This is a genomic window from Erythrobacter sp. S158, from assembly GCF_057364915.1.
In genome coordinates, this window is sequence record NZ_CP200279.1 from 2,513,878 (window position 1) to 2,569,774 (window position 55,897).

At 62.5% G+C, this 55,897-nt stretch carries 51 protein-coding genes and 1 tRNA gene (2 of these 52 running past the window's edge); 18 read left to right on the forward strand and 34 right to left on the reverse strand.

Annotation, left to right across the window (positions count from 1 at the left end):
* The 4 genes in view from AC0V6T_RS12230 to AC0V6T_RS12245 are tightly spaced (at most 45 nt apart) and all read right to left on the reverse strand, a layout consistent with a single transcriptional unit that may run on beyond the window.
* On the reverse strand, positions 1-351 hold the 5' portion of the coding sequence (locus AC0V6T_RS12230) for a DUF2155 domain-containing protein (protein ID WP_486127240.1). The gene continues 144 nt to the left of window position 1, outside the view; 351 of the gene's 495 nt are visible here — the first part of the coding sequence; it begins with the start codon at positions 349-351; its stop codon lies off the left edge, out of view.
* A gap of 14 nt (positions 352-365) precedes the next feature.
* Positions 366-785: an NADH:ubiquinone oxidoreductase subunit NDUFA12 gene (locus tag AC0V6T_RS12235; protein WP_486127242.1), complete on the reverse strand. Its 420-nt coding sequence runs from the start codon at positions 783-785 to the stop codon at positions 366-368.
* Between the two features lie 45 nt (positions 786-830).
* Entirely contained in the window at positions 831-1,331 is a 501-nt protein-coding gene (locus AC0V6T_RS12240; RefSeq protein WP_486127244.1) for a DUF192 domain-containing protein, read from the reverse strand.
* On the reverse strand, positions 1,319-2,041 hold the full coding sequence (locus AC0V6T_RS12245; RefSeq protein WP_486127246.1) for a regulatory protein RecX: 723 nt from the start codon (positions 2,039-2,041) through the stop codon (positions 1,319-1,321). The genes AC0V6T_RS12240 and AC0V6T_RS12245 overlap by 13 nt, the downstream gene beginning before the upstream one ends.
* 130 nt (positions 2,042-2,171) lie before the next feature.
* Here AC0V6T_RS12245 and AC0V6T_RS12250 point away from each other — a divergent pair, with 130 nt between their 5' ends.
* Positions 2,172-3,926: a fatty acyl-AMP ligase gene (locus AC0V6T_RS12250; RefSeq protein ID WP_486127248.1), complete on the forward strand. Its 1,755-nt coding sequence runs from the start codon at positions 2,172-2,174 to the stop codon at positions 3,924-3,926.
* Between the two features lie 121 nt (positions 3,927-4,047).
* Here AC0V6T_RS12250 and AC0V6T_RS12255 read toward each other — a convergent pair whose 3' ends face one another.
* Positions 4,048-5,625, reverse strand: a complete 1,578-nt coding sequence (locus tag AC0V6T_RS12255; protein ID WP_486127250.1) for a TIGR00341 family protein — start codon at positions 5,623-5,625, stop codon at positions 4,048-4,050.
* A 251-nt stretch (positions 5,626-5,876) separates the two neighbouring features.
* On the opposite strand from AC0V6T_RS12255, the gene AC0V6T_RS12260 reads away from it, so the two are divergent.
* The 5 genes from AC0V6T_RS12260 to AC0V6T_RS12280 all read left to right on the forward strand — a co-directional run bounded on the left by AC0V6T_RS12260 (position 5,877) and on the right by AC0V6T_RS12280 (position 11,624).
* Positions 5,877-7,109, forward strand: coding sequence for a toxic anion resistance protein (locus tag AC0V6T_RS12260; protein WP_007166170.1), 1,233 nt, complete (start codon positions 5,877-5,879; stop codon positions 7,107-7,109).
* A gap of 14 nt (positions 7,110-7,123) precedes the next feature.
* Complete coding sequence (locus AC0V6T_RS12265) at positions 7,124-7,948, forward strand: hypothetical protein (RefSeq protein WP_486127252.1); 825 nt, start codon at positions 7,124-7,126, stop codon at positions 7,946-7,948.
* On the forward strand, positions 7,948-8,250 hold the full coding sequence (locus AC0V6T_RS12270; protein WP_007166168.1) for a polyhydroxyalkanoic acid system family protein: 303 nt from the start codon (positions 7,948-7,950) through the stop codon (positions 8,248-8,250). The genes AC0V6T_RS12265 and AC0V6T_RS12270 overlap by 1 nt, the downstream gene beginning before the upstream one ends.
* A 228-nt stretch (positions 8,251-8,478) precedes the next feature.
* A complete protein-coding gene (locus tag AC0V6T_RS12275; RefSeq protein ID WP_486127254.1) occupies positions 8,479-9,054 on the forward strand; it encodes a biliverdin-producing heme oxygenase in 576 nt (191 codons plus the stop codon).
* Complete coding sequence (locus AC0V6T_RS12280) at positions 9,051-11,624, forward strand: HWE histidine kinase domain-containing protein (protein WP_486127256.1); 2,574 nt, start codon at positions 9,051-9,053, stop codon at positions 11,622-11,624. The genes AC0V6T_RS12275 and AC0V6T_RS12280 overlap by 4 nt, the downstream gene beginning before the upstream one ends.
* Before the next feature lie 27 nt (positions 11,625-11,651).
* Here AC0V6T_RS12280 and AC0V6T_RS12285 read toward each other — a convergent pair whose 3' ends face one another.
* Positions 11,652-12,374: an energy transducer TonB gene (locus AC0V6T_RS12285; RefSeq protein ID WP_486127258.1), complete on the reverse strand. Its 723-nt coding sequence runs from the start codon at positions 12,372-12,374 to the stop codon at positions 11,652-11,654.
* A 294-nt stretch (positions 12,375-12,668) separates the two neighbouring features.
* On the opposite strand from AC0V6T_RS12285, the gene AC0V6T_RS12290 reads away from it, so the two are divergent.
* Entirely contained in the window at positions 12,669-15,668 is a 3,000-nt protein-coding gene (locus tag AC0V6T_RS12290; RefSeq protein WP_486127260.1) for an ATP-binding protein, read from the forward strand.
* Between the two features lie 86 nt (positions 15,669-15,754).
* On the opposite strand, the gene AC0V6T_RS12295 is transcribed toward AC0V6T_RS12290, so the two are convergent.
* The 4 genes from AC0V6T_RS12295 to AC0V6T_RS12310 all read right to left on the reverse strand — a co-directional run bounded on the left by AC0V6T_RS12295 (position 15,755) and on the right by AC0V6T_RS12310 (position 23,032).
* Positions 15,755-19,267 carry a TonB-dependent receptor gene (locus AC0V6T_RS12295; RefSeq protein WP_486127262.1) on the reverse strand — a complete coding sequence of 1,171 codons (3,513 nt, stop codon included), beginning with the start codon at positions 19,265-19,267 and terminating at the stop codon, positions 15,755-15,757.
* Between the two features lie 284 nt (positions 19,268-19,551).
* Positions 19,552-20,505, reverse strand: a complete 954-nt coding sequence (locus AC0V6T_RS12300) for an isopenicillin N synthase family dioxygenase (protein WP_486127264.1) — start codon at positions 20,503-20,505, stop codon at positions 19,552-19,554.
* 139 nt (positions 20,506-20,644) lie between these two features.
* Positions 20,645-21,526 carry a hypothetical protein gene (locus AC0V6T_RS12305; RefSeq protein WP_486127266.1) on the reverse strand — a complete coding sequence of 294 codons (882 nt, stop codon included), beginning with the start codon at positions 21,524-21,526 and terminating at the stop codon, positions 20,645-20,647.
* 12 nt (positions 21,527-21,538) lie between these two features.
* On the reverse strand, positions 21,539-23,032 hold the full coding sequence (locus tag AC0V6T_RS12310; RefSeq protein WP_486127268.1) for a NupC/NupG family nucleoside CNT transporter: 1,494 nt from the start codon (positions 23,030-23,032) through the stop codon (positions 21,539-21,541).
* A gap of 244 nt (positions 23,033-23,276) precedes the next feature.
* On the opposite strand from AC0V6T_RS12310, the gene AC0V6T_RS12315 reads away from it, so the two are divergent.
* Entirely contained in the window at positions 23,277-23,993 is a 717-nt protein-coding gene (locus AC0V6T_RS12315) for a queuosine precursor transporter (protein WP_486127270.1), read from the forward strand.
* 112 nt (positions 23,994-24,105) lie between these two features.
* Here the strand turns inward: AC0V6T_RS12315 and AC0V6T_RS12320 are convergent.
* The 6 genes from AC0V6T_RS12320 to AC0V6T_RS12345 form a co-directional block, all read right to left on the reverse strand.
* A tRNA-Lys gene (locus AC0V6T_RS12320) sits at positions 24,106-24,181 on the reverse strand.
* 56 nt (positions 24,182-24,237) lie between these two features.
* Positions 24,238-24,726: a 2-amino-4-hydroxy-6-hydroxymethyldihydropteridine diphosphokinase gene (gene folK / locus AC0V6T_RS12325; RefSeq protein WP_486127272.1), complete on the reverse strand. Its 489-nt coding sequence runs from the start codon at positions 24,724-24,726 to the stop codon at positions 24,238-24,240.
* A gap of 10 nt (positions 24,727-24,736) precedes the next feature.
* Positions 24,737-25,612, reverse strand: coding sequence for an N-carbamoylputrescine amidase (gene aguB, locus AC0V6T_RS12330; protein ID WP_486127274.1), 876 nt, complete (start codon positions 25,610-25,612; stop codon positions 24,737-24,739).
* A 12-nt stretch (positions 25,613-25,624) separates the two neighbouring features.
* Positions 25,625-26,413, reverse strand: coding sequence for an SIMPL domain-containing protein (locus tag AC0V6T_RS12335; RefSeq protein ID WP_486127276.1), 789 nt, complete (start codon positions 26,411-26,413; stop codon positions 25,625-25,627).
* A gap of 95 nt (positions 26,414-26,508) precedes the next feature.
* A complete protein-coding gene (locus AC0V6T_RS12340) occupies positions 26,509-27,399 on the reverse strand; it encodes a class I SAM-dependent methyltransferase (protein WP_486127278.1) in 891 nt (296 codons plus the stop codon).
* Positions 27,400-27,448: 49 nt separating this feature from the next.
* Positions 27,449-28,309: a class I SAM-dependent methyltransferase gene (locus AC0V6T_RS12345; RefSeq protein ID WP_486127280.1), complete on the reverse strand. Its 861-nt coding sequence runs from the start codon at positions 28,307-28,309 to the stop codon at positions 27,449-27,451.
* A 148-nt stretch (positions 28,310-28,457) separates the two neighbouring features.
* Here AC0V6T_RS12345 and msrA point away from each other — a divergent pair, with 148 nt between their 5' ends.
* Complete coding sequence (gene msrA / locus AC0V6T_RS12350; protein ID WP_486127282.1) at positions 28,458-29,003, forward strand: peptide-methionine (S)-S-oxide reductase MsrA; 546 nt, start codon at positions 28,458-28,460, stop codon at positions 29,001-29,003.
* Between the two features lie 39 nt (positions 29,004-29,042).
* On the forward strand, positions 29,043-29,858 hold the full coding sequence (locus AC0V6T_RS12355) for a hypothetical protein (RefSeq protein ID WP_486127284.1): 816 nt from the start codon (positions 29,043-29,045) through the stop codon (positions 29,856-29,858).
* Between the two features lie 6 nt (positions 29,859-29,864).
* Here the strand turns inward: AC0V6T_RS12355 and AC0V6T_RS12360 are convergent, their stop codons facing one another.
* On the reverse strand, positions 29,865-31,088 hold the full coding sequence (locus AC0V6T_RS12360) for an NRAMP family divalent metal transporter (protein ID WP_486127286.1): 1,224 nt from the start codon (positions 31,086-31,088) through the stop codon (positions 29,865-29,867).
* A gap of 62 nt (positions 31,089-31,150) precedes the next feature.
* Positions 31,151-32,395: an RsmB/NOP family class I SAM-dependent RNA methyltransferase gene (locus AC0V6T_RS12365; protein WP_486127288.1), complete on the reverse strand. Its 1,245-nt coding sequence runs from the start codon at positions 32,393-32,395 to the stop codon at positions 31,151-31,153.
* Between the two features lie 30 nt (positions 32,396-32,425).
* On the opposite strand from AC0V6T_RS12365, the gene AC0V6T_RS12370 reads away from it, so the two are divergent.
* A complete protein-coding gene (locus AC0V6T_RS12370) occupies positions 32,426-32,626 on the forward strand; it encodes a DUF1674 domain-containing protein (RefSeq protein WP_486127290.1) in 201 nt (66 codons plus the stop codon).
* A gap of 21 nt (positions 32,627-32,647) precedes the next feature.
* Here AC0V6T_RS12370 and AC0V6T_RS12375 read toward each other — a convergent pair whose 3' ends face one another.
* The 5 genes from AC0V6T_RS12375 to AC0V6T_RS12395 form a co-directional block, all read right to left on the reverse strand.
* Complete coding sequence (locus AC0V6T_RS12375) at positions 32,648-33,091, reverse strand: hypothetical protein (RefSeq protein ID WP_486127292.1); 444 nt, start codon at positions 33,089-33,091, stop codon at positions 32,648-32,650.
* A gap of 42 nt (positions 33,092-33,133) precedes the next feature.
* A complete protein-coding gene (locus tag AC0V6T_RS12380; protein ID WP_486127294.1) occupies positions 33,134-34,561 on the reverse strand; it encodes a cytochrome P450 in 1,428 nt (475 codons plus the stop codon).
* 121 nt (positions 34,562-34,682) lie between these two features.
* On the reverse strand, positions 34,683-35,717 hold the full coding sequence (hemH, locus tag AC0V6T_RS12385) for a ferrochelatase (protein ID WP_486127296.1): 1,035 nt from the start codon (positions 35,715-35,717) through the stop codon (positions 34,683-34,685).
* Between the two features lie 99 nt (positions 35,718-35,816).
* Positions 35,817-38,102, reverse strand: a complete 2,286-nt coding sequence (locus AC0V6T_RS12390) for a xanthine dehydrogenase family protein molybdopterin-binding subunit (protein WP_486127298.1) — start codon at positions 38,100-38,102, stop codon at positions 35,817-35,819.
* 4 nt (positions 38,103-38,106) lie between these two features.
* On the reverse strand, positions 38,107-39,108 hold the full coding sequence (locus tag AC0V6T_RS12395) for an Mrp/NBP35 family ATP-binding protein (protein ID WP_486127300.1): 1,002 nt from the start codon (positions 39,106-39,108) through the stop codon (positions 38,107-38,109).
* Between the two features lie 100 nt (positions 39,109-39,208).
* On the opposite strand from AC0V6T_RS12395, the gene hflK reads away from it, so the two are divergent.
* The 3 genes from hflK to AC0V6T_RS12410 all read left to right on the forward strand — a co-directional run bounded on the left by hflK (position 39,209) and on the right by AC0V6T_RS12410 (position 42,909).
* Positions 39,209-40,345 (forward strand): protease modulator HflK, encoded by a 1,137-nt coding sequence (gene hflK / locus AC0V6T_RS12400; RefSeq protein ID WP_486127302.1) that lies wholly within the window; start codon positions 39,209-39,211, stop codon positions 40,343-40,345.
* Between the two features lies 1 nt (position 40,346).
* Positions 40,347-41,192: a protease modulator HflC gene (gene hflC / locus AC0V6T_RS12405; protein ID WP_486127304.1), complete on the forward strand. Its 846-nt coding sequence runs from the start codon at positions 40,347-40,349 to the stop codon at positions 41,190-41,192.
* A gap of 181 nt (positions 41,193-41,373) precedes the next feature.
* Entirely contained in the window at positions 41,374-42,909 is a 1,536-nt protein-coding gene (locus AC0V6T_RS12410) for a Do family serine endopeptidase (protein WP_486127306.1), read from the forward strand.
* Between the two features lie 82 nt (positions 42,910-42,991).
* Here the strand turns inward: AC0V6T_RS12410 and AC0V6T_RS12415 are convergent, their stop codons facing one another.
* The 4 genes from AC0V6T_RS12415 to AC0V6T_RS12430 form a co-directional block, all read right to left on the reverse strand.
* Positions 42,992-45,241 carry a transglycosylase domain-containing protein gene (locus tag AC0V6T_RS12415; protein ID WP_486127308.1) on the reverse strand — a complete coding sequence of 750 codons (2,250 nt, stop codon included), beginning with the start codon at positions 45,239-45,241 and terminating at the stop codon, positions 42,992-42,994.
* A gap of 175 nt (positions 45,242-45,416) precedes the next feature.
* Positions 45,417-45,821 carry a peptide-methionine (R)-S-oxide reductase MsrB gene (gene msrB, locus AC0V6T_RS12420; protein WP_007166136.1) on the reverse strand — a complete coding sequence of 135 codons (405 nt, stop codon included), beginning with the start codon at positions 45,819-45,821 and terminating at the stop codon, positions 45,417-45,419.
* Positions 45,822-46,084: 263 nt separating this feature from the next.
* Positions 46,085-46,756 (reverse strand): glutathione S-transferase family protein, encoded by a 672-nt coding sequence (locus AC0V6T_RS12425; protein WP_486127310.1) that lies wholly within the window; start codon positions 46,754-46,756, stop codon positions 46,085-46,087.
* Between the two features lie 81 nt (positions 46,757-46,837).
* A complete protein-coding gene (locus AC0V6T_RS12430) occupies positions 46,838-47,227 on the reverse strand; it encodes a hypothetical protein (protein WP_486127312.1) in 390 nt (129 codons plus the stop codon).
* 144 nt (positions 47,228-47,371) lie between these two features.
* Here AC0V6T_RS12430 and AC0V6T_RS12435 point away from each other — a divergent pair, with 144 nt between their 5' ends.
* Positions 47,372-47,764 (forward strand): VOC family protein, encoded by a 393-nt coding sequence (locus AC0V6T_RS12435; RefSeq protein WP_007166133.1) that lies wholly within the window; start codon positions 47,372-47,374, stop codon positions 47,762-47,764.
* Between the two features lie 5 nt (positions 47,765-47,769).
* Here AC0V6T_RS12435 and metW read toward each other — a convergent pair whose 3' ends face one another.
* The gene (gene metW / locus AC0V6T_RS12440) at positions 47,770-48,372 is read right to left on the reverse strand and encodes a methionine biosynthesis protein MetW (protein ID WP_486127314.1); all 603 of its coding nucleotides are present in this window, start codon (positions 48,370-48,372) and stop codon (positions 47,770-47,772) included.
* Positions 48,369-49,466: a homoserine O-acetyltransferase MetX gene (gene metX, locus AC0V6T_RS12445; protein ID WP_486127316.1), complete on the reverse strand. Its 1,098-nt coding sequence runs from the start codon at positions 49,464-49,466 to the stop codon at positions 48,369-48,371. The genes metW and metX overlap by 4 nt, the downstream gene beginning before the upstream one ends.
* 83 nt (positions 49,467-49,549) lie before the next feature.
* Here metX and hisC point away from each other — a divergent pair, with 83 nt between their 5' ends.
* Entirely contained in the window at positions 49,550-50,653 is a 1,104-nt protein-coding gene (hisC, locus tag AC0V6T_RS12450) for a histidinol-phosphate transaminase (RefSeq protein ID WP_486127318.1), read from the forward strand.
* Positions 50,650-51,558, forward strand: a complete 909-nt coding sequence (locus AC0V6T_RS12455; RefSeq protein ID WP_486127320.1) for a prephenate/arogenate dehydrogenase family protein — start codon at positions 50,650-50,652, stop codon at positions 51,556-51,558. Before hisC ends, AC0V6T_RS12455 begins: the two co-directional genes overlap by 4 nt.
* 82 nt (positions 51,559-51,640) lie before the next feature.
* Here the strand turns inward: AC0V6T_RS12455 and AC0V6T_RS12460 are convergent, their stop codons facing one another.
* Genes AC0V6T_RS12460 through ftsE form a run of 4 tightly spaced genes read right to left on the reverse strand, consistent with a single transcriptional unit; the run spans position 51,641 to position 54,609 of the window.
* Complete coding sequence (locus AC0V6T_RS12460) at positions 51,641-52,372, reverse strand: lysophospholipid acyltransferase family protein (protein ID WP_486127322.1); 732 nt, start codon at positions 52,370-52,372, stop codon at positions 51,641-51,643.
* Between the two features lie 10 nt (positions 52,373-52,382).
* The gene (locus AC0V6T_RS12465; protein WP_486127324.1) at positions 52,383-52,919 is read right to left on the reverse strand and encodes a YdcF family protein; all 537 of its coding nucleotides are present in this window, start codon (positions 52,917-52,919) and stop codon (positions 52,383-52,385) included.
* A 5-nt stretch (positions 52,920-52,924) separates the two neighbouring features.
* Positions 52,925-53,866, reverse strand: coding sequence for a cell division protein FtsX (locus tag AC0V6T_RS12470; protein WP_486127326.1), 942 nt, complete (start codon positions 53,864-53,866; stop codon positions 52,925-52,927).
* Positions 53,863-54,609 (reverse strand): cell division ATP-binding protein FtsE, encoded by a 747-nt coding sequence (gene ftsE, locus AC0V6T_RS12475; protein WP_007166125.1) that lies wholly within the window; start codon positions 54,607-54,609, stop codon positions 53,863-53,865. The genes AC0V6T_RS12470 and ftsE overlap by 4 nt, the downstream gene beginning before the upstream one ends.
* A gap of 176 nt (positions 54,610-54,785) precedes the next feature.
* On the opposite strand from ftsE, the gene AC0V6T_RS12480 reads away from it, so the two are divergent.
* Positions 54,786-55,754: a zinc-ribbon domain-containing protein gene (locus AC0V6T_RS12480; RefSeq protein ID WP_486127328.1), complete on the forward strand. Its 969-nt coding sequence runs from the start codon at positions 54,786-54,788 to the stop codon at positions 55,752-55,754.
* Positions 55,755-55,767: 13 nt separating this feature from the next.
* On the opposite strand, the gene AC0V6T_RS12485 is transcribed toward AC0V6T_RS12480, so the two are convergent.
* Positions 55,768-55,897, reverse strand: partial view of a hypothetical protein gene (locus AC0V6T_RS12485; protein WP_486127330.1) — the 3' portion only. 125 nt of this gene lie beyond the right edge of the window; the window shows 130 of its 255 coding nt (coding positions 126-255); its start codon lies off the right edge, out of view — the gene reads right to left on this strand; its stop codon occupies positions 55,768-55,770.

Below are 55,897 nucleotides of genomic sequence, written 5' to 3' on the forward strand. Positions count from 1 at the left end.
GTCGACCTGGACGAATGCGCCGGTTTCCTGCGGGAATTCGTATGGCGCTGTGCGTTCGCATGCCTCCAGCCGCACGATCACCGGCCCGACCTCGGCAGTCTCGCCCGGACTTAGCTCAAGGTCCTGGCTCACATTGTTGCGTTTGTTGAGGAGCCCGATCGTCGCGACACGCTCTTGCATCGGGGTCGATTCGCCGACCTCAAGCGGCGTGAGCGCCGGTGCCTCATCCGGCCCTGCAATTTCCTCAGCCGTTTCTTCGACTGCGGCAGCTTCAGGCTCGCTCTCTTCCTCGCCGCACGCCGCGAGCGCGAATGTGGGAAGAATGGCGAGGAGAGCGAAGCGGGCGTGCATTGCGTGAGGGGCGATCAGCCCTCCGGCGCCCAGGCTTCGTAGTCGCCGTCGGTCGCGGCACGCTTGCCGCCGCGCTCAAGCGCGCCCTTGGGCAGATAAGCATCCGCGCTGCCCGTGGCGTTGGGCGTGTAGTCGGCTTCCCAGATCTTCGCGGGCGGAAGATTGCTTTCCGGCACATCGTCAAACGCGCCGTGCAGCCAGCCGTGCCATTCGCTCGGCACGCGGCTTGCGTCGTTCAGACCGTTATAGATCACCCAGCGGCGTTCCTTCTGGGTGTAGGAGCCGGTGTTCGGTCCATCCTTACCCTTGGAACGGTAGTATTTGTTGCCTTCCGCATCAGTGCCGACATGCTCGCCGCCAACGCGCTTCGACCACCAATGTGTGCCGATGGTGGCGCCGTCCCACCAGGTGAAGATTTTTCCGAAGATTCCCATGGGCGCGCCCTTAGCCGAACTGACAGGCAGCGCCAAGATGCAAGATCACCCGGGCAGCTCCCATTCCACCATATCGCCCGGCTTGATTCCGAGCTCTTCGGACAGCCCCCCGCGAATCTCGAACACCGCGACCGCCGGGCCGTCGGAAAAGACGCTGTCGGTCGAATAGGGAACGCCCGCCTCGATATTGGTGATGCGGTTGCCGGGACCGATGAAGATTATGTCGAGCGGCAGCGGCGTGTTCTTCATCCAGAAGCTGCGCGCCTGCGGCTGATAAGAGGGGAACAGCATTCCCTCATCATCGCCCATTTCGGTCCGGAACATCATGCCGCGCGCCTGCTCGGCATTGGTCAGCGCCAGTTCGGTCACGAAAGTATGGCGCTCATCGCCGCTGACGACGGTTACGTCGGTCAGTTGCAGACCGGCTTCTGACAAGGCGGGACCCGTTTCGGCAGCAGGGGCATGTGCGGTATCCTGAGCCGCAGAGCCATTGGGCGAACACGCCACCAGCGCCATCGCTCCCAATCCTGCAATCAATCGTACCATGATCCGCCCTTTTCCTGCGCTTCTTCGTCTTCGGCTTCTTGCAGCCATTCGTCTATTTCGTCGCCGCCCGGTGCATCCACGATGAACGCGGCCGTTTCGAACGAGTGCCCTGCACGAAGCATCGCGGCAACCTGTTTTTCGCGCCTTTTATGGCGAGCCTCGGGCGGTTCGTCTTCATCGGCGCGACGACCGAATGGGCCAAAGGCACGTTTGCGCGCGAGCAGGATGGCGGCGCGGCGGCTTTCGGCAACACTGGGCGCATTGTCCTCGCGCACGCTTTCCTCCACGCCCGCTGCCCAAAGAGCCTGTTCGACCCGCCGTGCGCCGTATCCGCGCGCGGTGAGCCCTTTGGATTTGGCCCGCGCATAGGCATCATCATCGACATAACCCAGCTCTATGAGACGCGTGACCAACCCTGTTACGTCCAGCTCTTTCAGGCGGCCATCTTCATCCTCGGCCACTCCGCGCTCTCGGATCTTGCGCGCGAGATATCCTTCAAGCTTGGAACCAGTCGTGGAAAAACGCGCAACATAGGCAAGCGCTAGATCTTTCAGGCTGGTTTCGTCGAGAGGGCGCGACTTGCGTGCCTTGCGCTCCCGAAAGCCTCTGGATTTGCGCGGTTTGTTCGATTTTTCGCAAGCGTCATCATTCCCCTCAGGGCGTCCCGGATCACTACCGGGTGATGACGTTTTGCTTCCATGTGAAACCATTTCGCCTTATTCGTGCCACAGTCCTTATCAAATGGGAAAAAATTAAGCCGGATTGGAGGGATCCGTACCGGCAGGGGATGAATTTAGCGCGCCGCACCGCGCACAGCAATTGACGGGTATCGCCACGACAATGACCGACGCCGCACTTACGCCGACGCCGAACGATTGCGACTTGCCGCGCATTCGCGCGCAGTTTGCAACCTTCAACGAAGCGATCGACTACGCCGCCCGTTCGAAGAAGGGCATGAACTTTCACGACATGCGCGGCCAGCTCGAGCGCGTCTATCCTTACGCCGAAATGCGCGAGGACGGGATCGAGATGGCCTATCGCCTGATCGAATGGGGCATCAAGCCGCAGGACCGCGTTGCACTGATCGCGGAGACCGGTGCCGATTTCGCCGCCGCGTTCTGCGCCTGCATCTATGCGGGCGCATGGCCTGTACCGCTGCCGCTGCCGACCACGTTTGGTGGCAAGGAAAGCTATATCGATCAGCTCGCGGTGCAGCTCAATAGCTCAGATCCGGCGCTGCTATTGTACCCGGCGGAAATTGGCGAAATGGCCGCTTCGGCTGCCGAGCGCCAGGGTTGCGCGGGCGAGAGCTACGAGGATTTCGCAACCCGCGCAGCACCGCAGGTCACTCTGCCCGAAGCTGACCCCGAAGATATCTGCTACCTGCAATATTCGAGCGGCTCGACCCGCTTCCCAACCGGGGTCGCGGTCACGCACAAGGCGCTGCTTCACAACCTTTATGGCCATGCCGAAAGCATGAACCTCACTACCGGCGATCGCTGCGTCAGCTGGCTGCCGTGGTATCATGACATGGGGCTGGTGGGCTGCTTCCTGTCGCTGGTCGCCAATCAGTTCTCGGTCGATTTCCTCAAGCCTGACGCGTTCGCGCGCCGTCCGCTGGCGTGGCTCGACATGATCACCCGCAACAAGGGCAACACAGTCTCCTATTCGCCGACTTTCGGCTACGACATCTGCGCGCGCCGTATTTCCAGCCAGAGCAACGTTGCCGAACGCTTCGACCTGTCGCGCTGGCGGCTGGCGGGTAATGGCGCGGACATGATCCGTCCCGACGTCATGCAAAGCTTCGTTAACGCGTTCTCGGACGCGGGCTTCAAGGCATCGGCTTTCACCCCGTCCTACGGCCTTGCCGAAGCGGTTCTTGCGGTCACGGTGATGCCGCCGGGCGAAGGCATTCGCGTCGAACTGGTCGAGGAAGAGCGTTTGTCAGGCACGCCGCGCGATATCTCGCGCCCGGCCCGCTACCGCGCGATCGTCAATTGCGGCAAGCCGCTGCCCGACATGGAAGTCGAGATCCGCGGCGAGGACGGCCACAGCCGTGCCGACCACCAGATCGGCAAGGTCTGGTGCCGCGGCCCCAGTGTCATGCACTCCTATTTCCGCAACCCGGAAGCGACTGAAGACTGCCTGATCGAGAGCGACGACCCGGAAATGGGCTATTGGCTCGACACGGGCGACATGGGCTACATGGCCGATGGCTACCTGTTCATCGTGGGCCGTGCGAAGGACATGATCATCATCAACGGCAAGAACCACTGGCCGCAGGATATCGAGTGGGCGGTGGAGCAGCTTCCCGGCTTCAACCACGGCGACATCGCCGCCTTCGCGCTCGAAACCGACAATGGCGAGGAAGCGCCCGCCGTGCTGGTCCATTGCCGCGTGTCGGATCCAGTCGAGCGCCTGAAACTGCGCGAGCAGATCTCGGACAAGGTCCGTTCGGTGACGGGCATGAGCTGCGTTGTCGAACTGGTCCCGCCGCGCACCTTGCCGCGCACGTCCTCGGGCAAGCTCAGCCGCGCCAAGGCGAAGAAGCTGTACTTGTCAGGTGAGATCGTACCGCTGGAACTCGCTGCGTAAGTTGTGTGCTCGCCCATTAGCGCGAGCTTCCTCGGCGCTGTTGCTCGCTGCGCCTGCGGGCGCGTGGTCACGCTTGCGGTCGCTGGCGCGACCGAGAGTGCCTCAGCGAGCAGTGCTGTGACTACTGCCCGCCCCAATCGGCGCGCAGGGGACCCGCGCCGGGACGCACTGTCACGCTTACTCCGCGCTGAGCGAGGAGCTCGGCGGCTTGCGAGGCCTGCTCCTGCGGTCCCACGAGCACGATAGGCAGGTTAATCCGCTCCGCCGACCATTCGATCACCGCCAGCGCCTGCGCGCCAGCCGGTGTCGGGCCGTCTTCGCCAAACGGAATGTTGTCTGGAAGTTCGCCAATCGGAGGGAGCAATTCGATGAACCAGTCAGGCTCCGTATCCGCGATCCGCAGTTCTAGCGCGCGGTAGGCAGCCAGCGTCGCACCGTCGAGCGCCTCCGCACGCACCGTCGCCCGTCTGCGGGTGCGGTCTACGGTAACATCCTCTTCCGACACACCAGCAACCAGCGCGAGCCGGGTCGCGAGATTTTCTGCCCGTTGAAGCTCGGCGGCTTCCTCGCTGGCTCGCGCGGCGGAAAGCTGCGCGGCCTGGGCAGCGCTCGCTGCGGTGCCGACCTGCAGCTGCGTCAGGCTGAGTTCGATGGGACGTCCAAGCCGCCTCGCCAGCGCCCGTTCGATCTCGGCCTCGGCCTCGGTCTCGGGCTCGGGAGTGTAGACAGAGGCGACCACGACGATCGGCTCTGCACGGAAATCGACATCGAAACGCGAGATTTCGGTTCCGGCGACGAAAGGCTCCTCGATCTCGGCGCGGATCACGCGCTGGGCGTTGGTCTGGAACGCGATCTGTTGGAGCGAGAGCGCAAGCGGGATCGCGAGCGCAACGAACACAGCTGCAACCGCAAGGTTCTGGAAAATGGTGTTGCGCGAACTCAGCGCGGTCTTGAAGCCATACAGGCGCGCCATAGCCAGCGCGGTCAGAGCGATGGTGATGAGGTTGGTCACGTAAAGAAGCAGCGCGCCTGAAAAGACCGTCCAGTTCCACGTCGCAAGGCCAAAGCCCACAGTCGCAAGAGGCGGCATCAAGGCGGTCGCAATCGCCACACCGACAATTGTGCCCTCGCGCCCGCGGATCATCGCATAAGCGCCGGCAAGCGCCGAAAACAGCGCGACGAACAGGTCGAACAGGTTCGGCTGCGTGCGCGCCGCAATTTCGGGCGTGATGGTCTGGATCGGCGACATGTAGACCAGCAGCGCGGTCAATCCGATTGCCATCAGCGTGCCATAGGCAAGGCTGCGTGCTGATTTCTTGAGCCACGCATAATCGCCGATCGCAAGTGCGAATCCGAGGCCCATTATCGGATCCATCAATGGCGAAAGAAGCATCGCGCCGATCACGACCGCAGGCGAAGACAGCAGCAGGCCGAGCACCGCAATCCCTGCGCTCATCGCCGTCATGAACAGATAGCGCTCGGACAGGGCGCATTCGGCGCGCCGCTTCTCGATCACGCGCGCCTGGTCGACGGTCCCCACCACATCCTCGCGCCACCAGCGGCGGAAGGAGAACAGCACTCGCGAAATCGACATGCCCTCGTTCGAGTCTGCAATCGACCCGGTCTTTTCAGGGATAGGCGTATGGCCAAGGCTCGAAGGCGCCTGAGGCGAAGGGGTGGTCGTCTTTTCGTCGCTCACAACAGTGGATTGTCCCGATACTTGATGAGCGCCCTTACTCGCATCGGATGCGCTGTGAAAGCAAATTGCGTGTGTGCAGCGGAGGCTTGGCGCAAAATGCCGCTTGGCGCGCTGACGCGAAACGCGCTACCTTCGCTCACATATCGTCAGTGGCTTGAAACGCGTGTTTTAGATCACTAATACAGTAGGAGGGCTGCGGGGTGTCAGCGAAACGCTTTCGCCTGAGCAGCTGAGGGAGCAAAACCAGACGCATGAGCACCGAGACTACGCCAGACCTGAACATTTCCGCACCGACCAAGACGGCGACAGATTTCGAACTGACACCGCCTGCACCGGTGCCTGACGTTGCACCTGAAAAGGCAGCGGGCCTTGTTCCTGTCTCCGACGAGCAGAAATCGAAGCTCGACACCAAAGTCGATGCCTTCGTGACCGACCTCGTCTCGACCGATGCAAACTCGCCCGCCTTTGGCGAGAAGGTCGACCAGATCACCCGCATGGGCCAGGAACAGATCCGCGCCGCCGCCGCGCATTCCAACCGCTTCCTCGATCGCCCGGTGCGCGCGATGGACGCGGACAGCAGCGTTGGCAGCGATCTTGCCGAACTGCGTCGCACGGTCGAAGACCTCGATCCGGGTCGCAAGGGCAAGCTGCTTAGCCCGCGCAAGCTGTTCGGCATCATCCCCTTCGGCAACAAGCTGAAAAACTACTTCGACAGCTACACGAGCGCGCAGGGTCACATTCAGGCGATCCTCGAGCGGCTCGAAGGCGGCAAGAAGGAGCTGCATCTCGACAACGCCGCCATCGACACCGAGCGTGCAAAGCTCTGGGAAGCGATGGGCGAGCTCGAGCAGATGATCCACATCGCCAAGACGCTCGATGCGCGGCTTGAGCAAAAGGCGATTGAGCTCGACAGCTCCGATCCCGAAAAAGCCAAGGCGCTGCGTGAAAGCGCGCTGTTCTATGTGCGTCAGCGCACACAGGACCTGCTGACGCAGATGGCGGTCTCGGTGCAGGGCTACCTCGCGCTGGACCTCGTCAAAAAGAACAATGTCGAGCTGGTGAAGGGCGTCGACCGTGCCTCGACCACGACTGTTGGCGCTCTGCGCACGGCGGTGACGGTGGCGCAGGCGATGACCAATCAGAAGCTGGTGCTTCAGCAGATCACTTCGCTCAACCAGACCACCAGCGACATCATCGATTCCACCAGCACGCTGCTGCGCGAACAGACCGCTCAAATCCATGAGCAGGCGGCGTCGAGCACCATCCCGCTCGAAACGCTGCAACGCGCGTTCCAGAACATCTACGACACGATGGACGAGGTCGACGACTTCAAGGTCCGCGCGCTCGCCAGCATGAAGCAGACGGTGAACGTGCTCAGCGACGAGGTCGAGAAGTCGAAAGGCTATATCGCCCGCGCCGAAGGGCAGTCTCAGGCGCAGGCCAAGGTTGCCTCGGAGCCGTCGCTGCTCGGGCTGGATAGCTGAGGAACGCTGCAAACGTGAACGATACCACCCGCGATTCCGAACAGATCATGAGCGCCGCCAAGCGTTCGCTGGTCACCCAGCAGCAGGGCGGCACACATCGCCCCGGCCCTCCCAAATGGGCAGGCTCGGGCGCGGAGCGGCGCAAGAACTGGATCAAGCGCGCGAAGTATTTCGCTGGCGCGATCCTCACGATCTTTATCAGCGCCTCGATTGCGGGTGTGGTCCTGAACGGTATCGGCTTTACTGGCGTGATGATGGTCGCGCTTGCGGTGATGGCGGCGGCCTTCGTGTTCGGGAATTTCCCCAAGGTGAAAGTTCCCAAGCGCCCCGAACTCGGCAAGGGCAATCCCAAGCAGATGGTTGCCCGGACCGAGCTTTGGCTTGAAGCGCAGCGCGCATCGCTGCCAGCGCCCGCCGTCGCAATCGTAGACCAGCTTGGCATGCAACTCGACGCGCTTGGCGTGCAGCTCGAAACGCTCGATACCGGGCACCCCGCTATGAACGAAGTTCGCGAGCTTGTGGGCGAGTACATCCCCGAGACGATCGAAAATTACCGCAAGATCCCGGCCCATCTGCGCAGCGAGGAACATGCCGGCGGGACCGCCGACGAACGCCTCGTCACCAGCCTCACGAAGCTGTCGGGCGAAGTCGACCGGGTGACGCGCAAACTTGCCGAAGGCGCGCTCGATGATCTCGCGGTCAAGTCGCGCTATCTCGAATATCGCTATGGCGGCGATGAATTGCTCGCCGACATGACCGGCCAGCAAGGTGAGCAGGGCTCCGGCGTTCCGCTCCCCGATTTTGCCGCCACGCCCGAAAAAGCGAAGGAGCCACGGTAATGCGCGTCTCGCTCCCCCATTCCCTCGGCAAGGAAGAAGTGCGCCGCCGCATGCACAAGCACGGCCACGAAATCGGCAGCTACTTCCCTCCCGGCATGGCGAGCGTTGAAACAAGCTGGCCGCACGAGGACCGGATGGACCTGTTCATCGTGGCCGCCGGACAACAGATCGAAGGCGGCATCGACATCGCCGAAGACTCGGTGACGATTGACCTCGATCTTCCAGCCATTCTCGGCTTTTTGCGCGGGACGCTGGAGAAAGCCGTTCGTAAACATGGCGGTCGATTGCTCGAAAAGAGCTGAAACTAAAGCCAAATCCGAGGGGGTTGTGCTTGCAGCCGTACCGGCAATTCGGCAGCCTTTTCAATGTCCTTGTCAACTGACAGGGCAGGTGTCATAAGCCCCTCACATCGCACAGGTGGGATCGTGCTTTCTAGGCGCAGGCATATCGCTGACTTGGCGGTGCTTGTGGCCCAAATATAGCGGGGTCCAGATATTTTGGCAGTCGTTGCTCCAGATCTTAGGGCCGTCTTGCGCCGCGAAACCGCGCGATTGCACGATCAGCTCGACATGACCATGCACGAAGTGGCTGGCTGGAAGTCGCGCGCCGACTACGCCCGGTTCCTGAGCTTGCAATATGCAGCGCGCCGTCCGGTCGAAGCCTGGCTTGACCATCATGCACCGATCGAATGCCTTGCGCCCGCGCAAACCCCCCGCATTGCCGAAGACCTTGCTGCGCTTGGCCATGACCTTCCCCCGCCCGCGACCAGTTTCGCTATTTCAAACAGCCAGGACGATGTGTCGCTTGCGGCATCGGCTCTTGGTGCGGCCTGGGTGCTGGCAGGTTCGTCGCTCGGCAATCGCGCAATCCTTGGCGAGATGCGCAAGAGCGGCAGCGATGCCGCCAGCTGGCCCCATGCGTTTCTCGGTGATGAGGACATGCTGACCTTCTGGAAGTCGCTACGCCGCCAGATCGAGCGTCCTGCCGACCCTGCCGAAGTTCAGGCTGCCAGTGCCGCTGCGAAATCGGTCTTCGACCATTTCCTTCGCGTTGTTACCCCGAACCGGACCGAGCCAACGCCAACCCTCGCGGCACGAGCATCATGAACATCTCGTACAATCCCAAGGCGCTGACCGAGTGCGACCGTGAGCCGATCCATAATATCGCTGCGGTCCAGTCCTTTGGTGGCATGCTGGTGACCAATTCCGAGTGGGTCATCTCGCAGCGTTCGGTCAATTGCGCCAAGCTGCTGGCGATCGACGCCCTGCCGGAACCGGGCACCAAACTGGCCGACATCATTGAACCCGCCGCCCTCCAGGTGCTACGCGAGGCGGCATCGCGGCTTGAAGGTGCCGACGCGGTCGAGCGCATCTTCGGCATCAGGTTCACGCAAGAAGCGGAGCTGTTCGATTGCGCCCTGCATTGCAGCGAGGGCAAATACATCATCGAGTTCGAGCCGCATGATGCGAAGGGATACGCCGATCACCTGATGCTGATGGGTCCAGCGCTCGCCCAGCTTGAGCCGATCCGAGACCTCGACACTTTGTGCCGCAAAGCTGCGAAACTGGTGAAGCAGATGCTCGGATATGACCGAGTGATGATTTACAAGTTCTACCCAGACGAAAGCGGCGAAGTGATCGCTGAAGAGAAGCGCGAGGATCTTCAGTCCTATGAGGGGCTCCGATATCCGCGCGCGGATATCCCTCAGCAGGCGCGCGAGCTGTTCCGCCGCAACCGTTTCCGCATCATCGCCGACATGGAAGAAGCGCCGGTACTGATCGAGCCGACGCTGTCGATCAAGAATGAACCGCTCGATCTGTCGATGAGCACGTTGCGGGCCCATTCACAGATGCATGTCCAGTACATGAAGAACATGGGCGTGAAGGCTTCGCTCGCGATTGCCATCGTTCGGCATGGTGAATTGTGGGGCATGATTTCTTGTCACCACTACGAGCCGCGCTTGCCGGCCTATTCATTGCGGACAGTGGCGGACATGTTCAGCCAGATGTTCTCACTGATGATCGATCGTTTGCTGATCGACCGTTCAGAAGAATTGCGCAGCCGTGGCCGCGCCTTGCACGATCAGCTGATGGTGCGCCTGGCTGGCGGAGCAAAACTATCAGAGCACCTCCCAATGCTGGAGGAATTGCTCAAGCACCTCATCCAGCACGACGGAATGTCGGTCCTGATGGACGAGACTTACATGACCAGCGGTGTGGCTCCGACGAGGGAGCAATTCCTCGCGATCACGCCAACTCTGGGCAGCATGCCGATAAGCGAAAACTTCGCGACATCGGAAATCCAGTCTCAAATCCCACAGGCTATGGGATTCAAGGATGTCGCGGCAGGCGCGCTTGCCCTCCCCATCTCGCGCAGTCCGCGCGACTACCTCGTGCTGTGGCGCCGCCCTCTGACGCAGAAGGTCACGTGGGCGGGTAATCCCGAGAAAGCCGTTGCGACGCCGGGCGAACGCCTGCAACCGCGCGGCAGCTTCGATGCCTGGGAGCAGACCGTCGAAGGGTGCAGCGAGGAATGGTCAGACGACGAACTGCAGATCGCAGAAGGTCTGAGGGTCACGCTGCTCGAAATCGTACTGCGCATGACTGACGAGATCTCGCGCGAACGCAAGAAAGCGCAAGAACAGCAGGAACTGCTGATCGCGGAGCTCAATCACCGGGTTCGCAACATCCTCAATCTCATCTCCAGCCTCGTGCAGCAATCGCAGGGCGCGGCGCATGATGTGAAGGACTTTGCGTCGATCATCGGGGGCCGCATCGCCGCTCTTGCCAGCGCGCACGACAACATCACGCGCGAAAATTGGGCCCCGGCGCCGCTTTCATCGCTGATTGAGAGTGAGTTTGCTGCCTATGCTGCTGGCAACGAGAACCGCTGCCGTCTTGTCGGCGATGACATGCTGGTCACGCCCGAGGCTTACACGGTGCTGGCGCTTGTCCTGCATGAATTGGTTACGAACTCGGTCAAGTATGGCGCCCTTTCCAACGAGACCGGGCGGATCGAAGTGACCATCGGACTTTCGAGTGCGGGCGCTCTCAAACTTGGCTGGCGTGAAAGCGGAGGGCCTCCGGTCAAGCCGCCCACACGCCGAAGCTTCGGATCGATCATCATTGAACGCTCGATCCCCTTCGAACTGAGCGGCGAGGCGGATTTGCGCTTCACGCTTGGCGGGGTCGAAGCCGACTTCGTCGTACCGGCCCGCTTCGTGGGCGAGAAAACCGAGATGCCGCAAGAGGCGGCAAAGTCGCCAAAGGCAGCCGATGCCAGTGACAAACCCGGCAAGGCGTCCGGCAAGACGCCGAAAAAATCACTCCCCAATCGCGTGCTGCTGGTTGAAGACAACATGATCATCGCGCTGGGCACAGAAGACAATCTTCGTGTCCTTGGCGTTGAGGACATCGACGTGCAAAGCACGGTGGCAGGGACGCTTGAGGCGATCAAAAGCAACCCACCCGATTTCGCCATTCTCGATTTCAATCTTGGCACAGAATCGAGCCTCGCGGTTTCCGAGGAGCTTCGCGCACGGGACATCCCCTTCGTGGTCGCCACCGGCTATTCAGAGATCGACGACCAGATAAATGAGCTTGGCGCGGGAGGGGTGATCCAGAAGCCCTATGGTCTCGAAGAAATCGAGCTTGCGCTGACCACAATCATCGACTGAAAGCTCGCGAGCCTAGCCTGTCCCTTCCTACCGCTCGCGAAAATCGACGCGGTAGCCGTAACGCGCCTCGACCGGATTGCCGGCGCGGTCCCTTGCGGGATTAAACCGGATTTTCTCGACGACCAGAGGGCAGACCAGCGCTGTCGTTTCGGCATCCGCGCTGGTGCGCGCGACCGAGCAATTGCGAGCGCGGCCTTCTCGGGTGACGGTAAACACGACCGTTACCGAAGAACCAAAGCGCGCTGATCTACCGCCTTCGGGCACAGGAAAGTCGCGCCTTGGATCCAGCCTGCCCGAAAGGACGCTTGGCCTTTCCGCAGCATTGCCCTGACCGCTTCCGTCATTGCCGCTGCCCGTGCCAAGCCCTTGCCCCTCTGCGCCAGTGCCGTCTCCGGCCTCGCGCGCGCCAGAGCGGCTAGCATCTCCCGTCGACGAGGCTTCCGGGCGCTCTTCGGGATTTCGGCGAATGGGCGTGGTGGGCGCGGTCACCGGCTCCGGGATCGCGTCCTCTCCCGGCGCCCCAGCGGCCCCTTCGTCGGGCTCGGGCTCCAATTCGGGCTCATCCTGAGGGACGGTGACGACGACTGTGAATGCGTTGACCACCTCCCGTTCGACCGAAGCGGTGAACTCGGGGGCGAGGAAGCGCGAAAGCCCATAGAGCGCGGCGATGTGGAACACGACGATGCCAACGAGCAGCGGCCAGCGCGGGCCTTTCGGTTTTCCCTGATAGCGAGCGGGTCTTTTTATCATCTATCCTGTGACAGGTTGCTGAGTGAACGGGGACGAAGTGGGCGGGAAACACTTGGGTTGAGCAATTCAGGGCCACGCAAACGTGAATATCCGACAGCAAATCGTTTCCAGCAAATGCAGGCGCTTAGGGCGCTTCTGTATCTCAAGGACCTACGCATACCAAATACGCATGGTTCCAAGCCCGTTTGACGCGAGCCGCCAGCCTAGTCCGCGCGATCGCGACGAAAGCAAACGATCAATAAGGGGCGCAGTGAATGAAACCGAGACATTCGCATTTTCGCGCGCAGTCGGCCTATGAAACTTCATCCTGCTCTTTCAGCGATGGCCGTGAGCGCCCCCGCACTTGCGCCAACAGCGCAGCCAACTGACGATACTGCCGTGCAGGCAAACGCGCTTGGCGGCCTGCCAGCAACAGGGGCCGTCGACTTCAAGACCCTGATGGCCGGATTGGCTGCGGGCATCGGCTTCTTTCTTCTCGGGCTTGCCTGCCTCAACTTATCGCGCTTCGATGCAGCTTTGGCGAGCGTGTGGCTGCCCAATGCCTGCGCGGTTGCGATGCTGCTGCTTGTTCGAGCACGCAATGAAATCCCTCTTTATGCAGGCATCGCCGCAGCCAGTGTCGCGGCGAATGTCGTGGCGGGCACACCGCTTGCAAACTCGCTCGTTTTTACCGCAGCCAACCTTGCAGGGATCATGCTGGTGACCGGGCTGACCCGCGCAAAATGTGGCGCCCGGCCCGACATGACCGAGCTCGCGCATTTGGGGCGATTTCTCCAGTACGGAGGCGCCGTCGGTCCCCTGGTCGCCAGCGCAATTGCGGCATTCGCCATTCCGCTTGGCGGCCAACCAGTATGGGTAGGGGCGCTCACCTGGTTTCTCGCCGATGCCCTCGGAATGATCCTGGTCGTCCCGGCTGCTCTGCTTGTCGCAGACGCTGTTCGTACAGCGACCGCTCCGAAAACCACCGCCTTGTTCAAGAGCGCAGTCTTTACCGCAGTCGCGCTGGTCGCGGTCTGGCTGGTGTTCCGGCAGGATATCTATCCGCTTTTGTTTCTGGTGCCGCCCATCACATTGCTGGTTGCGTTCAGGGGTGGCGGAATTGGAACAGCTTTGTTCGTCCCGATGATCGCAGGCGTGGCAAGCTGGATGACCGTCGCCGGTTACGGGCCGATCGTGAACAATTCGAAGTCGGCCCTGGACGCGGTTTTCGTGCTGCAAGCCTTCGTTGCGGCCAACTTCCTTACCGGACTGCCGATTGCGGCGATCCTGGCTGGCCGAGAGCGGATGACCGAGGAATTGGCGCGCGGAAGAGGCGAGTTGGGGCTGCTTGCCGAAACGATTACGGACGCGGTCCTGCGGCTCGACCGGGACAGGGTCTGCATTTACGCTTCCCCTTCCGTTGAAGACGTCATGGGCCGCCCGCCCGAGGACCTGGTGGGCCATCCGATCGCATCGCGCGGACCGGAGGACGCGCATGCCCGGATCGAGAGCGCGCTCGACAGCTTGCTGAGCGGTCAATCGGACAAGGAGCGCATCACCTACCGGCGGCTGCTGGACGACGAGGAAGGCACACCCGTGTTCATCGAGGCAGACTGCGCGATTGTTCTCGATCCGATCACCGGAGAGCGCGATGGCGTCGTGGTTTCAGCCCGCGATGTGACCGAGCGCGTAGAGCTCGAACTCCTGCTGACCCGTGCCCGCCGCCACGCCGAGAACGCGGCGCGCGCAAAAAGCGAATTCCTGGCCAATATGAGCCACGAAATCCGCACACCGATGAACGGCGTTCTCGGCTTTGCGGAACTCATGCTGCAAGGCGACCTCGATCCCGACAATCGCCGCCACACCGAAATGATCGTGGAATCGGGTCGGTCGATGATGCTGCTGCTCAACGATATTCTCGACCTTTCGAAGATCGAGGCCGGGCAGATCGCGATCGACAGCCAGCCTGTCGATCTTGTCTCGACGCTGGCTGAATGTGCCCAACTGCACCTTCCCAACGCTGAAGGCAAAGGCCTGCGGTTGAACTTCACAGCGTCGGACGCGGCAGGCGCTGATGGTGAAGGCACGCAAGAGAACCCCTGGGTGGCAACCGATGCGCTGAGACTGAGGCAGATCGTCCTCAATCTCATAGGGAACGCGGTAAAGTTCACCGAAAAGGGCAGCGTCGACGTGCAGCTTTCGATTGAGGCAGAGCAATTCCGGGTCGATGTGAAGGATACCGGGATCGGGATAGGAGCCAAGCGGGTACAGACGATTTTCGCCCCCTTCACGCAGGGAGAAAACGACACGTCGAGGCGCTTTGGCGGCACAGGGCTCGGTCTCACGATCAGTCGCCAGTTGGCAGAGCTGCTCGGAGGCCAGATCGAGGTCTGCAGCGAAGTTGGCATCGGCTCGACATTCAGCCTGATCCTGCCAGCACATTACGTCGAGCCGGAGGTCCCGGCTTTGAGCCAAGCAGCTGAGGCCAGCTCTGCCGATCTGCCCGAAGCATCGCGCATCCTGCTGGTCGAGGATCACGATGTGAACCGCATGCTGGGAACCGAAATGCTTGAACGCTGCGGGCAATGCGTCGCCACGGCGCATGATGGCAACGAGGCGATTGCGATGGTGATCGATTCGGTAATGCGCGGCTCGCATTACGACCTCGTCCTGATGGATATCCAGATGCCGGGCTGTGACGGCTATGCCGCAACCCGCGCGATCCGGGCTGAGGGGATCAGTCCGGCCGACCTGCCGATCATCGCGCTGACGGCAAACGCCTTCCCCGAGGACATCTCGGCTGCTCGCGATGCCGGGATGCAAGGCCATCTTGCAAAGCCGCTGGTCTTTGCCGACCTCGCGCGAATGCTCCAACGCTGGCTGCCGACGCGGATTGTCGAGGATCAGTCGGCGGAACATCCTGCGCCGGTCGCGAAAGCGGTAAATCGGGGCGAGCCAGCGGCATCACCGCCTGCCGGTCAGCCCGACGCAGCTGGCGGCCATTCGCCAACGCTGCTCAAACGCTGGAACGTGCGGCGCAGCGAAGCGATCGAGGCGGTTCGAGGTGCGCTCGAACAGGGGCATCTGGGTGGTGAAAGCGTGGCCGAAGAGAATCGCGACGAGCTTGCCAGGCTGGTCCACAAGCTTGCTGGCACAGCAGCGATGTTCGGGGAAGCAGAGCTCGGCGATCAGGCCGCAGCGCTCGAACGCGCGCTTAGGATGGGGCTCGATGCGGAAACGCAGGCTTCGCTCGCATTCGAACTTCTCAGCGTTGCCGACGATCCGGCCGATGCGCCAGGTGCTGCGGCCTCCTGAGGGTTCCGCTCGATCAATGGCCCCAAACGCAAACGGCGGGACCCGAAGGCCCCGCCGCTCGTGTGTCGTAGTCGGTAGCTGACGAATTAGAATTCGTAGCGAGCACCGATCTGGATACGCCATGCCGACGCCGAGATGCCGATGTTGTTGTCATCGTCCGGACGGAAGCCTCCGAGAATGTAACGACCCTGATCGTCGACACCACCAAAGCGAAGAGTGTCGCCAGGGCTGTCGGGATCGTCAATCGTCAGTCCGGCATCAACGATGTCAAGGAACTGCGTACGAGTGCGACGAATATTCGCACCGCTGTCGAGCAGGTTGAGGAAGTTCTCAAAGTCGACGAACAGCTCGATCCGATCTTCGACGATGCCGGTCAGGCTGCCGATGAAGGGCAGTTCCTGGCTGAAGCGCAGGTCGAGGTCGTAGTGCCAGTCGTTGCGGCAGGTGTTTCGCGCAATCGATTCCCCCGGTTCGAAGTCACACGCCTCGCCTACATCGCTGTTGGCGAGATAGTCGAGCGTCGAATTCACCGCAGCCGCCTGCGCAGCAATCGCAGCTGCCTGCTGAGTCGCAGTAAGGCCAAACCCGCTGAAGTCGGACAGGTTCGCATCACCCGCACCCGTCGGGATGTAGAGCAGCGCGTTGTCGTTACCCGACGAGCTGTCCGCGAACACGCCGCCACCGTCGAAGGTGAGGCTGAACGGAGTGCCAGCCTGCGCACGGAACAGGATCGCGAGACCCGTGTCGTAACCGTCGAAGAACTCTTCACGGAAGAACGCCGAAGCGGTGAAGTTGTGACGGGTTTCGAAGTTTGAGGTCGAGATCGCCGGTGCCTGACGGTCGAAGGCCGCGCTCACGTCGAAGGACGAGGTAGCGGTCGACGAACCGACGTTACGGAAGTTCTCCGAGTCGGTGAACGCGTAACCGAAGTTCAGGGTAACCGCGCCGCCTTCGGTGAACAGGCCTTCGCTGAAGGTCTTGTTCAGGATGAACGAAGCAACGTGGCTCTCGTAACCCGGGCCGTTGGTCAGCTGGATGTTGTCGTCACGGCGAGTGTTGAAGCACTCAGGCGTGAGACCGGTGTAGACCGGCGGCGTGCCGCCCGAAACCAGCGTTGCGTTACAGCCAGCTGCGGTTGCGTCGACTGCCTGGTAGATCGGACGACCGTCGACGGTGAAGCCACCGTTGGTGCGGATGTCCGGAGCCTGCGACAGGTCGACGAAGTTCAGCGTGTCCTGGAACCGCGAGTAGATGTAGTCGAGGTTCATGTTCCAGTTCGAGAAGAACCCGGTTTCCGGACCGAAGGTGGTCTGGAAGCCGATGTTCGCACGAATGACGGTCGGGACGTCGAAGTCCGGATCGGTCGACTGAACGTCGGCGAGACCTGCACCAGCAGCTGCTGCACCTTCGTCGATGGCACACTGCGGAAAGCCGGTGAACGTGCCGTTGTTCAGAACGTTGAACGAGCCGTCAGCGTTGGTCAGGCCAGCACAACCTGCGTCAAAGGTGTCGCCGTTGGCACTTGCGAAGCCGTCGTTCGAGAAGGCGTTCGAGTAGTACACAACCGGGTCACCGCCCGAGAAGATGCCCACACCACCGGTAATGCTGCTGTCCGAGAAGAACCCGTCATTGAACAGCTCGTAAGTGGCCGAGATGCGCGGCAGAATGACCGGCGAAAGACCACCGAACGACTGGGCGTTGGTGAAGCCATAACGGTTCAGGAAGTTCGGGTTCGCACGCGGTGCGTCGCCATCATACAGCTGTGCACGAACACCAGCGGTGATCGAGAGCTGGTCGGTCGCCTGCCATTCGTCCTGGGCGTAGAACGACCAGATGGTGCGGCCGAAGCGAGCAGCTGCGTTGTTGATGTCGCCATTGAGGCTGGTTGCGATCGTACCGCCACCGAGCGGGCCGCCGCCGACGAGATCGTCGACATCGCCGAAGACGCTCGAGAAACCGCCGCCAGCAACGTTACCGGCTTCGAAGTTGTCGAGGCCGTCGAAGAACAGCGTACCGGTCGCGTTGATTGCGAACAGGTTGAAGACTTCAAGGTCGTTCACTTCGACGCCGAACTTCAGGAAGTGGCCATCGCCAGCGTCCACGTTCATCTGGAAGCGAGCCTGGTCGATGCGGGTGTCGAGCTGGTTAGCCGAACGGAAGATGCCCGGACCGGTCGACAGGAGGCCGTTTTCGGTCGAGGTACCATCAGGTGCGACGCCAACTGCGAGACGAACGGTCGGGTTGTCCGACTGTGCTTCGCCGAAGCCAACCGGGCCTTGAATGTCGCCGACTTCGGCGCGGCTCACACGAAGCTCGGTCGAGATCGTGTCGTTCCAGTCCGAATACAGACGGACCGAGTAGTAGTCGCTCTCGGTGCCTTCGTCTTCGAAGCTGTTGAAGCCGGTGATGTTCTGGCCACCGAAATCGCTTTCGATGTTGGTTTCTTCGAGGCGCTGGTAGGTCGCTTCGAGACGGTGCTGGTCGCTAAGGACAGCGTCGATACGGCCGAAGTAGCGGACCGAAGCTTCTGCGAGCGAAGTCGGGTAGCCGCCGATGTCCTGGCCGTAGACGTCACGAGCGATCTGAGCGAAACGGTCGAACTGTGCCTGGCTGACGAAGTCGGCTTCGTTGGTGAAGCCGCCGCCGGCGGGGCCGAAGTTGTTGCCGTCGCCAAGGTCGGTTTCTTCGTAACCGAACGAGAAGAACAGACGATCAGGGATGATCGGACCGTTGAGGGTAGCACCCCAGCGCTTTTCCGAACCCGCGTTGAGCGGACGACCGTCGATCGAGTTGGCGAAGAGGCCATCGTCGAAGTAGGTGATGAAAGCCGAGCCGTGGAAACGGTTCGAACCAGCTTTGGTCACGACGTTGACGAGACAGCCGGTGAATTCCGAGTACTCGACGTCGAACGGTGCGAACTCGACCGAGGTCTGCTCGATCACGTCGAACGGAAGCGGCAGAGCGTTACGCGCTGCGAACGGAGTGCCGTTGAGGCCGAAGACGTCAGCCTGGACGATGCCGTCAACGGTGAAGGTGTTCGAACGGTCGTTACCGCCAAGGCACGATACGCGATCGACTTCGTTGGCGCGGTCGAGGCTGACACGCGGGTCGATGCGGATGATGTCGCGAACGTCGCGGGTGATCGACGGGAATGCTTCGAGCGTCTGGGTGTCGAATGCAGTACCCGGACCAACGGCAACCTGGGTCACCTGGGCGCGTGCACCGGTAACGACGATGGTGTTGCCGGTCGCGCTCTGGTCGAGCGTGAAGCCGAAGCTGGTGTTGCCCGAGATGTTGACGAAGACGTTCTCGACCGACTGGCCTTCGAAGCCGTCAGCGGTCACGGTCACGGTGTATGGGCCGCCCGGCGGGAGCGACTGGACGCGGAAGGAACCGTTCGCACCGGTGGTCGAGGTACGGGTCTGCGACGTACGTTCGTCGGTGATGGTCACCATGGCGCCGGCGAGCGGGCCGCCATTGGCGTCGGATACGGAACCCTCGACACCCGAAGTAATCTGCTGCGCGGCAGCAGGGGTGGCGATGGTAGCTGCAGCAGAGAGTGAAACGACACTCGCTGCAAGGAGATACTTAAGTTTCATGAGAGGAAGCCCCTGGTCACGGTTAGGATGCAACAAAACGCTGCGGACGGGCGCGTCCCTAGTCGCGCTGCGCTGCACAAAAGCGACGGTTTTGTGACAGACGTGTTACAATGACCGGAGCAGGAAGCCGCCGCGCGTTCTTCCACAGCATATTTCGGGCCCGAAACCACGGAAATCCGCCACTAAACCGGCCCGTGTTGCATCAGAGCAACGAAACAGGCTTTTTTGCCAATTGCTTCGGGCCGGTTCGATAAGGCGTTTCTGGCGCGCGATGGCCTTGAGAATCAGGCGAGATTGATCTCGCGAAGACGCTGCATCAGGAAGTCGTGCGAGCTGATCGGCTCCTGCGGCTTGGCACCCTTTTCACTCACGCAGCTTTCGAGTGGCGTGATCATGTAATCGGGGCGGAAGTGCAGGAAAAACGGCATGGAATAGCGCGAGCGGCGTGCGCCCTCACCGCTCGGATTGACGACGCGGTGCGTGGTCGAACGCAATACGCCGGCTGTCAGGCGCTCAAGCATGTCGCCGACATTGATGACGAGCGAACCTTCTTCCGCATAGACCGGGTGCCATTCGCCCGCCTTGGTGAGGAGTTGCAGACCTGCCTCCTCGGCGCCGAGCAGCAGCGTAATCGTGTTGATGTCGCCATGCGCAGCGGCCCGGATCGCGCCTTCGGGGGCGTCTTCGGGAAGCGGCGGATAGTGAAGCAGGCGCATGACCGAATTGCCGTCTTCGACCGTGGGAGCGAAGAAATTGCGCTCGAGACCAAGGTGAAGCGCGATCGCTTCGAGCACGCGAAGGCCGGTCTGCTCGAACGCCGCGTAGAGTTCGCTGAACGTGTCCTCGAACTCCTTGATCTCATCAGGCCAGACATTGGGAGCCATATATTCGGCAAGATCGTGGCCTTCGGGAAGCGAGCGCCCGACGTGCCAGAATTCCTTGAGGTCGAAGACTTCAGCGTCTTTCGCCTTCTCCGTGCCGAACGGCGTATAGCCACGCGCGCCGCCGCCGCCTTCGATCTTGTATGCGCGCTTCACATCTTCAGGCAGCGCGAAGAACGCCTTCGAAGTCGCTTCGGCGCGGTCGATCAGGTCTTGCGGGATGCCGTGATCGCGCACGACGGCGAAGCCGAATTCGCCAAAGCTGCGGCCAAGCTCGTCGGCGATTTCCTCGAGCGGCTTTGCAAGTGAGACAGAAGCGATTTCGTTGGCGGATTGATTGTCGGTCATGAGGTTCATTTATATGGTCGCCCGTCGGTGTGCCAAGGCCTTGATTGCCTGAGCCGCTCCTTAGGGCCGGGATTGCGGAGGAGTATTTGCGCTAGATCAAGCTATCGCATGGGTTGCGACGTGCGGCGCAGATCGAATGTTCGGCGCTTTAGTCGTTTGTCGGCGGAGGGGAAGCGGAAATCTTCCCCAGAGCGAAGACCCCGTCATAGCGTTGAGGCTTGGTGTCGTCGTTCAAATGAAAGCCGCGCTCCATGGGTGGGCGGCTCGGGCTGGCTGGATGCGCCTTGCATGACACCATGTCAGAGGTGACCGGCTTGGCCGGATCGAAGTCAGCGCCCATCTCAAGCTGGCAGCCCCAATTCTCGCCGCCATCGCTGTGCATGACGAGCGAGACGACCCGGTCTGCTGGTGCGAGCAGATTGGCCATGGGGCGGGTCGGAGTCTGGCCCAGAACCGCCGGAAGCTTCTCGGCATGGAAACCGCCAACCAGAACCACGACATGAGCGTAATCGCGCGCCTGTGAGGCCTTGCGAATATTGGCGGCCTGCGCTGCCTCGTGCGGCTCCTGTCCGGGCAATCCGGCAAACGCGGCGCGCTGCGCATCGCCATTCGCGCCATTGAACGCGACGATGTCGATGTCGCGCCCCGCTTCCTTAAGGGCGTGCAACCGTTCGAGCATTTCCAACATAGCGAGGCTCGCAACGCCATCCTGCCGCGTGCCCCAGTCGGACACTTCCGCAAACAGCGCCGCGCGATACTCATCATGCGGCTTTGCCCAGGCGCGCTGGAAACCGTCATTATCCGGAGAGGAAAACTCGATCGCAAGCAGGACAGGGCCATCCTCTGCCACCGCGCAGACATACTCCGCCGTTGCTGCGGGCGCTTCGACGGTTCCATGGCTTTCGCCCAGCACCAGATACTTGCCCCGCGCCTCGCTTGCGACCGTCTCCCAGCCCGGCAGCGGATCGCAAGCCTCCCCCGGTGAGCCCGATGCGAGCGCGATGGTGAGAGCGAGCGACAGGGCAGACATGGACGGACTCTCCTAAAGCGGCAGGAAAATGCTCGCGAGCGCGGCGCTCATCAGGTTCGCGAGGCTGCCTGCGGCAAGCGCCTTGAGGCCGAGCTTCGCAATCACCGGACGCTGGTTGGGGGCAAGGCCGCCCGTTACCGCCATCTGGATCGCGATGGACGAGAAGTTCGCAAAGCCGCACAGCGCGAAGGTGATGATCGCGCGGCTGCGCTCGGTCAGTACGCCGCCCGCATCGACCGCCGCCATCGCGCCAAGGTCGATGAAGGCGACGAATTCGTTGAGCACGATCTTGGTCCCGAAAAGGCCGCCGGCGATACGCGCCTGCTCCCAGTCGGCGATACCGATCAGGAACATGACCGGCGCGAAAACATAGCCAAGCAGCTTCTGGAAGCTGAGCGTCGAAAGCCATTCGGCGGTTTCCGCACCAAAGGGCACGCCAATTCCGGCAGCAGCGGCGACGATCCAGCCACCCACGCCTGCGAGCAAGCCATTGGCAAGCGCGACCAGAGCCACGAAGACCATGACCATCGCACCGACTGCGACCGCAAGCTTCACGCCGGTCTGCGTGCCTTGCGCGGCAGCCTCAATGATATTGGCAGGGCGGTGGCCTTCCTCGAAGGTCTCGGCCATTTCGACCTCGTCTGCCCTGCCCATCTCTCCAATTGCTGCGGGCCCGGTTGCGCTGATGCGCGATTGGGGAAGCTCTACCTCTTCGCCGTTCTTGCCCACCATCGTCACCCGGCTCACCTGATCGGTGGGCGCGGTGCCTTTAGCCTTGGCGCTGCCGCTTGCCTGCTGGCCGACACTGGCGCTCGGCTGCATCGGTTCTTCGGGCATATCGGGCATGATAATCTTGGCCATGAGGATACCGCCGGGCGCGGACATGAACGCCGCCGCCAGCAGGAATGGCACGGCTTCCGCCCCGATAAAGCTCGCATAAGCGGCAAGGATCGTCCCCGCGACACCGGCCATGCCGACGCTCATCAGGGTGAACAGGCGCGCTGGGGGTAGTGCGGCAAGATAGGGCCGCACGACTAGCGGGCTTTCCGACTGGCCAACGAAGATATTGGCCGCGCTGCCCAGCGCCTCGACCTTGCTGATCCCTGTAATCCAGCCAATCGCGCCGCCGACCCAGCGCACCAGCTTCTGCATGATGCCAAGGTGGTAAAGGATCGAGACGATCGCCGCGAAGAACACAATCACCGGCAAAGCGGCGATGACGAAAGTGTTGGCGAACGGGTTGTTTTCAAAAGGCCCAAAAACCGAGGCGATCCCGACCTTCGAGAAATCAAGCAGCGCGATAACGCCGTCGGAAAGGAACTGGATCAGTGCGACACCGAAATCCGTGCGCAGCACCAGCAGCGCCATGAAAGCCTGCAACGCGAAGGCAGCGCCCACGACGCGCAGGTTGATGTGTTTCCTGCCCGAAGACAGCGAATAAGCAATGCCCAGAATCGCCGCGATCCCGATCATGCTGAAAATTACCGAAGTTACGCTTTCACTCATGTACCCGCACTCATACCCTTGCGCCCCTCGCAGGTCTTGAACCCAAGCGACGCGGACCCTCAATTGTTGTTCTGTCGAGTTAGCAACCCGTCGCGCAGACCTTCCCGTCGGGACGTCCGCTGCACGGGTCATAGGCGTGGCAGCTTGTGCGCGAGCACGCAAGAGGACTCTGTCAACCGCGCGGTTGACAGCTTTGGCCCCCGTGCTTTTCTTTTGGCAAGCGCTGGCTTAACGCCGTGTCACGATGACCGACACCAAGCCTGCGCCTTCGACGCCTGAGACCGACACGCCCGATTTGATGGGCTCGTTCCCAATGGGCCTGTTCGTCTACATCATCCTCTATGGAGGAATGACCGTTCTGGCGGGCGTGGTCGCTTACAAGCAGGTCCAGTTATGGCCCACGCCGCTCGCCGTGGAAGCCGGGATTTTCCCGTTCCTGTTGCTGGTCGTAATCACAAGCACGATTGCCCAACTTTACGGCAAGAAACTAGCCAACAGGCTGGTCTGGGTGGGCTTTTTACCGCTCGCTTTGTCAGCGGCTCTGATCTTCCTTGTTCTCTCGCTGCCGGCCTCGGTCGAGATGCTCGAGTTCCGCACCGACGATCTTGCTGCGTTCGAACGAGTTCTTGGCCAGACGCCGCGCATCCTCATGGCGGGGCCTGCGGCTTACATCACCTCGCTGCTGCTCAATGTGTGGATCTTCTCAAAGCTGCGCGGCGAAGGGGAAGCGACGACGATCGGTCTGATGATTCGCGGCGCGATCGCATCGGCGCTCAGTCAGGCGATCGATTCGGTGATCTTCATCACGCTGGCCTTCTATGGTGAATTCGACATCACCGACCTTCTGATCGGTCAGGTGCTTGCAAAGGTCACACTCAGCATCGTGCTCGTGCCCTTCCTCATCACCTTTGGTGTCAAACTCGCCAAGTGGCTGGACAGCAGGCAAACAGCGATAACCTAGCCCATCGTGCTTATCGGTCGCCCACGCGACCGCGAGGGCGCCCGCCCGCAGCAAATCGTAAGACGTTTAGTGAGGATGCAGCCGCAGATGCGGCTGCGCGAAATAGACGGAGTGGTGAGCCCTGCTGGGTTCGAACCAGCGACCTACTGATTAAAAGTCAGTTGCTCTACCGACTGAGCTAAGGGCCCCCATGGGGTCGCGTGCGGGCCTGGGCGTTTGCATCGCTCGGCGCGCGTCGGAGCGCTCACCTAGGCAGGGTAGCCTTTCGGGTCAAGCGGGCTTTCAATTGTCGCACATTTTGGCCCGAAATCGGATCGCGCCAATCAGGTGCGATTGCGCTTGCGGGGGTAAGTACGAAGTCGCGCTCACGAAAGCCTGGATGCGGGATAATTAGCTCGCGGCTGCGCCACACACCGCCGCTCCAAAGCACGATATCGAGGTCGAGTACCCGGTCCCCCCAGCGCCGGGATCCCCGTCGCCCAAACTCGCTTTCGAGCCACTTGAGGCCCGCGAGCATCGCCTCGGGATCATACTCGCTCTCGACCAGTGCAGCGGCGTTGGCAAAGCGGCGCCGCGCTGCGCCCATCGGGGCTGACGAGATGATCGGCGAGCGTGCGGTGACCGTGCCGAGCGCAGACAGTTCCTCCATCGCTGCGCGCACAACCTCCTTCGGCAGGCCGTAGAGATAGTGCCGGCGATTCGATCCCAGCGCGATGAGGAAAGTGCTGCTCAAGAAATATGGCTCAGATGTCTTCGGCGATGCGGCCGTACAGCTGCGGGCGGCGGTCACGGAAGAAGCCCATGCCTGCCCGGTGCGTGGCGGCTTGTGCGAGGTCGAGCGTAGCGACCAGCACGCCGCTTTCAGCCGCACCAAATTCCTCCACCAGATCGCCCCATTCGTCGCTGATGAAGGAATGGCCGTAGAAGCTCTGCTCGCCTGCCGGACCTTCTGCTCCGATGCGGTTCGAGGCGATGACCGGCATGCAGTTCGACACGGCATGCCCGATCATGGCGCGGCGCCACATGCGGCTGGTGTCGAGGTCGGCGTCGTATGGCTCCGAACCGATTGCGGTGGGGTAAAGGAGCATTTCTGCTCCCTTCAAGGCCATCACCCGCGCGCATTCCGGGTACCATTGGTCCCAGCAGATGCCGACGCCGATGCGCACAGATTGTCCCTGGTCGCCCGGCACGTCCCACACCTTGAAGCCGTCATTGCCGGGCCGGAAATAGTACTTTTCCTCGTAGCCGGGACCGTCGGGAATGTGGCTCTTGCGATAGGTACCCAATACCTCGCCGTCGGGCCCGATCATGGCGAGCGTGTTGTAATAGTGATGCCCGTCGCGCTCGAAGAAGCTGGTCGGGATCGCGACGTTCAAACGCGCCGCAAGCTCGCGCATCGCGATGACGCTCGGATGCTCTGCAGTCGGCTTGGCGAGCGCGAACAGCGCCTCGTCTTCCTCGCGGCAGAAATAGGGACCGGAGAACAATTCAGGCGGCAGAATCAGCTTCGCGCCGCGCTCAGCAGACTCTTCGACCAGCGCGGCAACGGCGGCGATGTTATCGGCCTCATCCTCGCGCTGAAGCTCGAGCTGGAGGGCGGCGACGGTGAGTGTGCTCATGGGGATGAGCGCTTACTTCTCCCGCAGGGCGAAGTCCACTTGCACGCTGACGCTGCTGGTCGTCTGGCCCGGCATGATGGTCGAGGTGTTTTGCGTGCGCACGGCCGATTCAGGGCGCGGTCCCATCGAAATGGCAGGCGGAGCAACGGGCGGAGGCGGTGGGTAGGCGGCGGCGTCCATCGCGGTTGCCATCGCGCCGCCAAGATAGCGTCCGCCTTGCGAGCCGCCTGCATCGCGAATGTAGAGCACGCGCGATATCTCCATGTCGGCCGCCTCGGCATAGGCTTCGGCGCGTTTCCGGGCATTGGCATAGGCGTTGGCGTAAGCCGTATTCGCCGCCGCCTCGACATCGGAGATTCGCAGCTCGGGGCCCGACACGATATTCGCGCCGACGCCCGTGACAGCGGTGACGGCCTGCCCTGCGAGATCGACGTCGCGCACACGGACGCTCAGCGTATTGTACGCCTGAAACTGCCCACGCCTGTCGCCGTAATTGATGCGCTGGACGTTGACGGCGCTCGTCTGGATGTCCTTTTCCTCGACACCAAGTTCGAGCAGCGCGGCGGCGATCTCGTCGATGTCCTCCTGCGTTTCCTCGCTCGCCTGCTCGGCATTGCGCGCCCAGTTCTGGACGCCTGCCTGAAAGCGCGCTTCGTCCGGGCGCATGTCGGCTTCGCCCGTGGCGCTAACCGATAGAAGCGTTTCGGCGCGGTCCACCCCGCGCGGATCGCCAGCCGACGAACCGCAGGCAGCAAGCATGAAGGCCAACGCGGATGCGCCAGCGAATTTGAGCGTAGTCATGTCCATATTCTCCATTGGCGAGACACTCGCCGATGGAGAATATGGTGGTTTTTCAATGTGAACGGGCTTTGAACGCAGCTCTCAGTGCGACGCCGTCACTCTTCGCCGGTCTTGCGGAAGAGCAGCGTCATCCGGTCGCTTTCGCCGATGGCTGTGTACTTGTCGCGGTCCTGATCGCCGAGCGCATAGGTCGGAGGCAGCGTCCACACGCCTGCCTCGTGATCGGCGGTGTCGGAGGGGTTCGCGTTGATTTCCGAGCTGTCGACCAGTTCGAAGCCATTCTCGGAGAAGAAATCGACGAGGTCGGCCTCTTTCACATAGCCCGCATTGCCGTCCGCGAATTCGTCTGCGGCATCGGGCTTGGCGCGGTGCTGGACCACGCCGATCACACCGCCGGGCTTCAGAGTATCGCGAAGCGCCGCGATCTCGCTCTGAGCGATGTTCCAGCGCAGCAGGTTGTGCATCATGCGGATGATGAGGACCGTGTCGACCGTGCCATCAAGCTCGTCAGGGATCGAATCGCCGAAATGGAACGGCAGTTTGTCAGCTTCGATGCCGAGCGCTTCGGACTGGTTGCCGGAGAAATTCTCGCCCCCCTCGCGCACCCGCGCCTGAAAGTCAGCTCCCAGAGAATCGATGCCTTCGGGTGCAAAGCCGACCGCGATATATTGGCCTTCCTCGGCAAGGTAGGGCGCGAGGATGCGCGTGTACCAGCCACCGCCCGGCGCATATTCGATCACGGTCTGATCCGGTGCCAGCCCGAAGAAGGCGAGCGTTTCGCCCGGATTGCGGAACTCGTCGCGCTTTGCGTCGTCGGCCCGGCGTTCGTGCGCGAGGACTTCGGCCAAAGCCTCATCATCGATCACGTTGGCTGCGGGTTCATCCTCGCTCGGCGCCTGTTCACCCGGCGCGCAGGCTGCCAGTGCAAGCGCGCTGGCAGCCGCGACGGTCCAATGGCGCACAGCGCCCTTCGTCGAGGTCTTCATAGTTCCTCTCCCTGTTATTTGGTTGTTCGCCCGCCCCCGAGCGCTCTGATCAGCTGGCCTTGCGGAACAGCAGCGTCATGCGGTCGCTTTCGCCGATGGCAAGGTAACGTTCGCGGTCCTGATCACCGTAGCGAAGGATCGGAGGCAGCGTCCAGACGCCGCCTTCCCAGTTGGCAGGGTCGTTAGGGTTTGCGTTGATCTCGCTTTCGCCGGCGAGCTCGAAACCGTTGGCCTCGAAGATCGCGACCACGTCTTGCTTGCGCATATAGCCGCGCTGGCGAGCGCCGTAATCATCGTAGCTCGCGCCTTCAGGGGCACGGTGCTGCACGACGCCGACCATGCCGTCGTCCTTGAGCATCATGCGCGCAGCCTTCAGAACGCTGTCAGCCGAATTGCCGATGTTGAGGCCGTGCATCGAACGGAAGATCAGCACGCGGTCCACGGTGCCGGCTACGTCCTCAGGCATTTCGTCGGTTTCGAAAGCCATCACTTCGCTGGCGTCGACGCCCATGCCTTCGGCGAGCGAGGTCTTGAAGTTCTCAGTCCAGCCCTTGGAGCGCGCTTCCTGTGCGCGGGTTTGGTAGGTGCGGCCATCGCTGTCCTGATTGAACGCGATATATTGGCCCGCAGGCATCAGGTACGGCGCGAGCACGCGGGTGTACCAGCCGCCGCCCGGACCATATTCGGCGACCGTCATGGTCGGCTCGACCCCGAAGAAGTCGAGCGTTTCGGCTGGGTTACGATATTGGTCGCGCGCGCGGTCATCGTCGCGGCGTTCATGCGCCAGCACCTCTTCAAGCGACGGCGCGGCGGCGTCCATGTGAGCCTCTGCTGCAACAGGCGCGGTAAAGCTGACCATGGCGGTCCCAGCGGCAAGCGCGGCGAGCGGAGCAAGCAATTTGATGTTCATGACGGCGAGTCCTCTTTCTCCAGTGTCGTGGAGAGACTCCTGACGCGCCAAGGCCGTCATGACAAGGCATCTGATCGAATGCGGCCCTGCCACTGGCAATACCGGTCGGCCTCCCTATGTCGTTTGTCGAAAAGGAGACTGATTAGACATGGAACAAGCGATCATTGCAGGCGGATGTTTCTGGTGCACCGAGGCGGTGTTCCGCGATGTCGTAGGGGTAAGCGAGGTCGAGAGCGGCTATATCGGCGGCACGGTCGAGAACCCCACCTACAAGCAGGTCTGCACCGGCAACACCGGCCATGCCGAGGGCATCCGGGTGACATTCGACCCTGAGGTGACAAGCCTTGCCGAAATCTACGACATGTTTCTCGGCACGCATGACCCGACCCAGCTGAACCGGCAGGGCGGCGATATCGGTACGCAATACCGCAGCGCGATCTTCCCGCTTTCCGCAAGCCAGGGCGAGGAAGCCAAGGCCGCGATCGGGCGCTGGAATGCAGAGAATGGCAAAATGGCCGTGACCACGATCGAAGGGCTCGAAGGCGATACGCAGACCGCGACCTGGTATCCGGCAGAGGATTACCACCAGGAATACTGGGAAGGCGAAGGTCAGCGTAATCCCTATTGCCTCGCCGTGATCCCGCCCAAGCTGATGAAGCTGAGAAAGAGCTTCCAGAACAAGGTGAAGGCTTAAGCCGCAACCGATCGGAGCGCCGGCAAGAGGGGAGAGGCGATGCCCGACTATTCGAACAATCCATATGCGACCGGGCAAGTCATCACGAATGACGGCTCGGTCGCATTTGACTGTTCGCTTGATGCGCAAAAGCTGCCCTGGTTGACCCTCCCGCCGCATCATCCGGTGGTGATCCAGACGCAGGCCTTCTGGACGGCCGTGGGCGCCTCGGTCGCGCTTGCGGGGCTTGAGGCAACGCAGTGGAGTGCGCTCACATGGATCGATTGGGAACTGGGCGATGGATCGGGCGGGCACGCGGTGCGCGGCGTCTACACCCGCGATGAAAGCTCCGAAAATCCCGCTTACGGTGTCGTGCTTTTCAATGCTGCTGGCGCGGTCATCGTGACCATTCGCGGGCGCGGTGTCGTGTTCCGTAACCGCAATTTCGAGAAATGGCGCGAGGGCTCAAAGGAAGAGGCGCGCAAGGCCCTTCCGCAGGACGATTTCGTTTACGCCGAGCGCGAGGCGTTGGGCCTGACGGAACACGAGCGCGTGCTTGTCGCTCCTTCCGAAGCGGGTGCTGATTACGTTGAAGCCTTGGTGACCCCGGCGAACGGATTTCCCCCGGGCAATCCGGTGATCGGCGGCTCGGGCGATCATGTAAACTCGACCCACTTTCACGAGATTGCGCGCCAGGCGCTGTTTCTCATCAAGGGGCGCACCGACATCGATACGAGCGGTGAAATGACGCTCAATCGCTATGTCGAACTCGGCACGCCGCTTCGGCTCCAAATTCGCGATCAGGCGGATCGCTCGATCACTTTCGAGCTTCGTCAAATGGACCGGGCGTGCGCCGAAATCACCCTGCGCTGGTAAGCGCGCTCACAGGACGAAATAGGCGATCGCAAGGCTCGCCATTACGGCAATTGCGAAGAGGTTGAGCGCGCGGAACGCTTTCGACGGGCGCGCTTCTTCGGGCATGGAGCAGCGTGTCACCACAAGGTGATTCAGCGTCGCAATCACCGGCGCTCCGACAAAGGCCGCGCTGGTCGCAAGGTCGAGCATCGCGGTGAAGCTGCTGGTGAAGGCGTAGAGCACGGCAGCGGTCAGCGCGATCAAGACCGGGATTGCAATGCGGTAAACGAGCGTGAACTGCGCCTCGGTCTCTGCACCCAAGGTCTGCTGCCAAACAGATGCGACGTGCCGTCCCCCGATATCGAGCGCGGCCAGCACCGTCGTCGTCATGACAGACAACGCTGCGATGGAGGCCAACACCGCTGCGCTTTCGCCAAGCGTGCTCGAATAGAGCGCAATGATCTGCTGCGCGAAACCGGGTGCGCTGGTTTCAGGCGCGATGCCATCGGCGTGCATCACGCCCGCTCCGATCACGCAGAAGCACAGCGCAAGAAACGCGGTCATGATGTAACCGGACGCGAAAGCGCGCCTTGCATCGGCCAAGCCTGACTGGTGGTCCTTGTCCTCGCGGCTCTCAGCCTCGGCGATCCACATCGAGGTCGTCACCGACACGTCGAGCGGATTGGGCATGAACCCGGCGAGCGCGACAACGAACAGAATTGCGCCCGGATCGCTGACCCAGCCAAGCGCGCCAATCGTGCTCAAATCGACACGCGGTAACACGAAAGCGGTTACGAGCAGCGTCGAAACCGCCAGAAACGCGACCAGCACGCGGTTGATGAGGTCGAGCCAGTCATACCCCCCGATCAGCAGCACCGCGCCCGCAGCGGCAAGCACGATCAGCGCGAGGAGCGGCACGGCGATGTCGATCCCGAACACTGCGATTGCGATCCCGGCCGTTGCCGATGCGAGGGCTGCATAGATTACAGGCACCACGAGGATCGCGAAGCACGCAAAGACGATTGGCGCCCACAGTCCGAGTTCGCGATAGCCGTGAAGCAGCGACCGGCGCGCCGCGTGGCCGTAATCGACCCCGAAACGAAAGGCTGGATATTTGAGGATACAGGCGAGCGCGATCACACCCATCAGGCCCAGCCCGTAAACCGCGCCCGCACGCGTCGATTGAATCAGGTGCGATGTCCCGATGGCCGCGCCCGAAAACAGCAGCGCGGGACCGATAATGCGCCACATAGGCCTCTCCCCCTCGTGTCAGAGGGGTGGCACATCACGGGTGTGAGCGCAAAGCGCGCCGGTCAGCTTTTCCGCCAGCGCGCCACGAAAAACCCGTCGAGCCCGCCTTGCTCCGGCAGCATTCCGGGATGCGTGCGGACATGGCCTTGCGCTGTCGGCGTGAGGTCGGCGGGCAATTCATCCGCCGTGATCGGCGCATGCTGCAACCCAAGCTCGGCGTCGATCCACGTCGCCTGCTCCTCACCCTCCTCGCGTTCGAGCGAGCACACCGCGTAGACGAGCGTGCCGCCTGGCTTGAGCCACTCGGCAGCCCGCGCGACGAGGCCGCGCTGGATCTCGACCATCTCTGCAATCTGGCGAGGACCGATGCGGTGGAGCACATCGGGATGGCGACGGCAGGTCCCGGTCGCGGTGCAGGGCGCGTCGAGCAAGATCGCATCGAAGTGATGCTTCGGCTCCCATTGCATTGCATCGGCGCGAACCGGTGAGGCCTTGAGCCCAGTGCGCTTGAGGTTCTCCTTGAGAGTGCCGAGCCGCCGCTTCGATATGTCGAGCGCGGTCACGTCCCAGCCTGCGCTCGCAAGCGCCATTGTCTTACCACCCGGTGCAGCACACAGGTCGAGCGCGTGGCCTCTCCCCTTACCAATCACCATCGAAGGGATCATGGCGGCGAGATCCTGCACCCACCAAGCGCCCTCCTTGTAGCCGTCGAGGCTTTCGATCCGGCTGCCGCGTGGGATACGGACATGAGCGGGCGCAAGGCTCTCCCCGCCAAGCTTCGCCTGCCACTGCGCGGTTTGCGAGATGTCCTTGATGTGCAGGTCGACCTCGGGCGGATGGACGAGGCCGGGCGCGATCTCGACCGCCCTATCGCCCCACCGCTCGCGCACGTTCTCAGGCAGGGTCGGCACATCCGGCAGCGCGACCTCGCGCTTCATCAGCGTCGAGAAAACACCATGCGCGAGCCTACGCGGCCCCCCGGACAACAGCGGCAGGCCGGTCGCGATAACCGCGTGCGGCGGAGTCTCGAGCCTGAGAGCCTGTGCGAGCATCAACCGCAGAACACTGCGCGGCTTGGCATCGTCCGGGAGCCTCTGCCGGGTCGCGCTGTCGATCAGCGCGTCGAGGTCAGTCAGCCAGCGCAACGCCTCCCCCGCAATCGCGCGGGCAAGCGCCTGATCATTCGCATCGCGTACATCGCGAAGCGCGCCGGGTGCAGCTTGCTCAAGCGTCTCTCCCCGGCGCAAAACGGCGTCGAGCATCTTGAGCGCAGCGCGGCGCGCGTGGATTCCGGTGGGTGTTGCCATTGCGACAAGCCCCTAACGGGACTTGAAACCATGCGCCAGCTTGTGCGTATCTATGAGTGTATGACTCAGGAAAAATCCAAGACCGCAAAAGACTTCAAGAAGCCCGCGCACTGGACCAACGATCCGCCGCCCGAGCCGAAAGCCGTCGATCCGATGAAAGACGAGCCACGCGAGATCTCTCCCACCCGCTATGGCGATTGGGAAAAGAACGGCATCGCCTGGGATTTCTGATCGGCGTTGGTTGGCTCCCGCCTATTGAGAGCGCTCGACCTCAAGATTGGCAGCATACAATCGTGCGCCCTTGGTCGTGACGCATGTGATCGTGCTCACCTCATCCTCCTTGCGGTAGATGGTGCATACACCCGAACTGTCGCGCCAATCGCCGCCTCGCAGCCGGATCGCCTCGATCCGCCAATTTTCGCCATCTCGCACGGTGTGAAAGTCCATGTCGCGGCTGCGGCGGGTGTTTCTGAAGCCGAAGATCGCCTGATCGCCCATCGGGGTAAAATGAACCGCGTCGCAGTCGGCGAAGATGACCCCTTGCGCCAATAGAGGCGCGTAGCGGTCGGCGTAGAAACACCTTCCCTCGTAAACCCACACCGTATCGCTGGCCGCAGCACCGCCGGGCACAAGCGCGGCGCTCGTCGCAACGCAGGCGCCGAAAAGGGTCGCAAGTCTCGAAAAACGCTTAAGCATCCCCCGCTTTCTGGCAGCGCGGTGATGCACGGTGCGTGAACGCTAGAGCGGCTTGAAGGCGACCTTCAGCCCGTCCTTGGGCTGCGGGATCGGCCATGCCTGCCAGTCGGGCGCGTAGCCTTCGGGCGCTTCGATCCGGTAGCGTTGCAGCAGCTGCGCCATCAGCACCTTCACCTGCATGTAGGCAAAGTGCAGGCCGAGGCACATATGCGCGCCGCCGCCAAAGGGCACCCATGCGTATTTGTGCCGCGCCTTTACCTTGTCGGGCGTGAAGCGCATCGGGTCGAAAGTCTGCGGATCGTCCCAGTATTCGTCCGAATAATGCGTCCAGTAGATGTTGATCCCGACATGTGTGCCCGCCGGGATGCGGTAGCCACCGAACTCGAAGCTCTTGAGCGCGCGGCGCGGCATCGAGGGAACAGGCGGCATCATCCGCAGAGCCTCCTTGAAGGCCATGTCGGTCAGCTCAAGCTTTCCGAGATCGTTGTAGTCGAGCGGACGCGGATTGCCGTCGCCATCAGGGCCGCCGGTTACCGCGACAATCTCTTCGCGCAGCTTTTCCTGCCATTCGGGATTGATCGCGAGATAGTAGATCAGCGAGGTCGCCGATGAGGTAATCGTATCGTGCGCGGCCATCAGCAAGAAGCTCATGTGGTCGACAACCTCGTCCACGGGCAGCAGTTCACCATCTTCGCGGGTCGCGGTTGCGAACTGGCTGAACATGTCCTGTCCGCCGCCTTCCTTGCGCCGCCGGATCGTTTCGGCCGTGAGGAATTCGACCATGAACTTGCGCCCGTCGACGCCCTTTTTCATCTTGGTGAAGGGCAGCGGGGTGCGAACCGGCGCGACACTGGCTTGCACCATGTCGACAAAGGCGGTGTTGATTGCGTCGGCTTCAGGCCCCCACGGAATGCCAAGGAAGCTGTCGGCGGCAAGGTCGAGCGTGAGCGACTTGATCGCGGGGTAGAACTTCATCTCCCCTTCCCACTTGGCCACTTCGCGCGAAATGCCCGAATTCAATGAGCTCGCATAATGGCGCATCGGACCCGGCTTGAAGGCGATGGAAAGCGCGCGCCGGTCGATCCGGTGGTGATCGAAATCGAGCAGCATCAGCCCGCGCGGGAACAGCTGGTCGAGCACCGGGCCCCAGCCTTGTTCGGAGGAGAAGATCTTGTCCTTGTTGAACAGGACAAGCTCGTTCGCCTCAGCCCCGATCAGCGCAACGTTCCAGCCGCCAAATGCGTGGGTTTTGTACACCTTGCCATAGTTCTCGACCATGTAGCTGGTGAAAGCATGCGGGTTGGCAAGCGTGCGGAAAGTGTTGCCAACCAGCGGCCAGCCTTTTTCGCCCGGAATGTGATCGAGCGCGTCATCTTCGGGCACGCCTTCGGACCAGTGCTTTGGCGCGGCTTCTTCGCTCGCAGCTTCTTGGGTGGTGTTGTCTTCGGGCGATTTGGCAAGCGTTGCCATCAGTGGCGGCTCCGGAATTGGGCAGGTTGGGTCGGTCGGTATGCTATGTGCTACTTACCACAGTGTAAATAGACGTGCACTTAACCCGATAGGACCGATCCGCCCATTCGCGCAGGCGTGATCAGATCCAGCCCGACAGCTCGCGCCGGATCATCGCATCGAGCATTACAACGCCCGATTGCGATACGTTGAGGCAGTCGAGCACCGCATATTGCTCGCCGCCCGCCTCGAGAAATTCGTCGCGCCCTTCGAGCGCCAGTTCCTCGAGCGTCTCCACGCAGTCGGCAGCAAAGCCGGGGGCTGCGACCACGAGGCGCTTGGTGCCTTTTTCGCCTTCCGCGATAAGCGTGTCGTCGGTGGCAGGTTCGAGCCACTGCGCCGGGCCAAAGCGCGACTGGAAAGTGGTCTTGAACTCCACCCCCTCGAATTCGGGCCGGGTTTCAAGCCGTTCGCGCAGAAGGCGTGCGCTCTTGTGGCAGTGGCAGTGATAGGGATCGCCGCGCTCAAGCGTGCGTTGAGGCATGCCGTGAAAGCTCAGCAGCATGGTCTCCGGATTGAACGAAAGCGCACCCACCTGCCGCGTCAGATCGTCAGCAAGCGCGGTGAGATAAAGGTCATCGTCGTGATAAGGCGGCAGGAACCGTAGCGCGGGTTGCCAGCGCATTTCGCGCAGCACGCGGGCGACCTCGTCGAAAACGGTCGCGGTCGTGGCAGCGCAGTATTGCGGGTACATGGGCGCGATCAGGATGCGGTCGCAGCCTTTTTCGGTCAGCTCTTTGAGCCGCTTTTCGATCGAGGGCTGGCCGTAACGCATCGCATAGTCGACGATTACGTTCTCGCCGAGATCGTCAGCAATCGCTTCTGCCTGACGAGCGGTGATATCCGCCAAAGGCGACCCGCGGTCGGTCCATATCTTGGAGTAGGCTTGCGCGCTTTTCTGCGGCCGTGTGTTTAGGATTATGCCGCGCAGGATCGGCTGCCACGCGATAGCCGGTATCTCGATCACCCGCCGGTCGGACAGGAATTGCTTGAGATAGCGCTTCACCGAGCCTGCATCAGGGCCATCGGGCGTGCCCAGATTGACCAGCAGCACGCCGATTGAGCCGCTCGATACGGGCGGGTGATCGTTAGGAAGGTGCTGCTTTTGCCAGGTCATGTTTCGCGGGTATCGCCTTAATTCTCGTGCCGAGCCCATATACGTTCTCGTCCAGCCCGTGGAGGCAGACGCGATCCCGCACGCCATGGTGTCAGATTTTTACAGTCCGCTTGAAAGTAGGGGCAAGCGGCGAAGTCGCAACCCTGTAGCGGAAAACAGGGCATTGGCAATCGCAGGAGGGGCAACCACCGTGCCCAGTTCGCCCGGATCGGCAGGCGCGGCTTCACTGGGGAGGAAATCGACATCGATCTCGGGGCAATCGGCAAGCCGAGGCAATCCGAGATCGGCGTAGTCGAAGCTCGCGGGAAGGCCGCCGCGCATTCGCAGCGCGTTGCCGAGCGCAATGCCGATGCCAAACATGAGCCCGCCTTCGATCTGCTGGCGGGCGATGTCGATATTGACGATCCGCCCGATATCGACCGCTGCCGAAAGCCGCGCAACGCGCACCCCGCCTTCTCCACGCCGCGCGGTGGCCACACAGGCGATGCGCGCGCCCGTTTCAGCATCGCCGATGCGGTGGCAGGCGAGGCCCTGTCCGCTCTGGTTTACGCCGCCATCCCACTCGGCCATCGAAGCGGCGCGCTGGAGACAGGCGGCAAGCCTGATATCACCGCCAAGCATGCTCATGCGGTAGGACAGCGGCTCGCGATTGTTCTCTGCTGCCACTTCGTCGATGAAGCTTTCGATTGCGAAGGCGCTGACCTGGTGCGCATTGCCGCGCACACGCCCGGCGGGGTAGCCGGTTTCAACCGGTACGTGGTGCACACTGACGCTCGGCAAATCGTAAGGCGGCACGGCTCCTTCAAGCGCGAGTTCGTCCTTCTGGCCGCTCGTGTCGCGGATCGCGGCGGATGGGATGAGGTTGCCGAACAGGCGGCGGCCGAATTCGTGGCTCGACGGCTGGCAAGCAACGCGCACCCGCATCGCGTCGATCGAACCCTGTCCGCCCTCTGCCAGTTGCGCTCCGATCAGCACGCCTGCGGGTGCGCGGGGACGCGAGCGGATGAGTTCATCGCGGCGCGGCCATGTCAGCTGGACCGGTCGGCCAAGCTCATTTGCAATGTGCGCTATTTCGATAGCGTGCTCGTGCTCAAGCCGCGCATCGAAGCTGCCGCCTGCGGGCATGGGATAAAGCGCGACGTCCTCTGGCGAGATACCGACCGCTTTTGCCGCCGCCTTACGAGCCTGTTCGGGGGCCTGGCTCGCGATCCAGAGTTCGAGCCGCCCGCCCGACCAGCGCGCCGCCGCGCTTGCGGTTTCGACCGGGGCGGCATGGGCGGGCTCGACGTCGTAGCGGCGCGCGGTGTCGACGCGGGTCATGCCCTCTTCGCCAAAGCCGGTTTCGGCCACGAGATAGCTGTCGCCCGAGCGAAGCAGCGTCTCGATCCGGGCTTCGATATCGGCGCTGTCGACAGGGAAGCTGACCGTGAATTGCGGGGCCATCGCTTCCAGCGCGCGCTGGGCGCTCCACCACGTTGTCGCCGCCACGGCGAGCCAGCGTTTGTGCCGCACTGCGCCCACGATCCCGCTGATTCCCTCGGCGGCCGCCTCGTTGAAGCCGGTCAGCTCGCTGCCATTGTTGGGGCCATGACGGATCGCGGCGTAGACCATGCCGGGTAAGCGCACATCGGCAGCAAAGCGGTATGACCCGTCGACCTTGGAGGGCAGATCGATGCGCGGAAACTGCGGGATCGCGCTGACATCGTCTGGCAAGCTGCCGGGAGGCGGATTGTCGCTGGGCGCTTCGGGTCGCAGCGGCGGGGGATCGGGCGGAGACTGATCGGCGGCGCCCGCTGCAAGCTCACCGAAGGTGGCGCTTTTATCACCGTGGCTGACAATGCCGTTCACGACCTGGCATTCTTCCCAGGCAACGCCCCAGCGATCCGCCGCTTCGAGAGCCAGCATCGCACGAGCGCCCGCTGCGGCTTCGCGGGCGGGGGCCTCGTAGGCGGCGAGCGAGGTGCCATCGGCGGTCGCGGTGAACCGCTGCGCCCTTGCAAATCGCTGTGCGAGCATGTCGTCAGTGGTCTCGGAAACGCCGACCGACACCGGGTCCCACAGCTGCGCCCAACGCTCTGCAAGCGGCACGTTGGGATAGGCCGAGGCGACCGGTGCTGGCTCCACCGCAACCTGCCGCCAGTCTGCACCCAGCTCCTGCGCGACGATCTGCGGGATCAGCGTCGTGATCCCCTGCCCCATCTCGAGCTGCGGCACCGCGACCGAGACGACGCCATCCTCGGCAATCTTGATCCATGCGCCGAACAGGTGCTCCCCGCTCGCCGGCTCTAGCGGGTTCGCGTAATTGCGCGGCAGGAACCACCACGCGACCAGCAACCCGCCGCCAACGGCAGCGCCGGTCACAAGGCCGCGGCGGGTCACCTGCATCGCGTCAGATCGCCCCGTTGGTCAGCCAGCGATCGAGCTTGTCAGCCACAGCCATGAAGGGCGCAGCGCCTTCATCGTCCCCGGCAGCCGGAGGTTTGCCCGCATCGCCCGCGATCCGCGTTTCGATGGTCAACGGGATACGGCCAAGGAACGGGATCTTGAGTGCGTCGGCAAACTTCTCGACCCCGCCTTGGCCGAACGGGTCGGAGACCTCGCCGCAATGCGGGCATTCATAGCCCGCCATGTTCTCTACCAGTCCGATGATCGGCACCTCGCCATCCTCGAACAATTGCCCGGCACGCGCCGCGTCGAGAAGCGCCAGGTCTTGAGGCGTCGAAACCAGCACAGCGCCGTCTGGCTTGCTGTCGGCCATCATCGAGATTTGCACATCGCCCGTTCCCGGCGGCAGGTCGATCAGGAGCAACTCGGTGTCGTCCCACGCCGCATCGACCAGCTGGCCCAGCGCCTTGCCCGCCATCGGTCCGCGCCATGCAAGCGCCTTTCCAGGAGGGACGAGGTGCCCCATCGAGAGCACCTTCACCCCGTGCGGGCTATCGACCGGGACCAGCTTGTCGCCTTGCGTAAGCGGTTTTGCGCGATCGGTTGCGAGCAGGCGCTGTTGCGAAGGGCCGTAGACGTCGCCGTCGATCACTCCGACCTTGCGGCCCTTTCGCGCCAGCGCGACCGCGAGATTGGTGGTGAGCGTCGATTTGCCGACACCGCCCTTGCCCGACCCGACAGCTATAATCATCCGACGTCGGCGATCCGCGATCAGGGCGACATGCACCGTCTCGACGTCGTCCAGCTTGCTGATTTCGTTCTCGATCAGCCCTTCAAGCTCTTCGCGAGCCTTCGCGCCAAGGTCTCCTGCCTCGGCAACAACGATAGCTCGCCCGTCCTTCAGGCGCAGCGAGCGCAGCCTTCCGTGGATCTCGATCGGCAGAGCCGCGCGCAGGCGCGCTTCGTCGTCGGCAGGGTTCGCAGAAGGTTTTGGATCGTCAGACATATTGCATCGGCCTCTATCACCAAAATCGCCCCTAACACCAAAATCGAAGCGCCAACCCCTGTTTTTCCCCAAAAGGCGTTCCTATAAGGAATGCATGCGAATGTTTGACGGCTTTAAAAAGCAATTTGGCCTTGCGATGGCGGGAAAGAAAAATCCCTGGGGTGGCTCAGGCGGTGGATCGGGTGGAGATGACGGCTCGGATGGCGGCGATACGCCAGCCGGTGGTGGCTCCGACGGCCCGCGCAATCCTTGGCTTCCCGGCGGGAAGGGCGGAGACAAGAGCGGCGGCCGCCGTTCAGCCTCCATCGAAGACATCTTCAAGAACCGCGGCCCCGAAGGCCCGCGCCGCGCTGGCGGCGGTGGCGGCATCAAGCTGCCCGAACGCCCTGGCGGCGGAAGCTGGGTTCCGGTTCTGATCGCAGCGGCGGTTGGCCTGTGGGTCATCATGTCGAGCGTTCACTTCGTCCAGCCGGGCGAAGCGGCCACTGTCACCCGCTTTGGCGGCAAGTATGTCGGCAGCTACGGGCCGGGTACCAACTGGTCCTATCCCTATCCGATCAGCGTGGTCGAAACCGAAAACGTGATCGAAATCCGTACCGAGGAAGTTCCGACCAAGCTGATCCTGACGGGCGACCAGAACCTCGTCGACCTCAGCTATTCGATTCGCTGGAACATCAAGGACCTGACCCTGTTCCAGTTCCAGCTGGCCGATCCGATCGAAACCGTGCGCGAAGCGGCGGAAACCGCGATGCGTTCATCGGTTGCTGAAAAGACGCTTGATTCGGTGATCTCGGGTGAAGGGCGCGCAGACATCCAGGAGAACGTGCGCATGCGCATGCAGTCGATCCTCGACGGTTACGGCGCAGGCATCGCGGTGCAGGGCATCGAAATCGACAAGACCGACCCGCCAGAAAGCGTGGTCGAAGCCTTCAACGACGTCCTTGCCGCACAGCAGGATGCCGAGCGTGAGCTGAACCGTGCGCGCCGTTATGCGCAGCAGGTTCTCGCCCGCGCCGAAGGTGACGCCGAAGCGTTCAACCAGATCTATTCGGAATATGCGCTTGCGCCCGAAGTGACGCGCCGCCGCCTCTATTACGAGACAATGGAAGCCGTGCTTTCGCGCACCGACAAGACGGTGATCGATGCCGATGGTGTAACGCCTTACATCCCCTTGCGTGAAGTTGAGCGTGGCCGTGCTGCCACCGCCCAGCCTGCAACGCCAACGGGAGGCCAGTAAGATGCAGAACATCTGGAACCAGTATAAAATCGCCATCATCGCGGTGGCTTTGGTCCTGATCGGTGCCGTCTCGACCCTTTTCGTGACGCCCGAGACCAAGCAGGCCGTGATCATCCGTACGGGTGAACCGCGCGAGATCGTCAACATGTACACGCCCGAAGACCCCTATGGTCAGACCGGCGCAGGCTTTTGGTATCGCATCCCGTTCATCGACCGGGTGCAGATGGTCGAACGCCGCGTGCTCGATCTCGATATGGACAACCAGCAGGTTCTCACCAGCGACCAGCAGCGCCTTCAGGTGAACGCCTATGCGCGCTTCCGGATCATCCAGCCGGTGACGATGGTGGAACGTGCAGGCGACGAAGCGCGTCTGCTGACGCAGCTGTCGCCGATCCTGACCTCGGTGCTGCGCCAGGAACTGGGCCGCCGCACCTTTGCAAGCCTGCTGACGGCAGATCGCGGTACGGCGATGACCAATATCCGCGACATCCTCGATGAACAGGCGCGCGAATATGGCGTGCAGATCATTGACGTGCGCATCAAGGCGGCCGACCTTCCCGAAGGCACTCCGCTTGAAGCTGCGTTTACCCGGATGATCTCGGACCGGCAGGAGCAAGCCGAGACGATCCGTGCACAAGGTCGCAAGAATGCGCAGATCATCCGCGCCGAAGCCGATGCAGATGCGGCCAGCACCTATGCTGACGCCTACGGCAAGGACCCGGATTTCTACGATTTCTACCGGGCCATGGAGAGCTATCGCCAGACTTTCATCAATGGGGAGGGAAACTCCTCGATGGTGCTTGATGCGGACAACGAATACTTCAACCAATTCAACGGTCGGCCCTAGGTTCGGCGGATGAGAGATGGCTGAAGACCTCTGACCGACGAAGCGCTGACCTGACGCTACCGACTACAAGCGTCTTCATTCAGCGTTCAGCGCATCTGCCCTCTTTGTGAGGGCGTAACTGGAAGACAAGCGGGCGCGCCTGACCGGGCGCTGCCCCACTCAAGAGAAGGAACGAGAGGACGTGAACAACGTGCGGTATGTTTATGGACTGACAAGCGCGCTTCTGGTGGGAGGCGCAGCAGTTTCGCTGATGACCGGCTACCCGGCCGGCGCACAGGTCGCCCAGAACGACGAAGCGGTCATGGACCGTGTCGTTCCGGTCGAAGGGGCCCCGGCAAGCTTCGCCGACCTCACCCAGCAACTCCAGCCGGCAGTGGTCAACATCTCGACCCGCCAGTCGATCGAAGTGAACCGCAACCCGTTTGCCGGCACTCCCTTTGCAGAGCTGTTCAATCGCCGCGGCGGCAATAACGGCCAGCAGCCCCAGCGGCGCGAGGCGAACTCGCTTGGCTCGGGCTTCATCATCAGTGCCGACGGTTTCGTCGTGACCAACAACCACGTGGTCTCGCCCGACAACCGGGCCCGGCTTGAAGAGATCACCGTCACCATGCCCGACGGAACCGAGTACCAGGCCGAACTGGTCGGCGCGGACGCTCAGTCGGACCTCGCGGTGCTCAAGATCCAGTCGGCGGAAACCTTCCCCTTCGTGCGCTTCGGCGACAGCTCGCAGACGCGCGTGGGTGAATGGGTGGTCGCGATCGGCAACCCGTTCGGTCTCGGCGGAACGGTCACAAGCGGGATCGTCTCGGCGGTCTACCGCAACACCGGTCAGGGCGGCGCCTATGACCGCTACATCCAGACCGACGCGTCGATCAACCGAGGCAATTCGGGCGGTCCGCTGTTCGACATGCGCGGCAACGTGATCGGCATCAACAATGCGATCTTCTCGCCTTCGGGCGGCAGCGTGGGCATCGGCTTTGCCATCCCGGCTGAAATCGCAGCCCCGATCGTCGACCAGCTCAAGCAGGGCCAGGAAATCGAGCGCGGCTATCTCGGCGTCAGCCTCGAGCCGATCAATGACGACCTAGCCGATTCGCTCGGGCTTGAACGCAATCGCGGCGAGATCGTCCAGATCGTCACCGATGACAGCCCCGCCAGCCGCGCAGGCCTGCGCCCCGGCGACGTGATCGTCGGCGTGAATGGCCGCGAAGTGACGTCGGAGCAGAGCGTCTCCTTCATCGTCGCCAATATCGAGCCGGGCGAAAGCGTACCCGTCGAAGTGCTGCGCGAAGGCCAAACCATCACGGTCAATGCGACGCTCGCCCGTCGCCCGAGCGAAGAGGAAATCGCTCAGCAGACCCAGACCTTCGATCCGGAAAGCGAAGAGCCGATGGATCCCGAGGCGTCCGACGAGATGATCGCGGAAAAGCTCGGATTGCAGGTCCTCGACCTCACCCCGCAGATCGCGCGCAGCCTTGGCGTGCCGACGGAGACGACGGGCCTCGTGATTGGCGCGGTTGATCCCAACTCGGATGCTGGCCGCAAGGGCCTGCGCCGCGGGGACATCATCCTGTCGGCCAACTATCAGGAAGTCGCCTCGACCGAGGCGCTGCGCGAGCAGATCGCCGCAGCCGAGAGCGAGGGCCGCGACGCCGTGCTCCTGCGCATCCAGCGCCGCGGCATGCCAGCGCGCTTCCTCCCGGTGCGCCTGCGCTAAGCGACGCACTTACAGCGATAAGAAAAGGGCCCCGGAGCATCGCGCTCCGGGGCCCTTTTTCATTGGTTCCTGATCCCAGTCCCTAGCCCGATGGCTGCGGCGGCCTTGGCGGCGCAACCTCTAGCGGCTGGGTGGGTGTGGGCGATGGCGAGGGCCTTGAACGCGGAGGCGGCGGCGCTTCCACCGGCCCGCGGATGGCGCGGTCAAGGAAGTCGTCGTCCACGGCAGAAGGCGGCTCCGCAATCGGCTCCAGCCCGCCTTCGCTCTCACCTTCGATATCGAAGGGCGTCCCGATTGGATCGCGGCGGCCCGGCTCGATCAGGTTCCCCTGCTCATCGATGAAGTAATAGTCGTCCGGATCGCCGAACAACGCCTCTTCGTCGGGCTCAAGCTGCCAGTCGGGAAGGTTCAGCTCGGTGTCGAATTGCTCGATCGGGCGGTCTTTGACGGCGTAGCGCATGTAAGCAGCAAAGGCGCGGGCTGGCGCTCTGCCACCCTGTAGGCCGGGCACAGCGCGCGCGTCGTCGCGGCCCATCCATACGCCTGTGGTGATGCCGCTGGAGAAGCCGACGAACCAGCCATCCTTGTTCGAACTGGTCGTGCCGGTCTTGCCAGCCACCGGACGCCCGATCTGCGCGGCGCGGCCCGTGCCTGTCTGGACGGCCGCCTGCAAAAGATCGGTTATCCCAGCGGCGACATAGTCGGGGATCAGCTGACGTTCGCGCAGTTCCTCGCGCTCGTAAATCACCTCGCCCCCGGCGGTTGCGACTTTGAGAATGCCGTAAGGCTCGATCCCGATGCCGCCCGAGGAAATGCCTCCGAAGGCGCGGGTCATTTCCAGAAGGCGCACCTCGGACGAGCCGAGCACCATCGAAGGGAAGGTCGAAATCGGGCTGGAAACACCAAAACGCCGCGCCATCGATGCGACCGTGCCGAAGCCGACTTCGTTGCCAAGCTGGGCTGCGACGGTGTTGATCGAATAGGCGAACGCGGTGCGCAGGTTGGTCTCGCCAACATTGCGTCCGTTCGAGTTGCGCGGGCTCCACCCGTCGATCGTCACCGGCGTATCGACCACGCGGTCATCAGGCGTGTACCCGGCCTCGAGCGCGGCGAGATAGACGAACAGCTTCCAAGAGGAACCGGGCTGACGCATCGCGTTGGTCGCTCGGTTGAAGTTCGTCTCGACATAATCGGTCCCGCCCACCAGCGCGAGGATCGCCCCGTCGCGGTCAAGGCTGACGAGCGCGCCTTGCGATCCATCCGGCGTGTTGGAATCGATCGCTGCAGTGGCTGCGCGCTGCATGCCTACGTCCAGCGTGGTCCAGACTTCCAGCGGAGCGTTCGTTTCAGGCAGCAGTATGTCGAGCTGCGGCAGCGCCCAGTCGGTAAAATAGCGCACCGAGTTCTGTCCCGCCTGCTCTTTCAGTTCGACCGTGCTGGTATCGACGCTGGCCTGCTGCGAGGTAATGTAGCCCTGCTCGCGCATCAGGCGCAGCACGACCTGCGCGCGCGCCACGGCGGCATCGACATCGGCGGTCGGCGAATAACGGCTCGGCGCTTTCACAAGCCCTGCGATGATCGCGCTTTCGGCTACCGATAGCTCGGTGCCGGGATGGCTGAAGAACTTGCGGCTCGCGCTGTCCACGCCATACGCGCCGCCGCCAAAATAGACCTTGTTAAGGTAGAGCTCGAGGATCTCTTCCTTGGTGAACTTCCATTCAAGCGCCATCGCCAGCACCGCCTCGCGCGCCTTGCGGTCGACGGTGCGGTTGGATGACAGGAAGAGGTTGCGCGCAAGCTGCTGCGAGATGGTCGAGGTTCCGCCGACGCGTTCACGCGTCCCCGTGATGCCTTCGATAATCGCGCCTCCGGTGCGCCAGAAGTCGATCCCGAAATGCGAGTGGAAGCGCCGGTCCTCAACCGCGATCATCGCGTTGCGCATGTTGGCCGGGATTTCGTCATGCGGCAGCCATTCGCCAAAGCTCGGGCCGATTTCGACGATCTCGGTCCCGTCGCGCGCACGCACCAGAATGGTCTGGCCTGCCTGCGTTGCCTGCAATTGCGAGAATGTGGGGATCGAGCGTGCGGCAAAGCCGACAGCGAAGCCAAGGAAAACAACCGCAAGAAGCGCCGCAGCCACGCCGCCGATCGCAAGACGCTTGAACCACTTCCAGAAAGGCGAGGGCCGCTTCATTTCGCTGCTGGAGGACGAACCGTTCGCGACCTTCTTGGCCCGCGTGGTTTTGCCCGAAGAGGCCTGTGCCCGCTCGGTTGCAGCACGGCGCGACCCGCGCTTGCCCTTGTTTTGCAGACGGTCACCGCGTTTCGACATGAATTTCCAAAAAGACCAATGGCGCCCAATACCTCAAATCCCGGCCCTGCATAGTTGACTTGTAACCCTGCGTGAACGGTCTGGAACGCCCAATGAGCGCTCCTTGAGGGTAAAACGCGCTGAATGGCGATTTTATCCGCCGATTTTACAAGTGCGGGCGAGGCGGGGCGAGGCCTCAATCCTCCGGCGCGAACTCAAGCGCGGCGGAGTTGATGCAGTAGCGAAGGCCGCCTTCTTCGGGCGGGCCATCGGGGAACACATGGCCCAGATGGCTGCCACAATTGCCGCAAGTGACCTCCGTGCGGATCATGCCAAAAGAGGTGTCACGGTGCTCGTCGATCACCTCTTCGTCGGCAGGCTTCGTGAAGGCAGGCCAGCCGCAGCCGCTGTTGTACTTGGCCGCGCTGATGAAAAGACGCGTGCCGCAAGCCGCGCACATATATTCGCCCTTCTCGTAGAACTTGTCGTACTTGCCGGTGAAGGCCCGCTCGGTTCCCGCTTCGCGCAGGATATGAAACTGCTCGGCGGTCAGGCGCTCGCGCCATTCGGCTTCGGTCAAGGTCTTGGGATCGTCGGTCATGGTTGCTCGGCCTCTCTCGCTTTGTGGCAATATCGGTGCGAGTTGGCGGGACTGCAAGCGCCGCGCGTTTTCCTACTCGCCTTCACCCGGTTATCTGAGGAGAGATGCCGTGTGATCTTGCTCTCAAATCCCGCCTGAACGCAAATTTGCGAAAGGTCACACGTCCTACAGGCATGAGCGGGCATTTGCTCAACGCGATCAGGTACTTGGATTGCTACGGCACTTTTCCAAACGCACCACTTGCGCGGTCCATCGCTAACAGGTCACGCATCGACCTGGCTATAATGCGCAGGCGGTTTGATCACGTCCATGCGTTCGGAAAGCAGCGGGCGGAAACTGGGGCGGCTCTTGAAAACCGCGTACCAGCCGCGCGTCTGTTCGTGCCCCTTCCAGTCGATCCCTCCAAGGTAATCCGCAACGCTGATCTGAGCGGCAGCGGCAAGGTCCGCCATGCTCATGGTAGACCCGGCGAGCCACGGGCGATTGTCGATCAGCCAGTCCATGTAATCGAGGTGCCCGTGTGCCAGCCGCATTGCGTCGCGCAGCTGGCGGCTGTCGGGAGGCTGCCGGGTGATAATGCGCTTCTTCATCCGCTCGTGCAGCAAGGGCGCGGTGACATCGGCGTAGAAGTTCTCGTCAAACAGCGCGACCAGCCGGCGGATCTCCGCCCGGCCTGCCGCCGTGCCGTTGATCATCGGCGAAGTGTCGACGGTCTCTTCAAGGTATTCGGCAATCGCCCGGCTATCGGCAAGCGTGATGCCCTTCTCCTGATTGACGAGTACCGGCGTGCGGCCAGCGGCGTTCAGGTTGTGAAAGGTGTCCGACGGCGCCCAGGGATGCTCACGCACCAGATCGTAAGCCACGCCCTTCTCCCCCATGAGCAGCCTGATCTTGCGCGAAAACGGACAAAGAGGGAATTGGTAGAGCTGCCACATCGTGCGGCGAGCATTGCAGCAGATGGACGCGGAAATCCATCACAATACGCATGGCCGAACGCCGAAACCCGCCGCAGCGGTTCAGATGCCCGAACTATCCAGCATAACGAGGCAGGCGGGCATGATGTCCTGCGTTTCGCCGCTGTCCCACAGGCGTTGCGCCTCCTTGCTCACGAGCGCGCTGATGCCGCTACGGTCGAGCCCGGTCTCGTCCATCAGCTGTGCCAGCGCGCGAACGAAGAACTCCCTCCCGCGCGTGTCCAGCACAGGCCATTTGAGCGCATCTTCGTTGCCAACGGATTGACCGTGAGAAACCATCGCAAAGGCCGCCGAACAGCGCAGCAAGGTCTGGCTCTTGAGCGAAAGCGGGGGCGCGGGGCTCGGTGGGGCTTGCGGGGTCGTTACCGGAGCGGGCGCGGCAGACTGGACAGACAGGGCGAGCGATGCGGCGGCGAGGAGGGGCAAAGTCATGGCGCATGCCTATAGCGATGCAGATGAACCCTTGGCTACGGCAGATCGAAGCGCAGCGGACAAAGCGCTTGTCGTGGCAGCGTGCGGCCCCTACCTCGGCCTATGTCGGTTGCAAATGACCACTAAGAGAGAGGACAGCGCAAGATGCTCAATCACGTGATGATCGGGTCGAACGATATCGAGAAGTCGAAGACCTTCTACAACGCCGTTTTAGGCGTGCTGGGTGCGGGCGAACCGATGGTGCATGTCAATGACACCGGCCAGACGCGCCTGTTCTACATGCACAATGGCTCAACCTTCTCGATCAGCGAGCCGATCAATGGCCAGCCCGCCGAATGCGCAAATGGCATGACCATCGGTTTCAAATGCGACAGCCTTGAGCAGGTTACTGAACTGCACGATGTGGCGGTCGCAAACGGCGGCAAGAGCATCGAAGACCCGCCGGGCACACGCAACGGCTCGATGGGTCCGATGAACCTTTGCTACTTCACCGATCCCGACGGCCACAAGATGTGCGGCATCCACCGGCCTTCTTGATAGGCCTAACGGCTTAGCTGGAACACAGCGAACTCAGCGCGCCAGTTGGCTCCGACGGGGCCGATGGCGCGCTCATTCGCGAAGAACCAGGTGCGCTCGATCTTGGCGCCCTTGGCCCTCGCAAGCTCGCGGAAATCGTCCACCGTCACGTGGTGGATGTTCTGCGTCTCGTACCACGTCACCGGCAAAGCGCGCGTGACCGGCATCCGCCCACCGAGCATGAGCGCGGTGCGCGTGCGCCAATGCGCGAAGTTGGGGAACGAGACGAAAGCCCGCGTTCCCACCCGGAGCAACTCGTCAAGCATAAGGTCGGGCCGGGTCGCGGTCTGCAGCGTCTGGCTTAGGATCGTGTAGTCGAACGCCTTGTCGGGATAGTCCGAAAGGTCGGTGTTGGCATCGCCCTGCACCACCGAAAGCCCGCGCCCGACGCAGCGGGCCACAAGCGCCGGGTCCAGTTCAAGCCCGCGCGCATCGCACTGCTTCTCACCCTCGAGCACGGCCATCAGCTCGCCCTCGCCGCATCCGATGTCGAGCACGCGCGTACTGCGAGCAACGTGGCGCGCAATCGCAGCAAGGTCAGGGCGCAGTGTGTTTAGGGACCCGCTCATTCAACGAAGGCCTTCACAACGCTGTCGAGCTCTTCGTGCGGCAACAGGAAGCTGTCATGCCCGTTGGGAGCGGACAGCTCGACAAAGCTGACCTTGGCTCCAGCGGCGTTCAAGGCGTGGACGACGTGCCGGCTCTCCGACGTCGGATAGAGCCAGTCGGTATCGAAGCTGACGATACAGAACCGCGCGCTCGTCCCTGCAAAGGCATCGGCGAGCTTGCCGCCATGTTCTTCGGCGATGTCGAAGTAGTCCATCGCCCGCGTGATGTAGAGGTAGGAATTGGCGTCAAATCGCTGGGTGAACCCGCTGCCCTGATAGCGCAGGTAACTCTCGACCTGAAAGTCGGCATCGAAGCCAAAGCTCTTGGCGTCGCGGTCCTGCAGGCGTCGCCCGAACTTCGCGGTCAGTCCTTCCTCGGAGAGGTAGGTGATGTGCGCCGCCATGCGCGCCACGGCGAGGCCATTGTCGGGCGAGGAGCCGCTCGCATAATAGTCGCCGTCCGCCCAAGCCGGGTCCGCCATGATCGCTTGGCGTCCGACTTCGTGAAAGGCGATGTTCTGCGCCGAATGCCGCGCGGTCGAAGCGATCACCAGCACCCTTGCTGCGCGGCTTGGCCAGTTAGCGGCCAAGCTCAACGCCTGCATGCCGCCCATCGATCCGCCGACAACCGTGTGAAGCTGCTCAATCCCGAGCCCGTCGAGTAAAGTCACCAGCCCGCGCACCATGTCGCGGATGGTGATGACGGGAAAGCGCATCGCGTAAGGTTTGCCGTCGGATGCTTCGGACGCAGGGCCGCTCGATCCCATGCAACTGCCGATCACATTGGCGCAGATGACGTGGAAGCGATCCGTGTCGATCGGCTTGCCGGGGCCGACCATACGCTCCCACCAGCCCGGCTTGCCGGTGATCGGGTGATTGCTCGCAACATATTGGTCACCGGTCAGAGCATGGCAGATTAGCACCGCATTCGAGCGATCCTCGGCCAACTCGCCATAGGTCTCATACGCGATTCTTGCGCCTTCGAGCGCCTGCCCGCTATCAAGCGGCAGGGGAGCGGGCAGCGCATAGCTCTTCGAGGCTGGGGCAGCGTTCATAAGCCAGCGCGAAGTGGGGTAGCGAGGCGTGCAAGTCAATTGGGCTGTTCTTGCGCGCCGCAAGCGGTTATCGCCCCGCGGCCATGACAACACGTCCCGAACCCAAACCCTATATCCTCGGCATCCACGCCTATGTCCCCGGCAAGGCGACCGCGAGCGATGGGCGCAAGCTGGTGAAGCTGTCGGCGAACGAGAACCCGCTCGGAACCAGCCCGGCGGCGCTCGAAGCGCTGGAGCAGGCGCGCGCGGAAGCGGCAAGCTATCCGGACCCTGACGCAAAGGCGCTGCGCGCGGCCATTGCGGACCTCCACAGCCTCGACGCGGAGCGGATCGTGTGCGGGACGGGTTCGGATGAGCTCTTGAACCTCACCGCACAGGGCTTTGCCGGTGTCGGCGATGAAGTGCTGTTCTCGCGCCATTCATTTGCGGTCTACGACATCGCAGCAAGGCGCTGCGGGGCTGAGCCGGTCGAGGTCGATGACCGCGACTACACTGCCGATGTCGATGCCATGCTGGCTGCGGTGACGCCAAAGACGCGGGTAGTGTTCCTCGCGAACCCCAACAACCCGACCGGCACCTGGATCGCACCCGCCGAGGTCGAGCGCCTGCACGCAGGCTTGCCTGCTGACGTGCTTCTGGTGGTCGACGAGGCCTACGCCGAATATCTCGACCCCGCGCATCAGCGTATCGGCTTCGAGCTCGCCGCGAAGCACGACAACGTGCTGGTCACGCGCACCTTCTCAAAGATCCACGGCCTTGCTGCTGAACGGATCGGCTGGGCAACCGGCGCGCCGGGCCTCATCGACGTGCTCAACCGCATTCGCGGACCGTTCAACGTGACAGTAAGCGGCCAGAAAGCTGCTCTGGCCGCGCTGGGCGACACTAAATTCGTGGAGGCGAGCCGCACGCACAACACCGCCGAACGCGCGCGCTTTGTCGAGGCGATCACCGCGCTGGGCAATCACGGCCTGAGCGCCGTCCCAAGTGAGGCGAACTTCGTGCTCGTGCGTTTTGACGGGGAGGTGAAAGCCGAGACCGCGCTCACCGCCATCGCCGAGGCAGGCTACGCTGTGCGCCACCTGCCCTCGCAAGGCTTGCCTGATGCACTGCGCATCACCATCGGCAAGTCGGAAGACATGGAGCGCGTTATCGCCACCTTGCGCGAACTCTGCGGAGAAACCGCGTGAGCATTGAGCGCGTCGCGATCATCGGGCTCGGCCTGCTCGGCGGGTCGATTGGGCTCGCGGTCAGGGAGCATGCGCCGGGCATCACAACCACTGGCTATGACCGCGACGAAGGCGTGCGGCGGGTAGCGCGCGAACGCGGCCTTGCTGCGGCCGTGTGCGACACTGCTGCCGAGGCGGTGCGCGAGGCCGACCTTGTTATCCTGTGCGTCCCAGTGGGCGCGATGGAGGCTGCCGCTGCCGAGCTTGCCGACCACCTGCCAGATAGCGCCATCATCTCGGATGTCGGCTCGTCCAAGCAGAGCGTGACCGAGGCCCTCGCGCGGGCATTACCCGGCAAGACGATCATCCCAGCGCACCCGGTCGCGGGGACCGAGGAAAGCGGACCGGAGGCAGGCTTCGCCTCGCTTTTCACCAATCGCTGGTGCATTCTCACCCCGCCCGAGGGAACCGACGAAGCGGCGCTCGCTGCGCTCTCCGATTTTTGGGCGAAACTTGGTGCGATGGTCGAGGTGATGGACGCAGAGCACCACGATCTGGTCCTCGCGGTCACAAGCCACATCCCCCACCTCATCGCCTTCACAATCGTCGGCACAGCGAGCGATCTCGAAGACGTCACTCGGTCCGAAGTCATCAAGTATTCGGCTGGCGGCTTTCGCGACTTCACCCGCATCGCGGCCTCCGACCCAGTGATGTGGCGCGATGTGTTCCTCAACAACAAGAGCGCGGTGCTCGAAATGCTGGGGCGCTTCACCGAAGACCTCACCGCCCTCCAGCGCGCGATCCGTTCAGGCGATGGCGATGCGCTGCACGATCTCTTCAGCCGCACCCGCGCGATCCGCCGCGAAGTCATCAAGGAAGGCCAGGACGATGGCCGCCCCGACTTCGGGCGCGAGGATCATGGGTGAGGTCCCAGGTAGAGCTTAAGCTCGGCCCGAGGGGCCGCAAGGGCGACCGCCCGCCCGCAGCGGGCGCAGCCTTGCTGCGCGTCTAGCGAGGACGAACCCGCGGATGCGGGTTGGCAGTGAGGGATATGCTCTCGCCCGAATTGAGCACATTGATCGCGCGGTGCACGCGGCGCTCCATTTCGGCGCGCGGCAAGCCTGCCGGAATGGTCTCGCCCACGCGGTAGGTGATCGTGCCCGGTTGCTTGATGATGCGATGATAGAGCGGCCCGCTGTTCACGGCGACTGGCACCACCGGCAGGCCGAGAAGCTTGTAGATGCCTGCAAAGCCCGACTGAAGCGGCGGCTCCTTCCCGTGCGGGACTCTGGTGCCTTCAGGGAAAATGATGAGCGGGCGCCCTTCACTCACGCGCTCCTTGGCAAAGGCGATCATTTGCCGCAGCGCCTGCGCACCCCGGTCGCGCGCCACGGGCACGAGGCCATAGACCTTGGCCGAGTATCCCCAGCCTGGGATCAGGAACAATTCGCGCTTGGCAAATACCGTAGGAAAGCGAAACAGGCGCGGCATGTCGATCGCCTCGAAAAAACTCTCGTGCTTCACCGCGATCAGGACAGGCTCATCGGGAATTTCACCTTCCTGCACGATCGTGATGCCGAGCAGGTTTTCAACGCACCACTTGTGCCAGTTGCCCCAGAGCGCCACCACTCTCTTGAGAGCCTCCAGCCCGAACAACAGCGCGAACAGCGAAAACACCACGAGGATCGCGCTGAAACCGTAAAAGACCGGGTAGAATACAAGGCTGCGAAGAAACGCCACTCAGGATGCCTCAATAACCGAAAAGGCCTGCAATAAAGCTGGCGATCAGCTTGTGATATTCAAGGAAGAGGCTGGCAAGGCTCGGCTGCGATGGCACAGCGTCGCGAACAACCGTGACCGATGAAGGCAGCTCGCGGTCAAGCTCTCCGGCGGCGCGGCGCATATGCCAGTCGGTCGTAACGAGGCGGAGCGAAGTGATGTCGTTTGCGGCAACCCATTCGGCGGTCTCGGTCGCGTTCGAGCGGGTGTCGACTGCCTCAGAGCCAAGCGTGATGCAGCAGTCCATCCGCGCATCATCGACTTCGAACTGGGCGGCGAATTCGTCGCGCGTCACTTCCGGATCGACGCCGGTGACCAGCATCCGCTTGGCCTGACCTTGCTCAAGAACCTGCAACCCTTGCGCGATGCGGCCCGGCCCGCCGGTCGGAACGATCACGGCATCGGTTGAAAGCTCATCGGCGGGCTGCGGCAAGGCGGCAGCGAACCAGAAAAAGCCCAGAGCCCAGACGAGCACGCTCGCGGCAAGGAGATAACGAATAGCAACCATTGTGTTTACAGCATCGACTTTAGCGCAAGTCCGATCGTTATCCGACCCGTGATGAGCGCAAGCAGAACGCCCGCGACAGGAACCGCGCCGATAACTGCCCAATCGACCACGTCAAGGCCGCCTCCGCCTACCATTCCACTGTCGAGTGCAGCGAACTGCTGGCCGAGCAGCCAGACCGCTGCGAGACCGATCACCAGTCCCACAAAGGCGCCGAAAGCCGCATCGCGCACGACCGAGCGCTGGAACACCCGAGTCACCTGCCTGTCGGTCCCGCCGAGAAGGTGGATGATCTCCACCGTGTCGCGGTGGTTGGCAAAGGCACTGCGCGCGGCGAGCCAGACCGCCGCAGCTGTTGCAAAGCTAACCAGCGCGATGAGCGCGAGCGCGAGATATTGGAGAGCGGCGAGAGCATCGTAGACCGGGCGCAGCCATTCCGATTGGGCATCGATGCGGGCTGAACCTCCAAGTGGCTCCAGTGCCTCGTCGAGCGCGGTCTGCAACTGGGCGATTTCCTGCGCGTTCGCTTCGCGCGTCAGTTCGACGTCAATTAGCGCCGGAATCGGCACGTCTTCGGAGACCACGCTCTCCCCCAGCCACGGCGCGAGCAATTGCTCCAGTTCGGCCTCGGGAACCACCCTTACCGAAGTGACAAGCCGCGAATTGCCTAGCGCCTCGGCTGCGGCCTCTGCCTGCGCATTGCGGGCGTTCTGGTCGGCCTCGACAATTTGTACGGTCACAGCATCGGAAAGGTCGGCGCGCGCGTTTTCAGCAAGGTTTCGCAGCGAAAGCCCACCCGCAGCCGCGATCACGACAAGCGCGATAAGGATCGCGATCACCCACGGTATCGGCCCGCCAAAACGCGTCTGCGGCAGCAGTTTCGCGGTGACCGAGCCCTTCATCGGCGCGACCTTCTCGATCCGTTCTTCGGGGACGGGAGGCGTCCTCACGCCGCACCCTTGCGCGGGGCAGGCCGCGACTTGGGTTGCGGCGGATAGCGTAACGCGCCCGTCGGGTCGGAAAGTCGCCCCTTGTGCAGCCGCATTATGAGCGATTCCGGCACTTTCTTGAGCAAGTGCACATCGTGGGTCGCGACAATGACGGTCGTGCCGACGCGGTTGTTCAACGCCTCGAACAGGCGCAGCAGCTTCAGGGCCATGTCAGGATCGACGTTACCGGTCGGCTCGTCCGCAATCAGCATTTGCGGGCGAGCAATCACCGCCCGCGCAATCGCGACCCGCTGCTGCTCACCGCCGGACATAGTCGCGGGGCCCGCCTGAGCTCGGTGAGAGAGCCCGACCCATTCGAGCATGTCGGACACCGCTTTGACCACTTTAGCCTCATCCGTTCCGGCCAGCCTCAACGGCAACGCGACATTGTCGAAGGCCGACAAATGCGGAACTAGGCGGAAGTTCTGGAACACCACTCCCAGACGCCTGCGAAAATCAGGAAGCTTCTGGCGAGGGAGAGTGATCATGTCCTTGCCGAACATGCGAATACTGCCGCGCGAAGGGCGCTGAGCGAGGTAGAGCAGCTTCAAAAGGCTGGTCTTGCCGGCACCGCTAGCACCGGTGAGAAAGTAGAAGCTGCCGGGAAACAGCGTGAACGACAGGTCGCTCAACACCTCAGGGTCGGTGCCATAGCGAAGGCCCACATTGTCGAATTTCACGATTTCTGGTGGCCGCTCGTTCATCACCGGCGCGTTTACCAAGCTGCCAGCACGCAGGGAAGCCCGCGAGGCACGCTACTCCCACAATATGTCGCAGCATTGTTGCGTCTGATTGCAATTTTCGCTCTGCAGTGTGGAAAAAGACAGCAATTCGCCCATGGTAAACGCGCCCGCCCTTGCAGCGCTCGCCAAGCTGATTCATGCCATTTGTCGAAATGATCATTTCGTGCCCAGAGTGCTCGACACGATATGTCGTCCCGGAAAGCGCGATTGGCGCTGAGGGCAGGACCGTGCGCTGTGCAAAATGCAAGCACAGCTGGTTCCAGGAGCCAGTGCCGCTCGATCTCGAAAAAGAAGCAGCCGCCGCTCCTGTCGCCGAGCCCGAGCCGACACCACCACCACCACCGGCGCCGCCTCCTGCCCCTGAGCCTGAACCGGTAGCCGAAGCCGAAGAGAGCCCGGAGCCCACGTCCGAGCCCGACGAGGCGGCAAGCCCATCGATCAGCCATTGGCGCACATCCGATCGACCTGAATCGGCTGACGTGAAAGAAGCGCAGCCTGTGCCTCCAGAGCCTGAGCCTGAACCAGAGGTCGAAAGCAGCTTCGAGTCCGAAACCGATCCCCTGGCGGGCGAATTCAGCGATGTGGATGGCGACGCAGACGTCGAAGCCGCTTTTGACGATGACTATGGTTACGAGGAAGGGGGCTCGCAGTTCGACTACAGCCCGCCCTTCTCGCGCCGCCGCAACTCGCTCAAGATGTGGACGATCGCCGCAGGGGTCTTTGCGCTACTGGCAAGCGGCACCGCCGTCGCAGTCAATTATTACGGCCTTCCCGACTGGCTTCCGATCAGCAAACCGACCTTCGGCATCGGCAAGGAAGAATTGGTCCTCGACTTCCCGCAAGCACGGCAGCGCAAGGAAACGCTCGAAAGCGGGGAAGAGATTTTCCGGGTGAGCGGCAGCATCTCGAACGTCTCGCAGGAAAGCCAGAGCGTGCCGAGCGTGCTGGTCGTCTTCCGCGATGCGCGTGAGAAGAACGTCTATTCCTGGGTGGTCGTGCCCTCGAAGCGCGAACTTGCGCCGGGCGAAAGTCTCAACGTGACCGAGGCAGTGACCGACATTCCCCCAGCGGCGCAGGCTGCGGAAATCGGATGGTCGCCCAGCTAAGGGCGCCGGTCATTCAGCTGAATTCGATCCAATAAGTTCCCGCGTCGTCGCGACTACGCTGGAGCGTGTGGTTTTGCGCGTTGCCCGTGACCTTGATACCCGATTTTTCGTCGAATGTGATTTCAACCGAACGGATGATCCGG

What these genes read in the sequence shown, in the direction of transcription:
- hflC (WP_486127304.1), top strand. Translation starts at nt 40,347, where the DNA reads ATGCAGAACATCTGGAACCAGTATAAAATCGCCATCATCGCGGTGGCT.
- AC0V6T_RS12250 (WP_486127248.1), top strand. Translation starts at nt 2,172, where the DNA reads ATGACCGACGCCGCACTTACGCCGACGCCGAACGATTGCGACTTGCCG.
- AC0V6T_RS12285 (WP_486127258.1), bottom strand. Translation starts at nt 12,374, where the DNA reads ATGATAAAAAGACCCGCTCGCTATCAGGGAAAACCGAAAGGCCCGCGC.
- AC0V6T_RS12280 (WP_486127256.1), top strand. Translation starts at nt 9,051, where the DNA reads ATGAACATCTCGTACAATCCCAAGGCGCTGACCGAGTGCGACCGTGAG.
- AC0V6T_RS12290 (WP_486127260.1), top strand. Translation starts at nt 12,669, where the DNA reads ATGAAACTTCATCCTGCTCTTTCAGCGATGGCCGTGAGCGCCCCCGCA.
- AC0V6T_RS12310 (WP_486127268.1), bottom strand. Translation starts at nt 23,032, where the DNA reads ATGAGTGAAAGCGTAACTTCGGTAATTTTCAGCATGATCGGGATCGCG.
- AC0V6T_RS12260 (WP_007166170.1), top strand. Translation starts at nt 5,877, where the DNA reads ATGAGCACCGAGACTACGCCAGACCTGAACATTTCCGCACCGACCAAG.
- AC0V6T_RS12425 (WP_486127310.1), bottom strand. Translation starts at nt 46,756, where the DNA reads ATGTGGCAGCTCTACCAATTCCCTCTTTGTCCGTTTTCGCGCAAGATC.
- ftsE (WP_007166125.1), bottom strand. Translation starts at nt 54,609, where the DNA reads ATGAACGAGCGGCCACCAGAAATCGTGAAATTCGACAATGTGGGCCTT.
- metX (WP_486127316.1), bottom strand. Translation starts at nt 49,466, where the DNA reads ATGAACGCTGCCCCAGCCTCGAAGAGCTATGCGCTGCCCGCTCCCCTG.
- AC0V6T_RS12295 (WP_486127262.1), bottom strand. Translation starts at nt 19,267, where the DNA reads ATGAAACTTAAGTATCTCCTTGCAGCGAGTGTCGTTTCACTCTCTGCT.
- AC0V6T_RS12375 (WP_486127292.1), bottom strand. Translation starts at nt 33,091, where the DNA reads ATGCTTAAGCGTTTTTCGAGACTTGCGACCCTTTTCGGCGCCTGCGTT.
- msrA (WP_486127282.1), top strand. Translation starts at nt 28,458, where the DNA reads ATGGAACAAGCGATCATTGCAGGCGGATGTTTCTGGTGCACCGAGGCG.
- AC0V6T_RS12380 (WP_486127294.1), bottom strand. Translation starts at nt 34,561, where the DNA reads ATGGCAACGCTTGCCAAATCGCCCGAAGACAACACCACCCAAGAAGCT.
- AC0V6T_RS12345 (WP_486127280.1), bottom strand. Translation starts at nt 28,309, where the DNA reads ATGAACATCAAATTGCTTGCTCCGCTCGCCGCGCTTGCCGCTGGGACC.
- AC0V6T_RS12240 (WP_486127244.1), bottom strand. Translation starts at nt 1,331, where the DNA reads ATGGTACGATTGATTGCAGGATTGGGAGCGATGGCGCTGGTGGCGTGT.
- AC0V6T_RS12235 (WP_486127242.1), bottom strand. Translation starts at nt 785, where the DNA reads ATGGGAATCTTCGGAAAAATCTTCACCTGGTGGGACGGCGCCACCATC.
- AC0V6T_RS12315 (WP_486127270.1), top strand. Translation starts at nt 23,277, where the DNA reads ATGACCGACACCAAGCCTGCGCCTTCGACGCCTGAGACCGACACGCCC.
- metW (WP_486127314.1), bottom strand. Translation starts at nt 48,372, where the DNA reads ATGAGCGGGTCCCTAAACACACTGCGCCCTGACCTTGCTGCGATTGCG.
- AC0V6T_RS12390 (WP_486127298.1), bottom strand. Translation starts at nt 38,102, where the DNA reads ATGCAGGTGACCCGCCGCGGCCTTGTGACCGGCGCTGCCGTTGGCGGC.
- AC0V6T_RS12395 (WP_486127300.1), bottom strand. Translation starts at nt 39,108, where the DNA reads ATGTCTGACGATCCAAAACCTTCTGCGAACCCTGCCGACGACGAAGCG.
- AC0V6T_RS12370 (WP_486127290.1), top strand. Translation starts at nt 32,426, where the DNA reads ATGCGCCAGCTTGTGCGTATCTATGAGTGTATGACTCAGGAAAAATCC.
- AC0V6T_RS12465 (WP_486127324.1), bottom strand. Translation starts at nt 52,919, where the DNA reads ATGGTTGCTATTCGTTATCTCCTTGCCGCGAGCGTGCTCGTCTGGGCT.
- AC0V6T_RS12305 (WP_486127266.1), bottom strand. Translation starts at nt 21,526, where the DNA reads ATGTCTGCCCTGTCGCTCGCTCTCACCATCGCGCTCGCATCGGGCTCA.
- AC0V6T_RS12340 (WP_486127278.1), bottom strand. Translation starts at nt 27,399, where the DNA reads ATGAAGACCTCGACGAAGGGCGCTGTGCGCCATTGGACCGTCGCGGCT.
- AC0V6T_RS12300 (WP_486127264.1), bottom strand. Translation starts at nt 20,505, where the DNA reads ATGAACCTCATGACCGACAATCAATCCGCCAACGAAATCGCTTCTGTC.
- hisC (WP_486127318.1), top strand. Translation starts at nt 49,550, where the DNA reads ATGACAACACGTCCCGAACCCAAACCCTATATCCTCGGCATCCACGCC.
- AC0V6T_RS12435 (WP_007166133.1), top strand. Translation starts at nt 47,372, where the DNA reads ATGCTCAATCACGTGATGATCGGGTCGAACGATATCGAGAAGTCGAAG.
- AC0V6T_RS12335 (WP_486127276.1), bottom strand. Translation starts at nt 26,413, where the DNA reads ATGACTACGCTCAAATTCGCTGGCGCATCCGCGTTGGCCTTCATGCTT.
- AC0V6T_RS12245 (WP_486127246.1), bottom strand. Translation starts at nt 2,041, where the DNA reads ATGGTTTCACATGGAAGCAAAACGTCATCACCCGGTAGTGATCCGGGA.
- AC0V6T_RS12415 (WP_486127308.1), bottom strand. Translation starts at nt 45,241, where the DNA reads ATGTCGAAACGCGGTGACCGTCTGCAAAACAAGGGCAAGCGCGGGTCG.
- AC0V6T_RS12270 (WP_007166168.1), top strand. Translation starts at nt 7,948, where the DNA reads ATGCGCGTCTCGCTCCCCCATTCCCTCGGCAAGGAAGAAGTGCGCCGC.
- msrB (WP_007166136.1), bottom strand. Translation starts at nt 45,821, where the DNA reads ATGACCGACGATCCCAAGACCTTGACCGAAGCCGAATGGCGCGAGCGC.
- AC0V6T_RS12360 (WP_486127286.1), bottom strand. Translation starts at nt 31,088, where the DNA reads ATGTGGCGCATTATCGGTCCCGCGCTGCTGTTTTCGGGCGCGGCCATC.
- AC0V6T_RS12480 (WP_486127328.1), top strand. Translation starts at nt 54,786, where the DNA reads ATGCCATTTGTCGAAATGATCATTTCGTGCCCAGAGTGCTCGACACGA.
- AC0V6T_RS12430 (WP_486127312.1), bottom strand. Translation starts at nt 47,227, where the DNA reads ATGACTTTGCCCCTCCTCGCCGCCGCATCGCTCGCCCTGTCTGTCCAG.
- AC0V6T_RS12355 (WP_486127284.1), top strand. Translation starts at nt 29,043, where the DNA reads ATGCCCGACTATTCGAACAATCCATATGCGACCGGGCAAGTCATCACG.
- hflK (WP_486127302.1), top strand. Translation starts at nt 39,209, where the DNA reads ATGTTTGACGGCTTTAAAAAGCAATTTGGCCTTGCGATGGCGGGAAAG.
- aguB (WP_486127274.1), bottom strand. Translation starts at nt 25,612, where the DNA reads ATGAGCACACTCACCGTCGCCGCCCTCCAGCTCGAGCTTCAGCGCGAG.
- AC0V6T_RS12365 (WP_486127288.1), bottom strand. Translation starts at nt 32,395, where the DNA reads ATGGCAACACCCACCGGAATCCACGCGCGCCGCGCTGCGCTCAAGATG.
- hemH (WP_486127296.1), bottom strand. Translation starts at nt 35,717, where the DNA reads ATGACCTGGCAAAAGCAGCACCTTCCTAACGATCACCCGCCCGTATCG.